Raw genomic sequence first — 56,621 nt, forward strand, 5'->3', positions numbered from 1 at the left:
GCCTGCGGCGGCAACACCCACCCCGACGGCGAATCGTGCGTCACCCTCGCGCGGATCGGGCCGGACACCTGGGCCCTGGGCGACAGCAAGCGCCCCGACGCCGAGCCGTTGCGGTTCACGACGGCCGAGCTGGACGCGGCGGGCATCGACCCCGACCGCTTCGACCTCTCCGCCTGAGCCGCCGTGCACCACCACGGCTACGCCTGGCTCGGGGAGAAGCGGACGTTCGACAAGGAGAGCATCCGCAGGCCCCCGGGCCAGGCGCCGACGGCGACCAGCGAGCAGGACGTGCACGAGCGGTACCGGGAGGCGGTGGCCGTGTTCCCGGCCTCCGACGTACCGCCGATCCAGACGGCGCACTGGCTCATGAAACCGGCCTCGACGATCCGGGGCACCTGGGAGGAGCCCAAGGAGGCCGGCGCGTGGCTGGGGCGACAACTCACCGAGTTCGCGCCCCGGTTCGCCTCCGCGCAGGACCGGGAGGCGACGAGGCTGGTCCTCCTCGTCAGGGCGGCGGTCGAACGGCTCGCGTGGGGCGGAGACCTGTCCCTCGGCCACTACCTCAACGGCACGGTCTTCCACTCCGTCGCCCTGGTGACCTGCTCCCCGAACCGCAGCGCACCCGACGTGCTCTGCCCGGAGCGGCGGACCGGATCATGACCGCACCGCTCACGACGACGCGTCCACCGCCTCCGTCCTGGGTATCAAGAGCCGTGAGTCGCAGCATCCGCATCGGTGAACTGACCGTCCACGAAGGGGCACCCGTGACGACCGAGACCGAAAAACCCCGCTGGTTCACGTCCTCGTACAGCAACAATGGCGGCCAGTGCGTCGAGGTCGCCACCAACCTCGCCGCCCCGCACGGCATCGTCCCCGTCCGCGACTCCAAGAACGTGAGCGGCCCGGCCCTCACCGTCCCCGCCACCGCGTTCACCACCTTCGTGGCCGGCGTACGAGCCGGAGACTTCGGCACCGTCTGAGTCGGCGGCGAGCCGTACGGGACCGCCCGGCGCCCTACGTCGCGTCCGGGGAAGCGGGGGACTCGTGGGCGGCGAGCTCCCCGGCCAGCTCCATGCAGCGCAGGCGGGCCGGGGAGAAGTCGTAGGGCATCTTGCCGGTGGCTTCGTATGCGCTCATGGACCCGTGCCCCCTGCCGGAGCCTTGCCCGGCCACGCCCTCGCCCTCATCGGCGACAGGGAGGTGCAGCGCGTCCCAGGCGTCGAAGAGCGCGTCGTCGTCCTCCGCCAGGCCGGACTCCTCGATGACGGCGGGCAGCATCTCCTCGAAGGCGTACCGTTCGGCGGCCACCCGGGCCACCCGGGGATCGTCGACGGCCACCGTGTCGTCGAGGGCCTCCTCGGCGGCGTCGACCCGGTCGGATTCCTCCCGCAGCTCCGGGTGGGTGGCCAGGGCGATGAAGCGGGAGGCCTGGACGGCCGCGCCGAGAGGGCCGAAGATCCGCTCGGTGACCAGCAGGCTGTCCAGGTCCGCCTGGCGCAGGGAGCCCTCGGGCAGGCTCCTGAGGCGGTCGGTGACGAAGCCGGAGAGCAGCCCCATCCGGCTGCCCTCGGTACGCATGCGCCGCACGGCAGTACGTTGCCGCCGCAGCTCCGCTTCCTGGGCGAGCAGCGTCTCCTCCAGCCGTTCCAGGATGCCCTCGATGCCGTCGTCGCTGTCGGCATCGGCGGAAGCCGTGCCGGCGAAGGCGTCACGGATGTCGTCCAGGGCGATCCCGGCATCGGCCGTCCTGCGGATCCACAGCAGCCGGATCATGTCCTCGTAGCCGTAGCGGCGGCGGCCGTCGCCGCCTCGCGCGGGCTCGGGCAGCAGGCCGACCTCGTGGTAGTGACGGATCGCCCGCGGCGTGGTGCCGACGAAGGCCGCCGCGTCACCGATCTTGACCTGGCGCGGCGGAACGAAAGACGCATGCATGATCAGAGGTCTCCTCGATGGGCCGGGGCGTAGGTCCACCGGACCACATGCCGCTACGGAAGGTGCAACCCGGGACGCTCCGCCCGGTCAGGCCGATACCTCAAGCCGCTCCCCCCTTGCCCTCAACCATGCTTGAGGTCCTACGGTCCCCGTGAGGCCACCGCAGGGCCCCCGAAGCACCGAGGGAGAACGTGCCATGACGACTCACCACCTTTCCGACGCCGAACTCGCCGGACAGCCCGCCGCCTACTGGACCGGTGTCGCCTACGAGGCGCTGATCGCGTACACCCGCGACCGGCAGGCCGAGAAGGGCTACACCCAGCCCCAGTTCTGGCTTCTGCGCAATCTGTCGGTGAACGACATCTCGCCCGACGGCGAAGGCATGACCGTCCCCGAGCTCCAGCAGGCCATGGCCTCGTACATCCGGCCCGAGGACGACCTGGCGGTCGAGGCCGAGGCGCTCGTGGAGCGGGGCTGGCTGAACCGGGACGCGGGCGGCAGGCTGTGGCTCACGGAGGTGGGGGAACAGGCGCGGGTCGACCTCAAGCGCAACGCTCCCGCGATCCGCGCCGCGCTCCACGAAGGCATCTCCGACGCGGACTACGTCACCACGGTGAAGGTGCTGCGGCGGCTCATCCGCAACGCCGGCGGGACGGCCGCCTGACAGCGGACCCCGCCCGGCCGATCCGTACATCCGATCCACCCCTGGCGGGCAAGCGGCCGTTCGGGTCCTCCTAGGCTATGGCCCATGCCCACGCCACCCGCATATGCCCTCATAGCCACGGACCTGGACGGCACCCTGCTCCGCCCGGACGACACCGTGAGCGCCCGGTCCCGCGCCGCGCTCGCCCGCGCCGCCGCCGCGGACGCCCGGCATCTGATCGTCACCGGACGGCCCGTCCCCGGCATACGGGCGCTGCTCGCGGACCTGGCGTACACCGGGCTCGTCGTCTGCGGGCAGGGCACCCAGCTGTACGAGGCCGGGAGCGGGCGGCTGCTGCGGTCCGCCACCCTGGACCGCGAGGCCGCCGACACCGCGCTCGGCAAGATCGAGGCGGAGGTCGGGGCCGTGTTCGCCGCCGTGGACCAGGACGGCGTGGACGGGGTGACCCTGATCGAGGCCGGGTACCGGATGCCGAACCCGACGCTTCCCGCCCAACGCGTCAGCTCCCGCTCCGCGTTGTGGGCGCAGCCCGTCATCAAGGTGCTGGTGCGCCACCCGGAGCTGGGCGACGACGAGCTGGCCGCCGCGGCGCGCCGGGCCGTGGGCGATCTGGCGACCGTGACCATGGCGGGGCCCGGCACGGTGGAGCTGGCTCCGTACGGGGTGGACAAGGGCACGGGGCTGGCGGCGGCGGCCGAGCTGCTGGACATCGGGGCCGAGCGGACGATCGCGTTCGGCGACATGCCCAACGACCTGCCGATGTTCGCCGGTTCGGGCCACCGGGTGGCCATGGGCAACGCGCATCCGGAGCTGCGCGCGGCGGCCGACGAGGTGACTCTCTCGAACGCGGAGGACGGGGTCGCGGTGGTCCTGGAGCGGCTGTTCGGCGCCGGAATCGCACCGGACCCTAGCTTGGTCTAGACCAGGGCGGGTAGGCTGCCGTCACCGGCGTGGCGCCCCACCGCCACGCGTACCGCTTGACATGCACCTGCCCCTCCTGCTCGGTGCGGGCGGGCGGGAAACCCCCACGGACCCACCGAGGAGCTGTCGTGAAGCGCAAGATGATGTCGGCCGTCGTGGCCCTGCTCGCCACCGGCCTCGCCGCGTCCCCGGCGGTCGCGGCCCCTGCCGCCTCCGCCGACTCCGCCGCCGCGTCCGCCGCGTCCGCCGCTTCCGCCGCTTCCGCCGCCGAAGGCAAGGCCCGCGTCGGCGCCGACTGGGCGAAGCAGTCCATCACCTTCACCGCCGCCCCGGGCCAGGTCAACGACCTCCACGTGGTCCCGATGGACGAGGGCGACGGGGTCCGGCGCATCGGCTTCCGCGACGCGGTGCCGCTCCTGCCCGGCGACCACTGCACGTACCTCACCCCGGGCGACGAGACGTACGTCGTCTGCGAACTGCCCACCGACAGCGCCCGGCCGGACCGGATCGACGTCTTCCTCGGTGACGGCGACGACGAGATCGCCACCAGCGACCCGGGCGTCGCCACCGTCAGCGGCGGCCCCGGCGACGACATGCTGCACGCCCACACCGCGCACACCGTGCGGGGCGACGAGGGCGACGACATGGTCATGGGGCGCGTCGTCCTGGACGGCGGCGACGGCAACGACCACCTGATGGCCGTCGACGGCGACCAGTGGCTGTGGGGCGGCCGGGGCGACGACATGATCGAGGCGTACGACGGCGACGACGTCGTGTACGCGGGCCCGGGCGACGACCACGTCATGGGCGGGGACGGCGACGACCTCCTGTTCGGCGGCTCCGGCGACGACATGCTGCACGGCGAGGGCGGAAACGACCTGATCGTCGGCGGCCCCGGCAAGGACACCGTCAACGGCGGCCCGGGCCGGAACATCACGCTCCCCTGAACGGTCGGCCCCGGTCGGCCCCGGTCAGTCCCTTGATACCGGCTCTCCGCGGCGTCGCTGCGTCGCTGCCTCGCCGCCGCGGCGGGCAGGAGCGTTTCTTCCGGCTCCGATGATCGTTGTCTCGGAGGGTCGGGCACCGTGCCCGGCTCTCCGGGACGAGACGAGAGGGATCCGCATGCGCATCTGGAGGGCATCGGCTGCCGCCGCCTTCTGTACAGCGGCTCTGGCCACCACTGTCGGTACCGCGGGCGCCGTACCGTTCGCCGACGCCCCTGCCGCCGGGCAGGGAAGCGGGAAGCCGGCCTGTGGCAGCGTCGAGAGCTTCCTCCTCGGAGCGCCGTATTCCGGCACCATCAACCGCGGCGGCCACGACTATCCCGTACAGCTCACGCCGGGCGCCGAGAAGGAACGGTTGGGGCGGATCAGCACCGGACCGGTGACCGGACCCGCCACGCTGCCGGACGGGCGCCAGGCCACCATCGACAGCCACTGGACCGCTGAGGACGACCTGCTCACCAAGGCACTCGCGAACTACCGGCTTCGCATGTCGGACGGAGAGAAGGTGGGGAAGGTGACCTGCGACGCCGAAACCGGTGCGGTCTCCCAGCTCGTGGCCCACGACATCGATGCGACCTTCATCGGCGGCGAAGCGCACAACCCGTGCGAGACCGGAGACTGCGGCGGCGCCACCGGCGGCATCGTCTTCACGGACGAGCAGATCAAGCGCGAAGTCGTCGGCACCCTCAGCCTGACCGGCGGCCACACCGCTAGCTAGCCGCCCGAGGCGGGTTGAGCTTGCGGAAGTAGGTCCAGCTCGTCTCGTTCGGCTCGCTCCACTTCTCCGGGGCGTGGGCGAACTCCGGGTGGTGGGCGGCGACATAGGCGCGGGTGCGCTCGGGGACCTCGGTGTACGCGCCGAGTTTGCGCCCCCGGCAGTGGAAGGTGAGGCCGCCGGGCCGCTGCCCCCGGGCCATCCAGGGCAGCCACGGCGACATCCGGCTCCACGACATGGTGGCCGGAACACTGGGCGCCGGGCCCGCCAGGTCGCCGCGGTCCGCGAAGAACTGGAAGAGCTCCAGCGCCTGGTACGTGTCCCCCGCCGAGTGCACCGGGTACTCGGCCACCGGCAGCGGCGACGGGTAGGCGAGCGGGATCTCCAGGCTGAAGCAGACCTGGTCCCCGAGGTCGGTCGTCGGGATCGGGAAGGGGCGCCACTTCTGGTTCGCCGGGTCGTTCCAGACGTGCACCACCGGCTGGTCCTGCCAGGTCTCCAGGATCTCGCGGCTGACCGGATCCAGATAGAACGCGGCCTCACGGGTGAGCAGTTGGTACGCGTCCGGCCCGGCCTCGGCGTCCTGGACCAGGCGCGAGACGTTGAGGCCCTCGAAGCCGAAGACGCGCTGGTAGGGCTCGTCGGGGGCCCAGGAGTACACGTCTCCGGACCACCAGTACGTGACCTCCTCGCCGTCGAGGGAGGCGCGGGTGCGGGCGAAGGAGCGGAGCAGTTCCGCGGGGGTCGTCATGGGGACCACTCTGCGCGATCGGCGGGCGCGGCGGGCGCGACTTCACCCCGCAGGAGCCGCCGAAGCCGCCGGATCGTCCGGTAGCTCCTGTTCGGTCCACAGCACCTTGCCGTCCGGCCCGTGCCGGGCGCCCCAGTGGGAGGCGAGGCGGGAGACGATGAACAGGCCCCGGCCGCCCTCGTCGACGGTCCGGGCGTGCCGCAGGTGCGGGGCGGCCGTGGAGCCGTCGTGGACCTCGCAGGTGAGCGTGGAGTCCAGCAGGAGGCGCAGCCGCAGCGGCGGGGTGCCGTAGCGGACGGCGTTGGTGACGAGCTCGCTGACGATCAGCTCGGTCGCGTCGACGGTGTCCTCGTCCAGGCCCCAGCCCTGGAGCCGGTCGCGTACGAGCACCCGGGCGGTGGCGGGCGTCGCGCGGTCCTGGGCCAGGTCCCAGGTGGCGACCCGGTGTTCGGAGACCGTACCCGTACGGGCCAGGAGCAGGGCCGCGCCGGCGGAGCGGGTGTCGTCCGGCAGCGCGTACACGATGTCGTCGCCCAGTTGCCGAAGGCTCCGGCCCGGCCGGGCGAGGGTCTGGGTGATGCGTTCGGCGGCCCGGTCGCCGGAGAGCAGTTCGGCGGTGCAGAACGCGAGGAGGCTGCGCTCCTCCAGGGTGACGGCGGCGGGGGCGAAGAGGGCGCTGTCGGCCGAGAAGAGCCCGGGCCCTTCCGGTACGTCGAGGTCGACCGCCCGTCCGTCGGGGCCGACGATCAGCGGCGCGGGGTGCCCGGCCCGCGCGACGGTGCAGGTGCGGGTGAACGGGTCGTAGACCCCGTACACGCAGCCCGCGCTCAGGGGTTCGCCGTGGAGCGAGTCGTCCGGGGGCAGGGCGGCGCGTTCGCCGGCGAGGCGGTCGGCGGTGTCCTTGAGCCGGGCGAGGACCTCCTCCGGCTCCAGGTCGAGTCCGGCCAGCGCCTGGATGACCGTACGCAACTGGCCCATGACGATGGCCGACTGGAGCCCCTCGCCCGCGACGCCGCCCACGACGAGCGCGGTACGGGCGCCGGACAGGGCGATGGTGTCGAACCAGCGACCGCTGTCCCGGCCGGGCAGCAGGACGTGCGCGGTGTCGACGGCCGCCTGCAGCCGCTCGGCCTGCGGGAGCAGCCGCCGCTGGACGGTCGAGGCGATGACGTGCTCGCGCTCGTAGCGGCGGGCGTTGTCGACGGCGAGCGCGGCGCGGGTGGCCGCCGAGATGGCGAGGGTGACGTCGTCCTCGTCGAAGGGCTCGGCCGCCTCGCAGCGGTAGAGGCTGACCAGCCCGAGGACCGCGCCCCGCAGGGTGAGGGGCACGACGATCAACGAGTGCGCACCGGCCTCCGCGACGGCGCTCGCCCCGTCCGGGTCGGTGTCCAGCCACGGGGTGTCGGGGCCGATCGTGACGAGCCGGGGCCGCAGGTCGGCGACGGCGAGCGCGTACGGCGTACGGACGGGGAGGCGGCGGGTCACCCCGTCCCGCACCCGCCGGGCCCCGGGCCCGCTCCCGGCCTCCGCCGCGTCCCGCACGGCATCGCACCGGCCGCTCGCCGCACGGCACAGCGGGGTGTCGGGCGGCAGCGGGCCCACCGGCGGGTCGGCGCCGCGCAGGACTTCCTCCACCACCTCGATGACGGCGAGGTCGGCGAAACCGGGCGCCAGGGCGTCGGCGAAGGCGCGGCAGGTGGCGGCGACGTCGAGCGACCCGCCGACCGCGTCCCGCACGGCGGCGAGCGTGCTCTCCCGGGCCCGGGCCCGCTCCCGCTCGGTGACGTCGACGACCGCGGTCAGCAGGCCGAGGGCGGGGGGTGGGGCGGATTCTGCGGATTCTGCGGGTTCGGCGGCTTCTGCGGGTCCGGCGGAGGCGTTGCCGGTGTCGGTGCCGGGCGCGTCGCCCGTGCCGGTACCGCCGGTGCCGTCGAGGTCGATTCCGGAGCCCTCGATGCGGTACGAGGAGACCAGGAACTGCCGATCGCCGGGGATCCGGCGCAACCGGCCCCGGACGAGGTGGTCGCGGACCGGGCCCTCACCGGCCAGCACCCGCTTCATCATCTGCTCGGCGCCGTCCGGGTCGTCGAGCCGGAAGACCTCGGTGAACCGGCGGCCGATGTACTCCCCGGTCTCCACGCCCTCGACGAGCGAGTTGGCGCGTACGAGCCGGAGCTGCGGGTCGAGGACGACCAGGCCTACGGCGGACTGGGCGAACAGCGTGGCCAGCACCGCCTCGTCCAGCTGGTCCGGCCGGTCCGGCCCAGCGGGAGACCTTTCGGGCCCGGACGGGGCCTCGGCGTCCGACACGGCTCCACCCACCCTCCGGCTCCGGCGCACCGGAGCACCCGAGCCGGCGCGCGCCGGTCCAGCATCACCCGGCGCCCGGGGCCCGGCCACCGGTGGACGGCCGACAGGGGCGGGCGAGCCTCAGGCCTCGGGCGTTCGAGAGCAGCGCTCCACGATGACCAGCGTCCCCCGGCTGCCGGGCCGCACCGCGTGGGCGACGCCCGCGCCCACCACGTACATCTCGCCCGGCCCCACCGTCACCGCGGCCCCCGCCACGGACAGTTCGAGGCGGCCGTCGAGCACGAGCAGCACCTCGGGCTCGCCGTGCCGCTCCTCCTCGACCGGCAGCCCGTCCATGCGCAGCACCTTCACCGAGGCCGTCCCCACCCGGCCGAGCACCGCCGAACTCCACGCCCGGGGCAGGGCCGCCGCCGCTTCCGACACCGTGACCACGCTCATCGCACACACCTCTCGGCGGGCTCCTCCGGGCATGCCGGAGAGGCCCGCGCCTCGGAACGGAACAGAACTGAAGGGATACGAGGACGCTATCCGGGGCGGGGCGGCGCGTGGTCGACCGTTCGGCAAAGACTGCCGCCGGGCCACCCGGTGAGCTGCGGCATACTGAACCGCCGGAACACAGGGGGGCGTTCAGCGCATGGAGCACGGGGCGGGCGGCGGCGGGCTGCCGGAACGTATCGGCGGGTACGCCGTGGAGCGGGAGTTGGGCGCCGGCGGGATGGGCACCGTCTATCTGGCGCGTTCGCGCGGCGGGCGGGCGGTGGCGGTGAAGGTGGCCCGACCGGAGCTCGCGAGCGACCCGCACTTCCGGGAGCGGTTCCGCGCCGAGGTCGCGGCCGCGCGCAGCGTGGGCGGCTTCCACACGGCTCCCGTGGTGGACGCGGACCCGGAGGCGGCGGCGCCCTGGCTGGCCACGGCGTACGTTCCGGGGCCCACGCTCGCCGCGCTGCTGGAGGCCGAGGGGCCGATGGACGAGATGCGGCTGCGGCAGCTCGGGGCGGCGCTGGCCGAGGCGCTGGCGGCGATCCACGGCTGCGGGCTGGTGCACCGCGATCTGAAGCCCGGCAACATCATCATGGCCCCGGACGGCCCGCGGGTCCTGGACTTCGGCATCGCACGGGCCCTGGAATCGACCCGTCTGACCGCCACCGGCATGGCGTTCGGGACGCCGGGGTTCCTGGCGCCCGAGCAGGCCCAGGGGCAGGACATCAGCGGCGCGGCCGATGTGTTCGCGCTGGGCGCGGTGCTCGTCGCGGCGGCGGGCGGCAGCGCGTTCGGGGCGGGCACGCCGATGGGCATGATGTACCGGTCGGTGCACGAGCCGCCGGACCTGGCCGCCGTGCCGGAGGGCCTGCGGCCGGTCCTGGCGGCGTGTCTGGCCAAGGAGCCGGACCAGCGGCCCACGCCGGCGGGCCTGTTGGACCTGTTCGTACCGGACGCCTCGGCCGCCTCGCCCGCCGCGCCGCACTCCCCGTACTCCCCCACCGTGGCGGTGGCCCCGCCGCCGCCCCCGTACGCGCCGTCCAACGGCTTCCTGCCGCACCAGGCGCCGACGCGACTCGCCCCGGCGGGCGACGTACCGGCCGACATCGACCTCACGTTCGTGGCGGTCGGCCCGGGAAGCTCCCTCCTGGTCGACGAGTCGGGCGTCACCGTGGGCCCGGAGAACGCGGAGGCGCACTACACCTGGGCCGAGATCTACACCGTCACGTACGCGGCCGCGGGCCCCAAGCACCTCCAGGTCGTCGTCCACCTGCACCACGGCGCGGCCCACCCGTGCCTGCTCACCGCCCGCAGACGGTCCCGCCTCCAGGCGTGGCTGCACGACCTGCCGCTGGCCCTGGAGTGCTTCGGCTAGGGCCTGTCGTCCGGGCTCAGTACCCCGGCGCGCGCAGCGAGCGCAGTACGTGGTCCACCAGGGTGGCGATCGTCTCCTCGTCCTGGACGGGCTTGCGCAGTACGTGGCGGTAGTAGACCGGGCCGTACAGCATCTCGACGGCCAGCGGGAGGTCCGCGCCGGGCGGGATCTGGCCCTGCTCCTGGGCGCTGCGCAGCCGGCCGATCGCTTCCTCGACGCGCGGGTCGACCAGCTGCTCCCGCAACTGCTGGGCCAGGAGGGCGTCGTGGTGCAGTTCGGAGAGGATGCCCGCGTAGGCCGGGCCGAACGGCGGGACCGAGAGCAGGTTCACCGCGCCGGCGACATGGGTGCGCAGGTCGGCGCCGATGTCGCCGGTGTCCACGAACGGGGTGGCGTCGATCAGGGCGTCCGTGAACGCCTCCAGCAGGACCGCGCCCTTCGACGGCCACCAGCGGTAGATCGTCTTCTTGCTGACCCCGGCGCCGGCCGCGATGGCCTCTATCGTGACGTGCCCGTACCCCCGCTCCGTACAGAGGTCGAGAGCGGACCGCAGGATCGCGCGGCGTGATCGTTCGCTGCGTCGCACGCTGCTCGGCGATGTGATCATTCGGTGAGCATAGGGGGGTTCCAGCCAATCTCTTGTTGACATCTCGTCGCCAAAGACCGAACAATACCCAGGCGGAAACGGAACGTACCGTGTCGTGTCGTTCCCGTTGTCCGCACCGTTCGTGCCGTTCGTGCCGCGACGAGCCGATCGGGGGACGGCTCGCCCGGCCGACGGCGCGTGCGGCCTCCGCCGATCCGATCAGGCCAGACCCCCTTGCGCTCCTCCGGAGCGCCTCTCACGCCGTGATGTCCTTGGCCGTGAAGCGGGCCCAGGCCGCCGAGCCGAACACCGCGACGTACAGCCCCTGCAGCTGGAAGTTCTTGATCAGGTCGTCCCAGTGGACGGGTTCGCGCAGGACGTCCGCGAAGGACATCCAGTAGTGCGAGAACAGATACGGATGCGCGCCGCTCAGCTGCGGGATGCTGTCCAGGATCTGCACCGTGATCAGCAGCCCGACCGTGGCCGCCATCGCCCCGATCCCGCTGCCGGTCAGCGTCGAGACGAACAGCCCGAGCGCGGCGAACCCGGTCAGCGAGATCGCGACGACCAGGGCCGTCAGCGCCGCCCGCACGAGCCCTTCGCCGAAGCCGATCCGGGTCCCGGAGATCGTGGTGACCTCCCCCACCGGGAACAGCAGCGCGCCCACCGCCAGCGCCGAAGCCGCCACGACCAGGGTCGCGACCAGGCAGAAGACGAGGACGGAGGCGTACTTCACGAGCAGCAGCCGGGTCCGGCCCGCCGGGGCGACCAGCAGATAGCGCAGAGTCCCGCTGCTCGCCTCGCCCGCGACGGCGTCGCCCGCCACCACGCCGACGGCCATCGGCAGGAAGACCGGCAGGGTCGCGGCGAGGGCGGCGAAGACGAGGAACAGGCCGTTGTTGGTGACCTGGGCGAGGAACGCCGGGCCCGCCCCACCGTCCGGACCGCCCGCACCGCCTCCACCGCCGCCGCCCGTCTCGATCCGGACCGCGATCCCGATGAGGACGGGTACGGCGGCGAGCACGCCGAGGAGGGCGTAGGTGCGGTGGCGGCGGAGCAGCGTGGTGATCTCGGAGCGGAGGAGACCCAGCGTCCACAGCGGACTGCGGGAGCGCACCTGTTCGGCTTCAGCCTGCGACATCGAATCCCTCTCCCGTGAGTGCGACGAACGCGTCCTCCAGCGAACCGCGCTCGACGCCGAAGAACCGCACCCGCACCCCGCCGGTCACCAGCGCCGCGTTGAGATCGGCGAGGTCCACGGCGGCGGGCGGGGCGTCGGCGGTGAGCCGGTCACCGTCGGCGCTCAGGCCGGTGAGCCCGTGCTCCCGGAGGATGCGGGCGGCGTCCCCGGGGTCCGGGGTGGTGACGGCGAGCCGGCCCCGGGCGCCCGCGGCGAGGTCGGCGACCGGGCCCTGGACGATCAGCCGGCCCCGGGCCATCACCGCGGCGTGCGTGCAGACCTGCTCGATCTCGTCCAGCAGGTGGGAGGAGAGGAACACCGTGGTGCCCTCGGCCGCCAGCTCCCGGACCAGGGCGCGGATCTCGCGCATGCCCTGCGGGTCGAGGCCGTTGGTCGGCTCGTCCAGGACCAGCAGCCGGCGCGGCCGGAGCAGGGCGGCGGCCAGGCCCAGGCGCTGTTTCATGCCGAGCGAGTACGCCTTGGCCTTCTTGCCGGAGGCGGCGGCGAGCCCGACCCGTTCCAGGGCCGTCTCGACCCGGGCCCGGCGGGTGCGCGGGTCGGCGGTCGGGTCGGCCCTGTCGTACCGCAGGAGGTTGTCGCGGCCGTTCAGGAAGCCGTACAGCGCGGGCCCCTCGATCAGCGCGCCGACCTCCGGCAGCACCGTACGGGCGGCCGCCGGCATCGGGCGGCCGAGCACCTCGGCGGTGCCGGACGTCGGGTCGATGAGGCCCATCAGCATCCGGATCGTGGTGGTCTTCCCGGAGCCGTTGGGTCCGAGGAAGCCGAAGACGCTGCCGCCGGGCACGGCCAGGTCGAGGCCGTCCACGGCGAGCTGGCCGCCCCGGTAGCGCTTGGTCAGGCCACGGGTACGGATGATCGGAGCGGCGTCCGCCACGCCCGCCCCGTCCGCCGCGACCGCCTCTGTCGTCCCCGTCGTCATCCCGGTCGCACCTCTCCCGTCCGCGCGGCTGCCAGGTCCTTACGGCGTCGCCGCCCCGCCGCACAGTGTGCGACGGGGCGGTGTCCGGCGCCGGTTGCCCGGCGTGTCCTACGTGGTTCCTACTTGGCGGCAGCGTCGGCGGCGCGCACCAGCGCGTCCTTCGTCACCGCGCCGACGTACACCGAGCCGTCGTCCGTCAGCAGGGCGTTGACCAGGCGCGTCTTGAAGACCGTGCCCGAGCCGAACTTCCCGGTGACCTTGTCGCCCAGCGCGTCGAGGAAGCCCTGCGCCTCGGCCGGGACATCGCCCGAGCCGGCCGCCGGGAGGCCCTTGCCGCCGGGGGTCTTGATCTCGGCGATCGAGGTCCAGCCCTCGCCGATGACGTTGAGGCCCTCGAAGCCGTCCAGCTCGGCCAGCTGGCCGGGCAGCGCCTTCTGTGCCGCGCCGCGCTCGTCCTTGCCGGTCTCCAGCTCATCGGCCTCGGTCACCTTCGCGCCCTTGGGCGGGGTGAAGGAGAACGTGGACGCGGCGGGCTTGGAGAAGTCGACCTTGGTGAACCCGGCGTCGACCACGGCCTTGCCGCCGCTCGCCGCGGACAGGGTGAACTTCAGCGGTACGCCGTTCTCGGCGTCCACGGCGATCCGGACCGAGCCGATCGTCGAACCGGACTGCTTCGGCTTGATCAGCAGCTGATACGCGTCCCGCCCGGCGACCTGCGCCGTGCCGTCCACGGTGACCGAGGTGGTGTCCCCGGCCGCCGCGAGCGCCTGCTCGGCGAAGTCCTTCGGGGTCGCCGGAGCGCCCTCGGGGAGCTTCGGGGCCTTCTCCGCGTGGTCGCCGCTGTCCCGGCCCTCGGGGGCCTCGGCGTGGTAGACCTCGTCGGACTTGCTGTCGTACGCCCAGACCTCGCCCTGGTTGTGGATGAGGCTGTACTCGGACGCGTCCCCGAGGATGGAGAGCTTCTGCCGCTCCGGGCCGTCGGCGGCCACCCGCAGCGTGTGCGTGCCGGACGTCAGCTCCATGAGCTTGTCCTGCGGGGCCGCCGCGCCGCCGTCCTTGTCGCCGCCCTCGCCGCCCGGGACGAACGAGCCCGCGAGGCCGTCGAGGGGCAGGCCCAGGTCGGTGCTGATCTTGAACGTGCCGGAGAGCTGTTCCTCGTCGGAAGCGGCGATCTTCTCGATGAGTTCCTGTGCGCTGATCTTCGGCAGGTCCGGGTCGCCGGAGTTCGCGAGCGCCGGGACGAGTCCGATGGTCGCGGCCGCCACCCCCGCGACCGCGACGGGGACGATGTAGCGCGCCGCCTTCCGGCGGCCCACGACAGTGCCCGTGGCCTCGCCGGTGGTCTCTGCGCTGTCGTTCGGGTCCATGTGTGCCCTACCTCCGTGGTCGGCGCTTCCGTTGGTATCCATCTGACCAAAACGGACGGCTTGAAGCGTCAGCCCGGGGGATCAACTCCGCCTACTGCTCCGGTATGACAACCGGACGGGGCACCTGGGCCATCCAGTAGGGGTAGGTCACCGGGTGAGGACGCGTCAGCCCGCGACGGCACGGCACCGCGGAGCGGCGCCGAAACCTCAGCCCGCCCGGTGCACCACTGCGTCGCACAGCTCTTCCAGCGCGGACTTCGCATAGCCCTCGGGCAGCGGCGCGAGCGTGGCGCGCGCCTCCTGGGCGTAGCGCACGGTGTCCTGGCGGGCCTGCTCCAGCGCCGGGTGGGCGCGCAGCCGGCGCAGCACCTCGGCCAGCGCGTCGTCGCCGCTCAGGTCGGAGTCGAGCAGCTCGACGAGCTCCAGGTCGTCGGGCTTGCCGTCGTCCGCGGCCTGGGCGCGCAGCCGCAGGACCGGGAGCGTCGGGATGCCCTCGCGCAGGTCGGTACCGGGGGTCTTGCCGGACTCGTGGGAGTCGGAGGCGATGTCGAGGACGTCGTCGGCGAGCTGGAAGGCGATGCCGAGCCGCTCCCCGTACTGCGTGAGGATGTCCACGGTCCGCTCGTCGGCCCCGGACATCATCGCGCCGAAGCGGCCGGAGACGGCGACCAGCGAGCCGGTCTTGCCGCTGAGCACGTCCAGGTAGTGGTCGACCGGGTCGCGGCCGTCGCGCGGGCCCGCGGTCTCCAGGATCTGGCCGGTGACGAGCCGCTCGAAGGCCTCGGCCTGGATGCGGACGGCCTCGGGGCCGAGGTCGGCCAGGATGTGGGAGGCGCGGGCGAAGAGGAAGTCGCCGGTGAGGACGGCGACGGAGTTGCCCCAGCGGGTGTTGGCGCTGGGCACCCCGCGCCGCACGTCGGCCTCGTCCATCACGTCGTCGTGGTACAGCGTGGCCAGGTGGGTCAGCTCGACGACGACGGCGGAGGGCACGACTCCCGGCGCGTCCGGATCACCGAACTGTGACGCGAGCATGACCAGCAACGGGCGGAACCGCTTGCCGCCCGCCCGCACCAGGTGCTGGGCGGCGTCCGTGATGAAGGGCACGTCGCTCTTGGTGGCTTCGAGCAGCCCCGCCTCGACAGCTGCCAGGCCCGACTGGACACCGGCCTCAAGAGCCTGGTCCCGCACGTGCAGTCCGAACGGCCCGACGACGGTCACGAGGGCATCTCCTGTCTGCTGACGATCACACGCAATGTCGATGTGTCGCTGAGTCTCGAATCAACTTCAGCGTATCCGGTCCGCTATGGATCACCGTGGGCGGCTTCCCATCACCGCCGGTATGTTCGGGATCAGCTCATACGATCAGGAGTCTCCGCTTTGTCCCACAGCACCGCCGACACCGAGCCGGCCCAGCCCCCGCCCGAGGACGATCACGCCTTCTTCGGCCAGCCACGGGGCCTGATGACCCTGTCCGGCCTGGAGGTCTGGGAGCGGTTCTCGTTCCTGGGCATGCAGGCCATCCTGGTGCTGTTCTTCGCCGACACGGTGGCGAACGGCGGCATGGACATGGACCCCGGCACCGCCGCCTCCGTCTCCGCCGCCTACGGGACGCTGGTCTATCTGGTCTCCGTGGCGGGCGGCTGGCTGGCCGACCGCATCCTCGGCTCGTACCGGGCCGTGCTCTACGGCGGCATCCTCATCGCGTGCGGCCACTACTGCATGGCCGTGCCCACCGACGCGATGACCTGGGTGGGCCTCGGTCTGATCAGCGCCGGAACGGGCCTGCTCAAGCCCAATGTGGCGTCCATGGTCGGCAAGCTCTACCGCACCGACGACGAGCGGCGCGACGCCGGCTTCGCCCTCTACTACATGGGCATCAACATCGGCGCCTTCGCCGGCCCGCTGATCACCGGCTGGCTCGGCGACCATCTGAGCTGGCACTGGGGCTTCTCGGCCGCGGCGATCGGCATGACCTTCGGTCTGATCCAGTACGTCGCGGGCCGCCGTCACCTGGCCGGGCGTAAGCACGCCGCCGAATTCGCGCTGGCACCCGACGCGATGCGCCGCGCGGTCCGGCTGATCATCGGCGGGGCCGTGGTGGTCGCCCTCGTCGCCACCGCGCTGGCGCTCGCGGGCTGGCTGACGATGGACCGCTTCGTCGACGTGCTCACCGTCATCTCGGTGATCGCGCCGGTCGTCTACTTCGTGGTGATGTTCCGCTCGCCCCGGGTCACCGCCGAGGAGCGCGGCAGGCTGCGTCCGTACGTCGTGCTCTTCCTCGGGTCCGTCGTCTTCAACTTCATCCTCTTCCAGGCGTACTCGACGATGATGCTGCTCGCGTCGACGAACGCCCGGACCGAGATCTTCGGCTTCACCTTCCCGGCCAGCTGGTACGCCTCCGCGCTCGGCGCCTTCGAGGTCGCGCTCGCCCCGGTCGTCGCCGCGGTCTGGGCGAAGATGGGCCCCCGCCAGCCGCACGCCTCCAACAAGATCGCGTTCGGCGTGATCCTCGGCGGGCTCTCCTTCCTGCTGATGGTCCTGCCGACCTCCGGCCACGCCGACGACACGTACCGCATGGCGGCCTGGTGGATCGTCGGCTCGTACCTGCTGCTCGGGCTCGGCGACATCCTGCTGGAGACCTCCGGCATGTCCGCCACCACCAAGCTCGCCCCGAAGGCGTTCGCCAGCCAGACGATGGCCCTGTGGTTCCTCTCGCTCGCCCTGGCCAACGGCATCCAGGCCCAGATCGTGAAGCTGTACGGCGAGGTCTCCAACCCCGCGTACTTCGGCGTCAACGGGGCGATCGCCGTGGCGGCCGGTGTGGCGATGATCCTCGCCGCGCCCTGGCTGAAGCGCACGATGCACCCCGTCCACTGACCCGTACGCCTGAAGCACCCCGTCCCCCACCGAGGTGACCCATGAACATCACGACCGAGTTCCCGTACGAGACCACCCGCGAGGACGTCCGCATCCCGCTGCCCGACGGCACCCGGCTCTACGCCCGGATCTGGCGGCCGCTGACCGACGAACCGGTCCCGGCCCTGCTGGAGTACCTGCCCTACCGGCTCAGCGACTGGACCGCACCGCGCGACTGGCAGCGCCACCCCTGGTACGCCGGCCACGGCTACGCCTCCGTACGGGTCGACGTCCGGGGCCACGGCAACAGCGAGGGGCTGCCGGGCGACGAGTACGACGCGCAGGAACTGGAGGACGGGGTCGCCGTCATCCACTGGCTGGCCCAGCAGGAGTGGTGCTCCGGCCGGGTCGGGATGTTCGGCATCTCCTGGGGCGGCTTCAACTCGCTCCAGATCGCCGCGCTCGCCCCCGAGCCGCTGAAGGCGATCGTCACCGTCTGCTCGGCCGACGACCGCTACGACAACGACGTCCACTACATGGGCGGCTCCGTCCTCGCCGTGGACATGCACGCCTGGGCCGCCACCATGCTCGCCTTCGTCTGCCGTCCGCCGGACCCGGCACAGGTCGGCGACGAGTGGAAGGAGCTGTGGCTGAAGCGGCTGGAGGCCGTCGACCCCTTCATCCACACCTGGCTGGCCCACCAGAGCCGCGACGCCTACTGGAAGCACGGCAGCGTCTGCGAGGACTACGGCGCGATCAAGGCGAACGTCCTCGCGGTCGGCGGCTGGCACGACCCGTACCGCGACACCGTCCTCCGTCTCGTCGAACACCTCGACCCGGACCGGGTGCGCGGGATCATCGGCCCGTGGTCGCACCAGTATCCGGACCGGGGGCTGCCGCCGGGGCCCGCGATCGGCTTCCTCCAGGAGACGCTGCGCTGGTGGGACCAGCACCTCAAGGGCAAGGAGACGGGCGTGATGCGGGAGCCGCTGCTGCGGTCCTGGATCAGCGGCTCGCACCCGCCCGCCACGGTGTACGAGACGCTGCCCGGCCGCTGGGTCGGCGACGCGAGCTGGCCCTCGGAGAACGTGAACCCGGTGGCGTACGCCCTCCAGGGCGGCGAGCGGATCGTCGCGTCGCCGCAGCAGACCGGCCTGGACGCGGGCCGCTTCTTCCCGTTCGGCAACGACGCGGACCTGCCGCCGGACCAGCGCGACGAGGACGCCAAGTCGGTGTCGTTCGAATTCCCGGTCACGGAGGCGCCGATCGAGATCCTCGGCCGCCCCCGGGTGAAGCTCCGCATCCGGATGGACGCGACCCGCGGCCAGGCCATCGCCCGGCTCTGCGACGTGGCTCCCGACGGCTCCTCCACCCTGGTCACCCGGGGCGTCCTCAACCTCGCCGCCCGGCACGGCCGCGACCGCACCGACGACTGGACGCCCGGCGAGAGTGAGGACGTCGTCTTCGACCTCAACGGCGTCGGCCACACCTTCCCGCCCGGCCACCGCATCCGGCTCGCCGTCTCCTCCTCGTACTGGCCGTGGATCTGGCCGCAGGCCGGTTCGGCGGGCTTCACCCTGGACGCCGAGGGCAGCTTCGTCGAGCTGCCGGTGCGCCGCCACACCGAGGACCCGGCGATCACCTTCGGCGAACCGGAACAGTCCGAACCGCTCGGCGTCGTCTACCCGGTCACCCTGGAGGAGCCGCGCCCCGAACGCCTCGTGGTCCGCGATGTCGCCAAGGGCGAGTGGCGGCTGGAGGTCGACCCGCGCTACGGCGGTACGCGGGTCTATCCGGACGGCCTCGAATTCACCGAGGACGCCCTGGAGACGTACACGATCCAGCAGGACGACCCGCTCTCCGCGCGGACCCGCTCCGACTGGCGGATCCGGCTGCACCGCCCGGAGATGGCCTGGGACGTGGAGATCGAGACGCGGTCCGAGATCGCCGCCGACGACCAGGACTTCATCACCTCCGACGAGGTGATCTGCAAGGACGGCGGAGAAGTCGTCTTCCACCGCACCTGGGAGAAGCGCATCACGCGCACGGCGGGCTGAGCGGCGCGCGTGTTTCCCGCTCGGTTCCCCCGGATTTCCGGGGGAACCGACGGTAACCGGTGAACTTTCCGGGCAATACGCACAGTTGGGGATGGTCAGGGCACTGCCGCTGGGTAGGAGCCCCGACGTAACGTGTCCTCCACGCGACCTGGAAAGCGAGGCAGCACCACATGCCCGAGCAGAGCAGCCCGCTCGATCTGGCCGAGGGCGACCCCTTCGGCCCGCACAACCTTCCGTACGGTGTGTTCTCCACCCCCGACCACCCCGACGACCGCCGGGTCGGCGTCCGCATCGGCAACCACGTCCTGGACGCCGGGGCCGCCGCCCACGCGCTGGGCTCCCCGTACGCGGGGCTGCTGGCGCAGCCGAGCCTGACGCCGCTGCTCGCGGCGGGCCGCACCGCCTGGCGTGACGTGCGCCGCGCGCTCACCGCCTGGCTGACCGTCCCCGCCCACCGCGCGGACATCGAGCCGCTGCTGCACCCGGTGGACGCGGTGACCCTGCACCTGCCGTACGAGGTCGCGGACTACGTCGACTTCTACGCCAGCGAGCACCACGCCACCAACGTCGGCAAGATCTTCCGGCCGGACGGCGACGCGCTCACCCCCAACTGGAAGCATCTGCCGATCGGTTACCACGGCCGCTCCGGCACCGTCGTGGTCTCCGGCACCGACGTCGTGCGCCCCAGCGGCCAGCGCAAGGCGCCCACCGACCCGGCGCCCGTCTTCGGGCCCTCGGTGAAGCTCGACATCGAGGCCGAGGTCGGCTTCGTCGTCGGCGTCCCCTCCACGCACGGCGCCCCGGTGCCGCTGGCCGACTTCCGCGAGCACGTCTTCGGGCTCTTCCTCCTCAACGACTGGTCCGCGCGCGACCTCCAGGCCTGGGAGTACGTGCCGCTCGGCCCGTTCCTCGGCAAGTCCTTCGCCACCTCCGTCTCCGCCTGGGTCACCCCGCTGGAGGCCCTGGACGCCGCCCGCACCGCGCCCCCGGCCCGCGACTTCCCGCTCCTGCCCTACCTCGACGACGCGAACGAGGAAGAGCCGGGCGGCTTCGACATCCGGATCACCGTCGAGATCAACGGCCAGGTCGTCGCCGAGCCGCCGTTCGCCTCGATGTACTGGACGGCCGCCCAGCAGCTCGCCCATATGACGGTGAACGGCGCATCGCTGCGCACCGGCGACCTGTACGGCTCCGGCACCGTCAGCGGCCCCGAGCCCACCCAGCGCGGCTCGCTCCTGGAGCTCACCTGGAACGGCCGCGACGCGCTCGAACTCCCCGAGGGCAAGCGGACGTTCCTGGAGGACGGCGACACGGTCACGCTGACCGCCTGGGCCCCGGGCCCGCACGGCACCCGGGTGGGCCTCGGCGATGTGACCGGAAGGATCGTCACCGCGCCATGACGCACGACGCCTCCGCGCTGACGCTCCCCGAGGAACTGCTCCTGCTGACGCTGGACCCGGAGCGCGGCAAGCCGCTCTGCGACCGCACGTATCTGCGGTACGGCACGGCCGGCGCGGTCCTCGCCGAGCTGGAGCTCCAGGGCCGGATACGCGAGGAGCGCGGCCGGGTCCAGGTGGTCAACCCCCTGGACCCGGCCCACCCGCTGCTCGCCTCGCTGCTGAGCACGCTCGACCCGCCGTCCGCCAAGAAGAAGCGCTTCCGCCCGGGGACCAGCGCCAGGAGCTGGATCCGGCTCTACGGCCGCAACGCCGAGGAACACCACCTGGACCACCTGGTCGAACGCGGCATCCTGCGCCGCGAGACCCGCCGCTTCCTGGGCCTGATCCCCTACCAGCGCCACTTCCCGGGCGACCCCGACCTGACGGGCGCCACCCGCTGGCACTTCGGCCAGGCGGAGGCCCGGGGCTTCCCCGACCAGCGCAGCCGCGCCCTGGCCGGCCTCGTCTCGGCGACCGGCCTCGCCGGCACCCTCACCACCGCCGGCCGCGAGGGCCGCTCCGCGATGAAGACCGTACGCCGCGCCCTGTGGTTCGCCTCGGCGGTCCACCACAACGTCCGCCAGAACCAGTCCAGCGGCGGGAGCGGCGGAAGCAGCGACGGCGGCAGCGGTTGGGGCGACGGGGGCGGGGGCGGCGGCTGCGGAGGGGGCGGGGACTAGGGGTGTCTTGCCGATCAGGCCGGGCTCCCAGAACCTTTGGCCATGGATATTCTCTGGCCATGTCAGATCAGTCCGTGGCCGCGGGAGTCGGCCTCGCCGGTGTGCTGGCGCACTGCGGCGGAAACCCGGTCGGCGCCGTCGAGTTGCTCGTGGGGGCGATCTCCTCGGCGCCGGCGGCCCCGGAGCCCTATGCGGCCCTCGCCGAGCTGTGGCAGGACCGGCGCCCGGAGCTGGAGAAGGGCCTCCAGGAGGACGGCTCCCTGAGCGCCGTCCTGGCTCAGTCGTACTTCCTGTTCCTCGAAGGGGACATGGACGACGCGGCCATGGCCCTGGGCTCGGTCACCGGCGTGCGGCCCGATGTGTCCTGGGGCGCCGCACCCTGGTTCGGCGACGGGCGCTTTCTCGGCGCGGTGAGTGCCGAGGCGCTGGCCGAGGCGTGTCTGCGGACCTTGGACTACGGCCACGACCTGGACACCGACGAGACGCGTGAGCGGTTCGCACCCTGGTTCCACGCCATCGAGGTGGTCTCCGAACGCAGCCCCGTTCCGGAGTCGCTGGCCGCCATGTCCCGCCTGCCCCGTGCCTGCGGCCGCTACGAGCTGGCCTTCGCCCTGTGCGACCGTGCCGATGCCGTCGAGCGGGTCATATGGACCGCGGTCGCCCGGGGGAGCACCTGGCGGGTGATGGGCGACCTGGACCGAGCGGCGACGGCCTTCGCATCCGCGGTGGCCCTGGAACCCGCCAACTGGTCCCTCTACCTGGACCTGGCGGACGTACGGGCCGAGCAGGGCGACTTCGCCGCAGCCGCGAGCCTCGTCGAACAGGGCCTGGAACACGAACCCGCCGAAGTCTCCCTGCGCGCCGCGGCCGCCGCCTACCGCACCCGCCAGTCCGGCTCGCCGGACGACCTGAGGGCCCTGATCACCCTGGCGCCGGAGCTCACGAACCCCGCCTACCGGAATCTGCTGATCGACTACGCGTGCGCGGGGCCGAAGCTGCCCCGGACGCTCGTGGCCAAGGCCCGGCGCATCCGCGAGAAATGAAAGCGTGCAGGTCAGCGACGCAGGGGGTGTTCACACGTTCGGGTCACCCGGATCCCGTTCCCGGCGGATACGCTGGTCGGGCCCGCGCGACTCCTCTCCATGGGAGCAATGATGAGCATCGAACCCGAGGCCTCCGAGCCGCGGTGGGCGGTCCCGCCCGAGGGCGGCTGGACCGCCGATGACCTGGACACACTCCCGAATCTGCCTCCGCACACGGAGCTGATCGACGGGAGCCTCGTTTTCGTGAGTCCGCAGACCCTGTTCCATTCGCGAGCGGTCGACTTCTTCAACTGGCAGCTGCAGTCCTTGGCACCGCCCGAGCTGGAGGTCGTGCGCGAGTTCACCGTCGACATCGACCGTTACAACCGGCCCGAGCCCGATGTGATCGTCATCGACGGTGACGTCATCCAGGACCCGAACCAGACCCGGTTTCCCGCCGAGTCGGTGCGCCTCGCCATCGAGGTCGTATCCCCGGAATCCCGGTCCCGCGACCGGGAGACCAAGCCCGTGAAGTACGCCCGCGCGACGATCCCCCACTACTGGCGGGTGGAGAACCACGACGGGCGTGCGGTGGTCTACGTCTTCGAGCGGGAGCCGGCCACCGGGGCGTACACCTCGACGGGGATCTTCCACGACCGGATGAAGGTGTCGGTGCCGTTCCCCGTCGATCTGGACCTCACGGCGATCACGGCCCGCCGCCGGGCGGCGGACCTGGGATAGGTCCGGCCGCCCTTCTCCTCGCCGCCCGGTCCGTGCCTCACTCGTACTCGGGCGGTTCCTCGTCCCAGCCGAACTCGGGGTCGCTGTGCTGCGGGGCTGCGGCCGGGGCTTGCGTACGGGCCGGGGCCGGGGCCGTCGTACGTGGTGCGGGGGCCGGGGCCGCAGGTACGGGGGCCTCCGGGGCTGTTCCCGGGGACGTCTGGGCCAGGACCTCCAGCACGCCCTCCCCGTACGTCGCGAGCTTCTTCTCGCCCAGGCCGCTGACGCCGCCCAGCTCCGCGAGCGAGGCCGGGTGCAGCGTCGCGATCTCCCGCAGCGTGGCGTCGTGGAAAATCACGTACGCCGGGACGCCCTGTTCCTTCGCCGTCGCCCCGCGCCAGGCGCGCAGCGCCTCGAAGACCGGGACGGCGGACTCGGGGAGGTCGGCGGCGGCCTTGGCCTTGCCGCCGCCGGACGAGGACGACGAAGACCGGGACGTCGGCTTCTTCGGCTCCTTGCGCAGCAGCACCTCCCGCTCGCGGCCGAGCACCGTCGCGCTCTCGTCGGTGAGGACCAGCGTGCCGTACTCGCCCTCCACCGCGAGCAGGCCCTGGGCCAGCAGCTGGCGCACCACGCCGCGCCACTCCGCCTCGGCAAGCTCCTCGCCGATGCCGAAGACGGAGAGCTGGTCGTGGTCGAACTGGATGACCTTGGCGGTCTTGCGGCCCAGCAGGATGTCGATGATCTGGCCCGCGCCGAACTTCTGGTTCCGCTCGCGCTTGAGCCGCACCACCGTGGAGAGCAGCTTCTGCGAGACGACCGTGCCGTCCCAGGTCTCCGGCGGGGTCAGGCAGGTGTCGCAGTTGCCGCACGCGGCGGCCGTGGGCTCCTGGCCGAAGTAGGTCAGCAGCTGCGCCCGGCGGCACTGGACCGTCTCGCAGAGCGCCAGCATCGAGTCCAGGTGGGCGGCGGCCCGGCGGCGGTGGGCCTCGTCGCCCTCGCCGCCCTGGATGAGCTTGCGCTGCTGGACGACGTCCTGGAGTCCGTACGCCATCCAGGCCGTCGACGGCTCCCCGTCACGGCCCGCGCGGCCGGTCTCCTGGTAGTAGCCCTCGACGGACTTGGGCAGGTCGACATGGGCGACGAAGCGGACGTCCGGCTTGTCGATGCCCATGCCGAACGCGATCGTCGCGACGACGACGAGCCCCTCCTCCCGGAGGAACCGCGCCTGGTGGGTGGCGCGAGTGCCGGCGTCCAGGCCCGCGTGGTACGGAACGGCCTCGACGCCGTTGCGGCAGAGGTACTCGGCGATCTTCTCCGTGGAGTTGCGCGAGAGGCAGTAGACGATGCCCGCGTCCCCGGCGTGCTCCTCCTTGAGGAAGGCGAGGAGCTGCTTCTTGGGCTCGGACTTCGGCACGATCCGGTACTGGATGTTCGGCCGGTCGAAGCTCGCCACGAAGTGCTTCGCGTCCGGCATGCCGAGGCGGCGGGTGATCTCCTCATGCGTGGCGTTCGTCGCGGTCGCCGTCAGGGCGATGCGCGGCACGTCCGGCCAGCGCTCGCCGAGCACGGACAGGGCCAGATAGTCGGGGCGGAAGTCGTGGCCCCACTGGGCGACGCAGTGCGCCTCGTCGATCGCGAAGACGGAGATCTCGCCCCTGGCCAGCAGCGAGAGCGTGGAGTCCAGGCGCAGCCGCTCGGGCGCCAGATAGAGCACGTCCAGCTCGCCCGCGAGGAACTGCGCCTCCATCGAGCGCCGCTCGTCGAAGTCCTGCGTGGAGTTCATGAAGCCGGCCCGGACGCCGAGCGCCCGCAGGGCGTCGACCTGGTCCTGCATGAGGGCGATCAGCGGCGAGACGACGACGCCGGTGCCCCGGCGGACCAGGGACGGGATCTGGTAGCAGAGGGACTTTCCACCGCCGGTGGGCATGAGCACGACCGCGTCGCCGCCCGCCACCACATGCTCGATGACCGCGCCCTGCTCGCCGCGGAACGACTCGTACCCGAAGACGCGGTGCAGCGTCCGCTGCGCCTCGCTCTCGCCGCCCGTGTCGATGCCGGTGCCGGTCACCGTCCCGGTGGTCTCATCCATGGTCACGCCCAATGCTCTGTCCCCCGAGGGTCCGCACGCCCGGCCCTGTCCGTCCTGCTCTCGTCCCCGTCCACGATAGGCGGCTCCTACGACAACGCCGGACGGTCTGTGGATAACCGACCGTCCGGCGCTGCTGTCGCTCATACTGCGGGGCATCCGCGCGGGCTACCGCACGAAGACTCCCGCCTGGCTCGCCAGGTCCAGGAAGTACTGCGGGGCCAGGCCCAGCACCAGGGTGACGGCGACGCCGACCGCGATCGTCGTCATGGTCAGCGGGGACGGGACGGCGACCGTGGGGCCGTCCGCCTTCGGCTCGCTGAAGAACATCAGGACGATCACCCGGATGTAGAAGAACGCCGCGACGGCCGAGGAGAGCACACCGACGACGACGAGTGCGCCCGCACCGCCCTCGGCGGCCGCCTTGAACACCGCGAACTTCCCCGAGAAGCCTGAGGTCAGCGGAATGCCGGCGAAGGCCAGCAGGAACACCGCGAAGACCGCCGCGACCAGCGGCGAGCGGCGGCCGAGCCCGGCCCACTTCGACAGATGCGTGGCCTCGCCGCCCGCGTCCCGGACCAGCGTGACGACGGCGAACGCGCCGACCGTCACGAAGGAGTAGGCCAGCAGGTAGAAGAGGACCGAGGAGATGCCCTCCGGGCTGGCCGCGATGACGCCCGCGAGGATGAAGCCCGCGTGCGCGATCGAGGAGTAGGCCAGCAGCCGCTTGATGTCGGTCTGGGTGATCGCGACGATCGCGCCGCCCAGCATCGTGATGATGGCCACGGACCACATGACCGGCCGCAGGTCCCAGGTGAGGCCCGGCAGCGCCACGTACAGCAGGCGCAGCATCGCGCCGAACGCGGCGACCTTCGTGGCGGCGGCCATGAAGCCGGTCACCGGGGTCGGGGCGCCCTGGTAGACGTCCGGGGTCCACATGTGGAACGGGATCGCGCCGACCTTGAAGAGCAGGCCGACCAGGATCATCGCGCCGCCGATGAGCAGCAGCGCGTCGTTGCCCATGGTGTCGGCGAGGGCCGGGTCGATCTCCAGGACCGAGCCGTCGACGACGTTGGCGATGTCGGCGTACGCGAGGGAGCCCGCGTAGCCGTAGAGGAGGGCGATCCCGAAGAGGAAGAACGCCGAGGAGAACGCGCCGAGCAGGAAGTACTTCACGGCGGCTTCCTGCGAGAGCAGCCGCTTGCGGCGGGCCACGGCACACAGGAGGTAGAGCGGGAGGGAGAAGACCTCCAGCGCGATGAACAGGGTCAGCAGGTCGTTGGCGGCCGGGAAGACCAGCAGCCCCGCCACCGAGAAGAGGAGCAGCGGGAAGACCTCGGTGGTGGCGAAGCCGGCCCGGACCGCGGCCTTCTCGCCCTCACCGCCCGGTACGGCTCCGGCCTGGGCGGCGAAGGAGTCGACCCGGTTGCCGTGGGCGGTGGGGTCCAGCCGCCGCTCGGCGAAGGTGAACACCGCCACCATGGCGACCAGGAGAATGGTGCCCTGGAGGAACAGGGTGGGGCCGTCGATCGCGATGGCGCCCATGGCCGCGATCTGGGCCTTCGTGGTGCCGTACCCGCCGGCCGCGAGGCCGACGATCGCGGCGAACGAGGCGGCGACCGCCACCACGGTCAGGAAGAGCTGGGCGTGGTAGCGGGCCCGGCGCGGCACGAAGGCCTCCACCAGGATGCCCAGGACGGCGGCGCCCACGATGATCAGGACCGGCATCAGCTGGGTGTACTCGATCTTCGGCGCCGTGAACGAGGTGCCCGGTGCCGCCGATGTCACCCCGCTCGCCGTCGTCCACAGACTGTGGACAGCTGTTGCGCTCACTTGGCGGCCTCCACCTCGGGCTGGGGGTCCTTCTTCTGTACGTCGGACATGGTGTGCTCCACCGCCGGGTTGACGACCTCGGTGAGCGGCTTCGGGAAGACGCCCAGGAAGATCAGCACGGCGATCAGCGGAAGCGCGACCGCCAGCTCACGGGCCTTGAGGTCCGGCATGGACCGGACCGATTCCCGCACCGGTCCGGTCATCGTGCGCTGGTAGAGGACCAGGACGTAGAGCGCGGCGAGCACGATGCCGGAGGTGGCGATGACGCCGGCCACCGGATACGCGCTGAACGTGCCGACCAGGACCAGGAACTCACTGACGAACGGGGCCAGTCCGGGCAGCGACAGGGTGGCGAGCCCGCCGATGAGGAAGGTGCCCGCCAGCACCGGGGCGACCTTCTGCACCCCGCCGTAGTCGGCGATGAGCCGCGATCCGCGCCGGGTGATGAGGAACCCGGCGACCAGCAGCAGCGCGGCCGTGGAGATTCCGTGGTTGACCATGTAGAGCGTGGCGCCCGACTGGCCCTGGCTCGTCATCGCGAAGATGCCCAGGATGATGAAGCCGAAGTGCGAGATCGAGGCGTAGGCGATGAGCCGCTTGATGTCGCGCTGGCCGACCGCGAGGAGCGCCCCGTACACAATGGAGACGAGCGCCAGGGCGATCACCACCGGCGTCGCCCACTTGCTGGCCTCCGGGAAGAGCCCGAGGCAGAAGCGGAGCATCGCGAAGGTGCCGACCTTGTCGACGATCGCGGTGATCAGCACGGCGACCGGGGCGGTCGCCTCGCCCATCGCGTTGGGCAGCCAGGTGTGCAGCGGCCACAGCGGGGCCTTGATCGCGAAGGCGAGGAAGAACCCGAGGAACAGCCACCGCTCGGTGCTGGTCGCCATCTCCAGCGAGCCGTTGGCGCGGGCCTCCACGATCTCGGAGAGCGAGAAGGTGCCCGCGACCACGTACAGCCCGATGACGGCGGCCAGCATGATCAGGCCGCCGGCCAGGTTGTAGAGGAGGAACTTGACCGCCGCGTAGGACCGTTGGGCCGCGGCGTTCTCGTCGCTGCCCGTGTGGGCCCGGTCGCCGAAGCCGCCGATGAGGAAGTACATCGGGATGAGCATGGCTTCGAACAGGATGTAGAAGAGGAAGACGTCGGTCGCGACGAACGACAGGATCACCATGGCCTCGACCATGAGGATCAGGGCGAAGAAGCCCTGCGTCGGACGCCAGCGCGAGGACTTCGTCTCCAGAGGATCGGCGTCGTGCCAGCCGGCCGCGATGACGAACGGGATCAGCAGCGCGGTGAGGCCGAGGAGCGCCACCCCGATGCCGTCCACGCCCAGTTCGTAGCGGACGCCGAAGTCGGCGATCCAGGAACGGGACTCGGTGAGCTGGTAGCGGTCGCCGCCCGGCTCGAAGCGCAGGAAGACGACGGCCGCCAGGACGAGCGTGCCGAGCGAGAAGAGCAGCGCGAGCCATTTGGCCGCGGTGCGCCGCGCGGCGGGGACGGCGGCGGTGGCGATGGCGCCGATCGCCGGAAGCGCCGCCGTCGCGGTCAGGAGGGGAAAGGACATGTGATCAGACCGCCCTCATCAGCAGGGTCGCGGCGATGACGACCGCCGTACCGCCGAACATCGAGACCGCGTAGGTGCGGGCGTAGCCGTTCTGCAGCTTGCGCAGCCGGCCGGAGAGCCCGCCGACCGAGGCGGCCGTGCCGTTGACGACACCGTCCACCAGGGAGTGGTCCACGTAGACCAGCGAGCGGGTGAGGTGCTCGCCGCCGCGGACCAGGACCACGTGGTTGAAGTCGTCCTGGAGGAGATCGCGGCGGGCGGCCCGGGTGAGGACCGAGCCGCGCGGGGCGAGGACCGGGACCGGCTTGCGCCCGTACATCGCCCAGGCGATCCCGACGCCGACGACCAGGGCCACCACGGTGGCTCCGGTGACCGTGGCCGCGCTCAGCGGGGCATGCCCGTGGTCGTAACCGGTCACCGGCTCCAGCCAGTTGATGAACCGGTCGCCGATCGCGAAGAACCCGCCGGCGAACACCGAGCCGAAGGCCAGCACGATCATCGGGATCGTCATCGACTTCGGGGACTCGTGCGGGTGCGGCTCGTGGCCCTCGGCGTCGGGCTGCCAGCGCTTCTCGCCGAAGAAGGTCATCAGCATCACGCGCGTCATGTAGAACGCGGTGATCGCGGCGCCCAGCAGGGCCACGGAGCCGAGGATCCAGCCCTCGGTGCCGCCCTTGGCGAAGGCCGCCTCGATGATCTTGTCCTTGGAGAAGAAGCCGGACAGGCCCGGGAAGCCGATGATGGCCAGATAGCCGAGACCGAAGGTGACGAAGGTGACCGGCATGTACTTCCGCAGGCCGCCGTACTTGCGCATGTCGACCTCGTCGTTCATGCCGTGCATGACGGAGCCCGCGCCGAGGAACAGCCCGGCCTTGAAGAAGCCGTGCGTCACCAGGTGCATGATCGCGAAGATGTAGCCGATGGGGCCGAGGCCCGCGGCGAGGATCATGTAGCCGATCTGCGACATCGTGGACCCGGCGAGGGCCTTCTTGATGTCGTCCTTCGCGCAACCGACGATCGCACCGAAGATCAGCGTGACCGCGCCGACGATGACGACGACCAGCTGGGCGTCCGGGGCGGCGTTGAAGATCGCGCCGGAGCGGACGATGAGATAGACACCGGCGGTGACCATGGTCGCGGCGTGGATGAGGGCGGAGACCGGGGTCGGGCCCTCCATAGCGTCGCCGAGCCAGGACTGCAGCGGCACCTGGGCCGACTTGCCGCAGGCGGCCAGCAGCAGCATCAGCCCGATGGCGGTCAGCTTGCCCTGGCTCGTCTCGCCCGCCGACTCCAGCACCGGCCCGAAGGCGAAGGTGCCGAAGGTGGTGAACATCAGCATGATGGCGATCGACAGGCCCATGTCGCCGACCCGGTTGACCAGGAAGGCCTTCTTCGCGGCGGTGGCCGCGGTGGGCTTGTGCTGCCAGAAGCCGATGAGCAGGAACGACGCCAGACCGACGCCCTCCCACCCGACGTACAGCAGCAGGTAGTTGTCGGCGATGACCAGGATGAGCATCGCCGCGAGGAACAGGTTGAGATAGCCGAAGAAGCGGCGCCTGCGCTCGTCGTGCTCCATGTAACCGATGGAGTAGATGTGGATCAGCGTGCCCACACCGGTGATGAGCAGGACGAACGTCATCGACAACTGGTCGAGCTGGAAGGCGATGTCGGCCTGGAAGCCCTCCACCGGAATCCAGCTGAACAGATGCTGGTGCAGGGCCCGGTCCTCGGCGCCCTTCCCCAGCATGTCGGTGAAGAGGATCAGTCCGACGACGAACGAGGCGCCGGCGAGGACGGTGCCGAGCCAGTGGCCCGTCCGGTCCAGCCGACGGCCGCCGCAGAGCAGGACCGCCGCTCCGAGCAGGGGCGCCGCGACGAGCAGCGCAATCAGGTTCTCCACGTTTCCGACCCCTTACAGCTTCATCAGGCTGGCGTCGTCGACCGAGGCCGAGTGGCGGGAGCGGAACAACGACACGATGATCGCGAGTCCGACGACGACTTCCGCGGCGGCGACGACCATCGTGAAGAACGCGACGATCTGCCCGTCGAGGTTGCCGTGCATCCGCGAGAACGTGACGAGCGCCAGATTGCAGGCGTTGAGCATCAGCTCGACGCACATGAACAGCACGATCGTGTTCCGCCTGATCAGCACCCCGGAGGCGCCGATCGCGAACAGCAGGGCCGCGAGGTAGAGGTAGTTGACCGGGTTCACTGGGCGGCCTCCGAATTCTCCACGTCCTTGCGCCCCAGCCGCTCCCCGGAGCGCTGCTCCAGCGCCTTGAGATCGGCGAGGGACTGCTGCGAGACATCGCGGATCTGACCGCGTTCGCGCAGGGTCTGCATGACGGTGAGCTCGGACGGCGTGCCGTCGGGGAGCAGACCGGGGATGTCCACCGCGTTGTGCCGGGCGTAGACGCCGGGGGCGGGGAGCGGCGGGAGGTGCTTGCCGCGCACGCGCTCCTCGGACATCTCCCGCTGGGTCTTGGCCCGTTCGGTGCGCTCGCGGTGCGTGAGCACCATCGCGCCGACGGTCGCGGTGATCAGCAGGGCGCCGGTGATCTCGAAGGCGAAGACGTACTTGGTGAAGATGAGGTTGGCGATTCCCTCGACGTTGCCGCCGTGCCGGGCGTTGGCCGCGCCGAGCCCGTTGAAGGTGCTCAGGGAGGCGTTGCCGATGCCCGCGATCAGCAGGACGGCGAACCCGAGTGCGCATCCGAGGGCCAGCCAGCGCTGGCCCTTGAGGGTCTCCTTGAGGGAGTCCGCCGCGGTGACGCCGACGAGCATGACGACGAAGAGGAACAGCATCATGATCGCGCCGGTGTAGACGACGATCTGGACGATGCCGAGGAAATACGCGCCGTTGGCGAGGTAGAAGACCGCGAGGACGATCATGGTTCCGGCGAGCGACAGGGCGCTGTGCACGGACTTCTTCATCAGCACCGTGGAGAGCGCGCCGATCACGGCGACGGTGCCCAGGATCCAGAACTGGATGGCCTCACCGGTCGAGGTGGTGGTGGCCGCGGCCAGGGCGTTCACGCCTCCACCCCCTTGTCCTGCCGGGTGTCGGCGGCCCGCGTGGACTCGATGGGGTCCTCGTCGGACTTGTCGCTCTCGCCCTTGGACACGGCCGTCTGACGGACCGTACCGGGAGCGGCCTCGGTGACCACGCCCCGGTAGTAGTCCTGTTCGTCCATGCCGGGGAAGATCGCGTGCGGGCTGTCGACCATGCCTTCGTCCAGGCCCGCGAGCAGCTCGTCCTTGGTGTAGATGAGGCTCTCGCGGGTGGTGTTGGCGAGCTCGAACTCGTTGGTCATGGTCAGCGCCCGGGTGGGGCACGCCTCGATGCAGAGTCCGCACAGGATGCAGCGCGCGTAGTTGATCTGGTAGACGCGGCCGTAGCGCTCTCCCGGGGAGTAGCGCTCCTCCTCGGTGTTGTCCGCGCCCTCCACGTAGATCGCGTCCGCCGGACACGCCCAGGCGCACAGCTCGCAGCCGACGCACTTCTCCAGGCCGTCCGGGTGGCGGTTGAGCTGGTGGCGGCCGTGGAAGCGGGGCGCCGTCACCTTCGGCGTCTCCGGATACTGCTCGGTGAGCCGCTTCTTGAACATGGCCTTGAAGGTCACGCCGAAGCCGGCCACGGGGTTCTGGAACTTCTCCCCGGACTCCCCCGGCTCCCCGGTCTGTCCCGCCCGGCCCGAGGATCCAGCGGATCCCGATGAGCCCGTGAGCTCTGGTTTCTCAGACACCGCCGGCCTCCTTTCCATCACTCGCGCTTTCGTCACTCTGAGTATCCGACCCACCACTGACAACGAGCTCCCGGTCCCGTCGTGGCCTGCGCCTGGGCACGGGCGGCAGCGTCTGTCCGGGCAGCGGCGGCACCGGGAACCCACCCGCCATCGGATCGAAGGCGGGCTCCGGTCCGGCCGCTTCCTCGTCGGCCCTGCGCCTGCGGTCGCGGTACATGTCGACGACGAAGGAGATCAGCAGGATCGAGATCACGACAGCGGCGACGTACAGCACGATCCGGGAGAAGTCGTAGCCCTCGTTGCGCAGGGCCCTGACGGTGGCGACGAGCATCAGCCAGACCACCGAGACCGGGATGAGGACCTTCCAGCCCAGCTTCATCAACTGGTCGTAGCGCACCCGGGGAAGGGTGCCGCGCAGCCAGATGAAGAAGAAGATCAGCAACTGGAGCTTCAGGAAGAACCAGAGCATCGGCCACCAGCCGTGGTTCGCGCCCTCCCAGAAGGCGGAGACCGGGTACGGGGCCCGCCAGCCGCCGAGGAACAGCGTCACCGCGATCATCGACACGGTCACCATGTGGATGTACTCGGCGAGCATGAACATCGCGAACTTGATGGAGCTGTACTCGGTGTTGAACCCGCCGACCAGGTCGCCCTCGGACTCCGGCATGTCGAACGGGGCCCGGCTGGCCTCACCGACCATGGTCACCATGTAGATGATGAAGGAGACCGGCAGCAGCATGATGTACCAGCGGTCCGCCTGCGCCTCCACGATCGTCGAGGTGGACATCGACCCGGAGTAGAGGAAGACCGAGGCGAAGGCGGCGCCCATGGCGATCTCGTACGAGATCATCTGGGCGGACGAACGGATTCCGCCGAGCAGCGGGTACGTCGAGCCCGAGGACCAGCCACCGAGGACGAAGCCGTACACCCCGACCGCGCCGACGGCGAGGATGTAGAGCGCGGCGATCGGGAGGTCCGTGAGCTGCATCGTGGTGCGCTGCCCGAAGATCGAGACCTCGTTGCCCGCCGGGCCGAAGGGGATCACGGCGATCGCCATGAAGGCCGGGATCGCGGCGAGGATCGGCGCGATGACGTAGACCGCCTTGTCCGCGCGCTTGACGATCACGTCTTCCTTGAGCATCAGCTTGATGCCGTCGGCGAGCGACTGGAGCAGCCCCCAGGGGCCGTGCCGGTTGGGGCCGATGCGCAGCTGCATCCAGGCGACGACCTTGCGTTCCCACACGATGGAGAACAGCACGATCAGCATCAGGAACGCGAAGCAGAAGACCGCCTTGATGACGACGAGCCACCAGGGGTCGGTGCCGAACATCGAGAGATCCTCGGCGGCGAGGACGGCGCGCTCGGGCGCCGTCGTGAGTGCGGCGAGGCCAGTCACGCTCGTACCTCCGATGGTTCGACGGGCTCACCCGGTGCGGCGGCGGGGCCGATCCGCACCAGGCCGCCGGGGTTCGCGCCGGTGTCGGCGGGGATGCCGCGCCCCACCGAGTTCAGCGGCACCCAGACCACCCGGTCCGGCATGTCGGTGACCGCGAGGGGCAGTTCGACGGTGCCCGCGGGGCCGGTGACGGCGAGCAGGTCGCCGTCCTTGACGCCGGACTCGGCGGCGGTGACCGCCGAGAGCCGGGCGACGGCCGCGTGCCGGGTGCCGGCGAGCGCGGTGTCGCCCTCCTGGAGCCGGCCCAGGTCGAGCAGCATCCGGTGGCCCGCGAGGACCGCCTCGCCGTCGCCGGGCCGGGGCAGGGGCTGCGCGCTCTCGCGCGGGTCGTCCGCGTGGCCGCCCTCCCAGCCGCCGAGCCGGTCCAGCTCGCGGCGGGCGGCGGTCAGGTCCGGCAGGGCGAAGTGCACGTCCATGGCGTCGGCCAGCATGTGCAGCACCCGGGAGTCGGTCGGCGCGAGCGTCCGGGACATCTGCTCGGGCTTCAGCGCCGCCTGGAACATCCGTACCCGGCCCTCCCAGTTGAGGAAGGTGCCGGACTTCTCCGCGACGGCGGCGACTGGGAAGACCACGTCCGCGCGGGCGGTGACCGCGCTCGGCCGCAGCTCCAGCGAGACCAGGAAGCCGACCTCGTTCAGCGCCTGGAGGGCACGGTTCGGGTCGGGCAGGTCCTCGACGCCGACCCCGGCGACGAGCAGCGCGCCCAGTTCGCCGGTGGCCGCTGCCTCGACGATCTGGCCGGTGTCGCGGCCGTAGCGGGTGGGCAGTTCGGCGACCCGCCACAGCTCCGCGACCTCGTCGCGGGCCCGCGGGTCGGTGGCCGGGCGGCCGCCGGGCAGCAGCGAGGGGAGCGCGCCCGCCTCGACCGCGCCCCGGTCGCCTGCCCGGCGCGGGATCCACACCAGGCGTGCGCCGGTGGCGGTGGCGGTGCGCAGGGCGGCGCTCAGCGCACCGGGCACTCCGGCGAGCCGCTCGCCGACGATGATCAGGGAGTGCTCGCCGCGCAACGCCTCGGCGGCGGCCGCCCCTTCGGCCTCCAGGCCGACGCCGCCCGCGAGCGCGTCCAGCCACTCGGTCTCGGTGCCGGGGGCGGCGGGCAGCAGGGTGCCGCCCGCCTTCACCAGGCCCCGGGTGGCGTGCGAGGCCAGCGCGAAGGTCTTCTGGCCGCTCTTGCGGTGGGCCTTGCGCAGCCGCAGGAAGACGCCGGGCGCCTCCTCCTCGGACTCGAACCCGACGAGCAGGACCGCGGGGGCCTTCTCCAGCGCGGTGTACGTGACGCCCTCGCCGTCGAGGTCCCGGCCGCGTCCGGCGACCCGGGCGGCCAGGAAGTCGGCCTCCTCGGCGCTGTGGACCCGGGAGCGGAAGTCGATGTCGTTGGTGTCGAGGGCGACCCGGGCGAACTTGCTGTACGCGTAGGAGTCCTCGACGGTCAGCCGGCCGCCGGTCAGGACGCCCGTACGGCCGCGGGCGGCGAGGAGTCCGGCCGCCGCGGCTGCCAGCGCCTCGGGCCAGCTCGCCGGTTCCAGGACGCCTTCGGCGTTGCGGACCAGCGGGGTGGTGAGCCGGTCACGCTGCTGGGCGTAACGGAAGCCGAACCGCCCCTTGTCGCAGAGCCATTCCTCGTTGACCTCGGGCTCGTTGGCCGCGAGGCGTCGCATGACCTTGCCGCGCCGGTGGTCGGTCCGGGTCGAGCAGCCGCCCGCGCACTGCTCGCACACCGAGGGGGTGGAGACCAGGTCGAAGGGGCGGGAGCGGAATCGGTACGCCGCCGAGGTCAGCGCGCCGACCGGGCAGATCTGGATGGTGTTGCCGGAGAAGTACGACTCGAAGGGGTCGCCCTCGCCGGTGCCGACCTGCTGGAGGGCGCCGCGCTCGATCAGCTCGATCATCGGGTCGCCCGCCACCTGGTTGGAGAACCGGGTGCAGCGCGCGCAGAGCACGCACCGCTCGCGGTCCAGCAGCACCTGGGTGGAGATCGGGACGGGCTTCTCGAAGGTCCGCTTCTTGCCCTCGAAGCGGGAGTCGGCGCCGCCGTGCGACATCGCCTGGTTCTGGAGCGGGCACTCGCCGCCCTTGTCGCAGACCGGGCAGTCCAGCGGATGGTTGATCAGCAGCAGCTCCATCACGCCCTTCTGCGCCTTCTCGGCGACAGGAGAGGTGATCTGCGACTTGACGACCATGCCGTCGGTGCAGGTGATGGTGCAGGAGGCCATCGGCTTGCGCTGGCCCTCGACCTCGACGATGCACTGGCGGCAGGCGCCGGCGGGGTCGAGGAGCGGGTGGTCGCAGAAGCGCGGGATCTCGATGCCGAGGAGTTCGGCGGCCCGGATGACCAGGGTCCCCTTCGGGACGCTGATCTCGATGCCGTCGATGGTCAGCGTGACCAGGTCCTCGGGCGGGATGGCCGCCTCGCCGCCCCCGGAGGGCGCACTCGTGGTGACTGTCATGCGTTCACCCCCCGGTGAGCGTTCTTGCCGTCGGTGTTCTTGTCGTCGGCCCAGGCCGTGGACCGGGCGGGGTCGAAGGGGCAGCCCTTGCCGGTGATGTGCTGCTCGTACTCCTCGCGGAAGTACTTGAGCGAGGAGAAGATCGGCGAGGCCGCGCCGTCGCCGAGCGCGCAGAACGACTTGCCGTTGATGTTGTCGGCGATGTCGTTGAGCTTGTCGAGGTCGGCCATCTCGCCCTTGCCGGCCTCGATGTCGCGGAGCAACTGGACCAGCCAGTACGTGCCTTCGCGGCAGGGTGTGCACTTGCCGCAGGACTCGTGGGCGTAGAACTCGGTCCACCGGGTGACGGCCCGCACGACGCAGGTCGTCTCGTCGAAGCACTGGAGCGCCTTGGTGCCGAGCATGGACCCGGCGGCTCCGACGCCCTCGTAGTCGAGGGGCACGTCGAGGTGCTCCTCGGTGAACATCGGGGTGGAGGAGCCGCCCGGCGTCCAGAACTTGAGCCGGTGACCGGCCCGGATGCCGCCGCTCATGTCGAGGAGCTGACGGAGTGTGATGCCGAGCGGGGCCTCGTACTGTCCGGGGCTGGTGACATGGCCGCTGAGCGAGTAGAGCGTGAAGCCCGGGGACTTCTCGCTGCCCATCGATTTGAACCAGTCCTTGCCCCTGTTCAAAATCGCGGGAACCGAGGCGATGGACTCGACGTTGTTCACCACAGTGGGGCAGGCGTACAGACCGGCGACCGCAGGGAAGGGGGGCCGCAGCCGGGGCTGGCCACGCCGTCCTTCGAGAGAGTCGAGCAGCGCGGTTTCCTCACCACAGATGTACGCACCCGCGCCCGCGTGCACCGTGAGTTCCAGATCGAGTCCTGAACCCAGGATGTTCGTCCCCAGATAACCCGCCTCGTACGCCTCTCGTACGGCCTCGTGCAGTCGTCGCAGCACGGGGACGACCTCACCGCGCAAGTAGATGAACGCATGCGACGAACGGATCGCGTAACAGGCGATCACGATGCCCTCGATGAGGCTATGCGGGTTCGCGAAGAGGAGCGGGATGTCCTTGCAGGTCCCCGGCTCCGACTCGTCGGCGTTGACAACTAGATAGTGCGGTTTGCCATCGCCCTGCGGGATGAACTGCCACTTCATCCCGGTGGGGAAGCCGGCCCCGCCGCGCCCGCGCAGACCGGAGTCCTTGACGTACGCGATGAGGTCGTCGGGGTCCATGGCCAGCGCCTTGCGCAGCCCTTCGTACCCCTCGTGGCGGCGGTAGGTGTCCAGGGTCCAGGATTCGGGCTGGTCCCAGAAGGCGGAGAGGACGGGTGCGAGCAGCTTCTCGGGGCTCGTCCCGTTGTGGTCGATCTCGGCGGCCAAGGTCATCACTCCCCCTCCTCGGCTGCGGGCCCGGCCGGGTGCTCCGGGTCGGAGGCCGAGGTCTGCTGCGGTGCGTCGTGCGAGCTGAGGTGCTCGGACGGCGAAGGGTCGTGCGGCTGCCCGTCCTGGGGCCGCGCGTCCTCGGGCTGGCCGGCGCGCGGGGAGACCACGCGCGTCTTCGGGAGCGCCTCGCCCTTGGCGAGCTTCAGCCCGACGAGGGAGGCGGGGCCGGCGCCGCCGGTCGCCTCGACGGCACCGGGGCGCTCGTCGGGGAAGCCGGCCAGGATGCGGGCGGTGTCCTTGTACGAGCAGATCGGCGCGCCTCGGGTGGGCTCCACGGTCCGTCCGGCGATCAGGTCGTCGACGAGCTGCGTGGCGCTCTGGGGCGTCTGGTTGTCGAAGAACTCCCAGTTGACCATCACGACGGGCGCGAAGTCGCAGGCGGCGTTGCACTCGATGTGTTCGAGCGTGACCTTGCCGTCCTCGGTGGTCTCGTTGTTGCCGACGCCGAGGTGCTCCTTGAGCGTGTCGAAGATGGCGTCGCCGCCCATGACCGCGCACAGGGTGTTGGTGCAGACGCCGACCTGGTAGTCGCCGCTCGGCCTGCGCCGGTACATGGAGTAGAAGGTGGCGACGGCGGTGACCTCGGCGGTGGTGAGGTCGAGCGTCTCGGCGCAGAAGGCGACGCCCGTACGGGAGACGTATCCCTCCTCGGACTGCACGAGGTGCAGCAGCGGCAGCAGGGCGGAGCGGCTGCCGGGGTAGCGGGCGAGCACCTCCTTCGCGTCCGCGTCGAGCCGGGCGCGCACCTCGGCCGGGTAGGGGGTGGCGGGGAGCTGCGGCATCCCCAGACTGACGTCTTGGCGTGAGGTGGTCACCGGTCGACGCCTCCCATCACGGGGTCGATGGACGCGACGGCGACGATGACGTCGGCGACCTGGCCGCCCTCGCACATCGCCGCCATGGCCTGCAGGTTGGTGAAGGACGGGTCGCGGAAGTGGACCCGGTAGGGGCGGGTGCCGCCGTCGGAGACGACATGCACGCCGAGTTCGCCCTTGGGGGACTCGACGGCGGTGTACGTCTGTCCGGCGGGGACCCGGAAGCCCTCGGTCACCAGCTTGAAGTGGTGGATCAGGGCTTCCATGGAGGTGCCCATGATGTTCCTGATGTGGTCGAGCGAGTTGCCGAGACCGTCGGCGCCGAGCGCGAGCTGGGCGGGCCAGGCGATCTTCTTGTCGGCGACCATGACCGGACCGGGCTCCAGGCGGTCGATGCACTGCTCGATGATCCGCAGCGACTGGCGCATCTCCTCCAGCCGGATGAGGAAGCGCCCGTAGGAGTCGCAGGTGTCGGCGGTCGGGACCTCGAAGTCGTAGGTCTCGTAGCCGCAGTACGGGTCGCTCTTGCGCAGGTCGTGCGGGAGTCCGGCGGAGCGGAGGACCGGGCCGGTGGCGCCGAGTGCCATGCAGCCGGTGAGGTCGAGGTAGCCGACGTCCTTCATCCGGGCCTTGAAGATGGGGTTGCCGGTGGCGAGCTTGTCGTACTCCGGCAGGTTCTTCTTCATGGTCTTGATGAACTCGCGCAGCTGGTCGACCGCGCCCGGCGGCAGGTCCTGGGCGAGGCCGCCGGGGCGGACGAACGCGTGGTTCATCCGCAGGCCGGTGAAGAGCTCGAAGAGGTCGAGAACCAGTTCACGATCGCGGAAGCCGTAGATCATGATCGTGGTCGCGCCGAGCTCCATGCCGCCGGTGGCGATGCACACCAGGTGCGAGGCGAGCCGGTTGAGCTCCATCAGCAGCACGCGGATGACGGTGGCCCGGTCGGGGATCTGGTCCTCGATGCCGAGGAGCTTCTCGACGCCCAGGCAGTACGCCGTCTCGTTGAAGAACGGCGTCAGGTAGTCCATCCGCGTGACGAAGGTGGTGCCCTGGGTCCAGTTGCGGAATTCGAGGTTCTTCTCGATGCCGGTGTGGAGGTAGCCGATGCCGCAGCGGGCCTCGGTGACGGTCTCGCCGTCGATCTCCAGGATGAGCCGCAGCACCCCGTGCGTGGACGGGTGCTGGGGGCCCATGTTGACGATGATGCGCTCGTCGTCGGACTTCACCGCGGATTCGACGACCTCGTCCCAGTCGCCGCCGGTGACTGTATATACAGTCCCCTCGGTCGTGGCACGGGGCGTTGCGTGGGGAGTGGTCATCAGGAGTACGACCTCCGCTGGTCCGGAGCCGGGATCTGGGCGCCCTTGTACTCGACGGCGATGCCGCCGAGCGGGTAGTCCTTGCGCTGCGGGAAGCCCTGCCAGTCGTCCGGCATCATGATCCGGGTCAGGGCCGGGTGCCCGTCGAAGATGAGCCCGAAGAAGTCGTACGCCTCGCGCTCGTGCCAGTCGTTGGTCGGGTAGATCTCGACGAGCGACGGGATGTGCGGGTCGCTGTCCGGGGCGGACACCTCCAGCCGGATCAGCCGGCCGTGGGTGAGCGAGCGCAGGTGGTAGACGGCGTGCAGCTCGCGGCCCTTGTCGCCCAGGAAGTGGACGCCGCTCACGCCCGTACAGAGTTCGAAGCGCAGGGCGGGGTCGTCGCGCAGGGTGCGGGCGACCTGGACGAGGTGCTCGCGGGCGATGTGGAAGGTCAGCTCGTCGCGGTCGACGACCGTCTTCTCGATGGCGTTCTCGGGCAGCAGGTCCTGTTCCTCCAGGGCCCCTTCGAGCTCGTCGGCCACCTCGTCGAACCAGCCGCCGTAGGGCCGGGAGGAGGCTCCCGGCAGGGTGACGGTGCGGACGAGGCCGCCGTAGCCGGAGGTGTCGCCGCCGTTGTTCGCGCCGAACATGCCCTTGCGTACGCGGATGACCTCGCCGCCGGTGTCGCGCGGGGCGGGTACGGAGTTGCCGTTCCGGCCCTCGCCGTGGGTGTGGTCGCTCACCGCAGCAGCCCCTTCATCTCGATCAGGGGCAGCGCCTTGAGGGCCGCTTCCTCCGCCTCGCGGGCGGCCTCCTCCGCGTTGACCCCGAGCTTGCCGTCCTGGATCTTCTGGTGGAGCTTGAGGATGGCGTCCAGCAGCATCTCGGGACGGGGCGGGCAACCCGGCAAATAGATATCAACCGGGACAATGTGATCAACACCCTGCACAATGGCGTAATTGTTGAACATTCCACCCGATGACGCACAAACTCCCATGGAAATGACCCACTTGGGATTCGGCATCTGGTCGTAGACCTGCCGCAGGACGGGTGCCATCTTCTGGCTCACCCGCCCGGCGACGATCATCAGGTCCGCCTGTCGCGGCGATCCGCGGAAGACCTCCATCCCGAACCGGGCGAGGTCGTAGCGGCCGGCGCCGGTCGTCATCATCTCGATGGCGCAGCAGGCGAGTCCGAACGTGGCCGGGAAGACGGAGGATTTCCGCACCCAGCCCGCGGCCTGCTCGACCGTGGCCAGAACGAAGCCGCTCGGCAGTTTCTCTTCGAGTCCCATGGTGTGCCCCTCAGCCCCTCAGTCCCATTCCAGGCCGCCGCGACGCCATACATACGCATAGGCGACGAAGACGGTGAGCACGAAGAGCAGCATCTCCACGAGCCCGAAGATCCCCAGGGCGTCGAAGGAGACCGCCCAGGGATAGAGGAAGACGATCTCGATGTCGAAGACGATGAAAAGCATCGCCGTCAGGTAGTACTTGATGGGAAAGCGGCCGCCACCGGCCGGAGTCGGGGTGGGTTCGATACCGCACTCGTACGCTTCGAGCTTTGCCCGGTTGTAGCGCTTGGGGCCGATAAGCGTGGCCATGACCACGGAGAAGATCGCAAACCCTGCCCCGAGGGCGCCGAGCACGAGGATGGGCGCGTAGGCATTCACGCTCCTCGCTCCTTCCAGTCGTCCTTGACCTTTGGACCGCATCGGGCGACCGGCTCGCCACCTCACCAAGATCGTGCACATGTGAGGCAGTTCACAAGCCCGACTGCCCCGCATCCTATGCCCGGTCCCCTGTGATCTGCGACACGGGGTACGACAACGGCTTTGTGATCTCCACCACCTGACGAAGGATCATGAAGTCGTATGAGCGGTGATCTTCGTACGCGAAGCGGCCGAGTGATCACGAGACGTGACATTCGGTGGTGTTACCGCTGGTCAAAGGCGCGCGGCGCTATCAATCGACGGCCTGTACAAGCAAATTGGCGGTGGACGGCCCGGAGGTGATAAGGGCGCGACCCGATCCCGGCGCTCACCCGGACGAGGGGCGGCGAGGACCGAAGGGGACATGTGCCCGCATTCACGAACTTCCGGATCAGGCGCCCGGCGACGCCCCGCGCCCCGGTCCGGCCGCGGAGGTCCACGCGGGTCGCGGGCGCGAGGGTTGCCTGTCGCGGTGGACTCACACTGTGACCTGCGCCACTCGGCCCCGCACGCCAGGAAACCGGGCTTGGCCATCGGTGTGAACGGATGGTAAGCGACGGGCAATTCGGGCGTATTGCCGAAAGGCAGTGATCACGGGGCTGATTGCGGCCGCCCGATTTGCCCGTTACGGCGTCAATAAAGGCGCTCAGAAAGCGGATTCACAGATTCCGAACGTAACTGTGTCGCAACACACGTTTCTTGATGGGACCCCTACAGCCCTGATAGCGCTAGTACCCATGTCCCACACCGCTCACATACCCAGCCACCGGAAGCCCCGCCAGCGCGCCTCGAAGTCGGCACTGCGAGCCGGAGTTGCCGGTGGCGTCCTCAGCACCATCGCGGTCGCGAGTGCCGCCGGTCCGGCCCAGGCCGAGCCGGTGACCCAGACGATCGAGATGCCCACCATCACGTCCGGCTTCTCCACCGCTGTGGCCGCCTCCGCACAGGCCACCCAGCAGGTCGCCCTCGACCTGGAGACGCAGGCCGACGAGGACGCCGCGGCCGAGAAGGCCGCGAAGACGGCCAAGAAGGCCCACGCCGAGGCCGTCCGCAAGGCCGAGGCCAAGAAGAAGGCCGAAGCCGCCGCGAAGGCCAAGGCCGAGGCGGAGGCCAAGGAGCGCGCCGAGCGCGCCTCCCGGACCGCCGAGCGCACGACGCTCAGCGCCTCCTCCGGCTCCTCGGACTCCACGGGCAGCTCCGCCTCCGCCCCGTCCTCCTCCTCCTCGAACGTGAGCGGTTCCGCCGCCTCCATCGTGGCGTTCGCCAAGGCCCAGGTCGGCGACGCGTACGTCTCCGGCGGCACCGGCCCCAACGCGTGGGACTGCTCCGGCCTGGTCCAGGCCGCCTACCGCACGGCGGGCATCGACCTGCCGCGCGTCTCGCAGTCCCAGTCGACCGCCGGCACCCAGGTCTCCCTGGACAACCTCCAGCCCGGCGACATCCTGTACTGGGGCGGCGCGGGCAGCGCGTACCACGTGGCGATCTACGTCGGCGGCGGCGAGTTCGTCGGTGCGCAGAACTCCAGCACCGGCACGGTGCAGCGCTCCATGGACTACGACCGGCCGACCGGCGCGGTCCGCGTTCTCTGATTCACAAGCGGTTCCCCGGGTGTTCGCCCGGCGGACCGCCGCGCCCTCGGGCGCACCGGTGCACCGCTGAGGGCCGCCGCTCCCCCGCTCGGGGGCGGCGGCCCTTCGCCGTCGTCGCGGCGACGAGCAGCGCCAGGACCATCAGCAGGGCGCTCACCCGGACCGGAGCCCGGTAGCCGAGCCCGGCGTCCAGGGCCAGTCCGCCCGCCCACGGCCCCACCGTCGCCCCCAGGTTGAACGCGGCCGTCGAGAAGGCGCCGGCCAGCGTAGGGGCCCCGGGGGCGAGGCCCAGCACCCGGGTGATCAGGGCGGTGCCCGTACCGAAGGCGAGCATGCCGAGGAGCGGGATCAGCACCAGGGCGAGCACCGGGCTGCCCGCCGCCACGGCGAGCGCCGCCCAGCCGACGGTGAGGGCGGTCATGCCGGTGGCGACGACGGCGACCGGACGGGCGTCAGCGAACCGGCCCGCCACCGCGACCCCGGCGAACGAGCCCGCCCCGAAGAGCGCCAGGGCCACCGGCACCCACCCCGCGCCCAGGCCCGCCTCCCGGGTGAGGAGCGGCTCCAGGTAGGAGAACGCGCAGAAGGTCGCCCCCTGCACCAGGGCCATCGTGAGCAGGGTCGGCCGCAGCCGGGGGCCGGTCAGCGCGCGCAGTTCGTCCCGTACGGGGACGGGAGCGGCGGCCACGCCCGTACTCCGGCCGCCCGGGATGGAGCGCAGGACCGCGAGGACGGCGGGCAGCGAGACGATCGCGACCGCCCAGAAGGCCGACCGCCACCCCCAGCGCTCCCCCAGCACCGCGCCGGCCGGTACGCCCACCACGCAGGCGATCGTCACGCCGCCGACCACCACGGCGGTGGCGCGGCCCTTCAGCCGGTCGGGGACCATCGCGACGGCCGTCGTCAGGGCCACCGCCCAGAAGCCCGCGTTGGCCAGGGCTCCGACGAAGCGGGTCGCGAGGAGCACGCCGTAGTTCGGGGTGAGCGCGCCGACGACATGGACGGCGACGAACACGGTGAGGAAGAGGAACAGGGCGCGGCGGCGCGGCCAGGTGCGGCTGGAGAGCGCCATCAGGGGTGCGCCGACGACCATCCCGACGGCGAAGGCGGAAGTGAGGAGGCCGGCGGCGGAGAGGGAGACGCCGAGGTCGGCGGCGATGCCCGAGAGAAGCCCGGACAGCATGAACTCGGAGGTGCCCTGGGCGAAGACCGCGAGCCCGAGGACGTAGACGGCGAATGGCATGGGTGAGTAGCCCCTTGGACGGAACCGTCGGATGGACAGACAGACCGGTGTGCGGGGATGGGGGCCGCGCGGACGCCCGCCGGAGGTCCGGCGGTGGCTCGGCGCGAAGAAGTGCCCGGCGTCGGTCGACGTGGAAAGGTGTCGATCCGAGGTGATCCGAAGTGATCTGAGATGACCTGCGGCGATCTGCGTGATCAGCAGTCATCGGCCGGTGGCACGAACCCTGCGTACGGCGGTGGTTCGGCGCGTACGCGAGGGGGAACGGCCCGTACCCGCGGTGATCCGGCGGGCGTGGAACCGTACGGGAGCCGCCCGGTGACCCGAGGGGTCAGCCGGCGGGGCTCAGCACGAACACGGCCACCGGCGCACCGGTGGCCGGAGTCTGTCGGACTCGGGGCCGGCCATGGAAAGCGAGGCTACCGGCCGGGCGGCGGAGCCTCCAGCGGTTTTCCCGGCCGGTTCTGCCGGGCCGGGCGAAGCCGGAGGACCGCCGTCCGGATCAGCGGCGGCGCGGGCGGCGGTTCGTCCGCTCCGGCTCCTTGGCCGAAGTGGTGGGCGCGGGCGGCGCGTCGTACGGGGCGTCGAAGTCCTCGTCCTCGTCCGTCGCGGTCGGGTCCACGGCGAAACGGGGCTCCAGGAAGAGCCCGTGGTGCTGGGGCAGGGAGGCGGTGGTCATGGCTGTCTGTCCTTGGGGTCGAGCAGCGCTGTATCGGCTTGTTCCGTACCCCGCTGGCCTGCGTTCGATGTGAGCGTGCGTCAAGAAGAGTGGCACGCACCGCGTGCCGCCACAGCGGGCGGGGCGGGCGGGCGCCGTCCGGTCCGGACTGCCGACGACCGGGGGCGCGCAAATCATCGCACACGATCACCTGAGGGGCCGAGGATTAACGCCTGTGGTCCGACGACCGGGCCGGCCGGTCGACGGCCTCAGGCCTTCGGGGCCACCTTCGACAGGCCGTTGATGATGCGGTCCATCGCGTCGCCGCCCTGCGGGTCGGTCAGGTTGGCCAGCATCTTCAGGGTGAACTTCATCAGCAGCGGGTGGGTCAGGCCGCGCTGCGTGGCGAGCTTCATGATCTTGGGGTTGCCGATCAGCTTCACGAAGGCGCGGCCCATCGTGTAGTAGCCGCCGTAGGTCTCCTTGAGCACCTTCGGGTAGTTGTTCAGGGCCAGTTCGCGCTGGGCGGGGGTGGCGCGGGCGTGGGCCTGGACGATGACGTCGGCGGCGATCTGGCCCGACTCCATGGCGTACGCGATGCCTTCGCCGTTGAACGGGTTGACCATGCCGCCCGCGTCGCCGACGAGCAGGAGGCCCTTGGTGTAGTGCGGCTGACGGTTGAAGGCCATCGGGAGGGCGGCGCCGCGGATCGGCATCGTCATGTTCTCCGGGGTGTAGCCCCAGTCCTCCGGCATCGAGGCGCACCAGGCCTTGAGGACCTCGCGCCAGTCCAGCTCCTTGAAGGCGGAGGAGGAGTTGAGGATGCCGAGGCCGACGTTGGAGGTGCCGTCGCCCATGCCGAAGATCCAGCCGTAGCCGGGCAGCAGCCGGTCCTCGGCGCCGCGTTTGTCCCACAGCTCCAGCCAGGACTCCAGGTAGTCGTCGTCGTGGCGGGGCGAGGTGAAGTACGTACGGACGGCGACGCCCATCGGGCGGTCCTCGCGGCGGTGCAGGCCCATCGCCAGGGAGAGCCGGGTGGAGTTGCCGTCGGCGGCGACCACGAGCGGGGCGTGGAAGGTGACCGGGGTCTTCTCCTCACCGATCTTCGCCTCGACGCCGGTGATGCGGCCGGTGCGCTCGTCGCGGATGGGCGCGCCCACGTTGCAGCGCTCGTACAGCCGGGCGCCGGCCTTCTGCGCCTGGCGGGCCAGCTGCTCGTCGAAGTCGTCGCGCTTGCGGACCAGTCCGTAGTCCGGGTAGGAGGCGAGGTCCGGCCAGTCCAGCTGGAGCCGTACGCCGCCGCCGATGATGCGCAGGCCCTTGTTGCGCAGCCAGCCGGCCTCCTCGGAGATGTCGATCCCCATGGAGACGAGCTGTTTCGTGGCGCGCGGCGTCAGGCCGTCGCCGCAGACCTTCTCGCGGGGGAACGCCGTCTTTTCCAGCAGCAGGACGTCCAGTCCGGCCTTGGCGAGGTAGTACGCGGTCGTGGAGCCGGCAGGGCCCGCTCCGACGACGATGACATCCGCGCTGTGCTCGGAGAGGGGCTCGGTCACGGTCGGATCTCCCGAAGACTCGAATTCGCGTGCCGCGCGGCACATGTCCCGTGCAGTCTATGGGGGCCTGCGAACCAACCCTCCGAAGGGCTCCCTCATGTCGATCGCGCCTGCCACGCCCCATGCTTCGGCCCCCGCCGTACGCCTCCGTGTTCCGACGGACGAGGACGCCCTGAGCTGGCACCGGGTCTTCGACGACCCCGAGGTGATGGAGTTCTTCGGGGGCCGGCGGGCGGACTTCTCCGTGTACGAGGAGCTCACCGCGCGCCAGCGCCGGCACGACGCGGAGCTCGGCTACTGCCTGTGGACGCTCACGGACGAGGAGGACGCGGTGCTCGGCTTCACCGGGGCGCAGCCGTGGCCGCACACGCACTACGGGCCGGTCGGCGCGACCGAGATCGGCTGGCGGCTGGGGCGTGCGGCGTGGGGCCGCGGATACGCCTCCGCCGCCGCCCGCATCACGCTGGAGCGGCTGCGGGCGGCGGAGGTCGGCGAGGTGGTCGCGATGGTGCACTCGCGCAACCGGCGGTCGATGGCGGTGGCGGAGCGCCTCGGGATGCGGCGCGCGGAGTCGTACGACACCCCGCGCGGCCAGGAGGCGGTCTGCTTCCGGCTGGAGCTGTGAGGCCCCGGAGGTGACTCAGGCGCGGGTGGCCCGGTGCAGGGCCACCACGCCGCCGGTCAGGTTGCGCCAGGCGACCTTCGACCAGCCGGCCTTCTGGAGCAGTGCGGCGAGGGCGGGCTGGTCGGGCCAGTCGCGGATGGACTCGGCGAGGTAGACGTACGCGTCCGGGTTGGAGGACACCGCGCGGGCGGCCGGCGGGATCGCCCGCATCAGGTACTCCGTGTAGACCGTGCGGAACGGGGTCCAGGTCGGCTGGGAGAACTCGCAGATCACGACCCGGCCGCCGGGCTTCGTCACCCGGTACAGCTCGCGCAGCGCGACATCGGTGTCCTGGATGTTGCGCAGCCCGAAGGAGATCGTCACGGTGTCGAACGTCTCGTCCTTGAACGGCAGCCGCATGCCGTCGCCCGCGGTGAACGGCATCCACGGGTGGCGTTCCTTGCCGACCTTGAGCATGCCGAGCGAGAAGTCGCACGGCACGACATAGGCGCCCGCCTTCACGAAGGGCTGCGAGGAGGTCGCCGTACCGGCCGCCAGGTCCAGGATCTTCTGCGCGGGGCGGGCGTCGACCGCCTGGGCGACCGCCTTGCGCCACAGCCGGGCCTGGCCGAGCGAGATCACGTCGTTGGTCAGGTCGTAGTTGGCCGCCACACCATCGAACATCGAGGCGACTTCGTGCGGCTGCTTTTCCAGGGAGGCTCGGGTCACCCTTCCATTCAAGCAGCCGCACCACCGGGATCAGTGAGGGCGGTCGCCCGCGATGGCCACGCGCTCCGCGACCCGGCGGTGCGGGGCGTAGTCGTTGACCGCGTAGTGCTGGGTGGCCCGGTTGTCCCAGAACGCGACGTCGCCCGCGCGCCAGCGGAACCGCACCTGAAACTCCGGGGCGTGCGCCTGCTGGAACAGCAGCCGCAGCAGCCGGTCGCTCTCCTCCTGAGCGAAGCCCACGATCCGGGTGGTGAACGAGGCGTTGACGAAGATCGTGCGGCGGCCGGTGACCGGGTGGCGGCGCACCACCGGGTGCTCGACCGGCGGGAACTCCTCCTGGTGCGCCGCCAGCCGCTCCGGCGGATAGAAGCGCGAGAAGCCGGGGATGAAGTCGTGCACCGCCCGCGCCCCCTCGATGCGCTCCTTCACCTCCGGGGCGAGGTTGTCGTACGCGGCGGCCATGTCCGCCCACAGCGTGTCGCCGCCCACCGGCGGCACCTCGCGCAGCTGGAGGACCGCCCCGAGGGCGGGGCGCTCGCGGAAGGTGACATCCGTGTGCCAGACGTTCTCGAAGGTGGGCACGGTGGTGCGGTCGAGGCGGGCGACCTCGGGGTCGTCGCCGGTGGCGAGCAGCGGGTTGGTCTCCAGCTCGCCCCAGAGCCCGGCGAACGCCCGCTGCTGGAGCGAGGTGAGGTGCTGGTCGCGGAAGAACAGCACCTTCCACTCCAGCAGCGCCCGGTCCAGCTCGGCGCGCACGGCCGCCGTCAGCGGGCGGGAGAGGTCGACGCCGTGGATCTCCGCGCCGATGACCCGGCCGAGCGGGACCAGCCGGAAGCGCTCGTACGGGCGGTCGGTCCAGCCCTCCGGGACCCGGCGCAGCTCGCGCGGGCCCTCGTAGAGGCCGTCGGCGGGGATGCGGTGCTCGCGCAGGACGGGGGCGGGGGGCGTCGTGGTGATGGTCATGGTCCTTCTCCTCTCGGTGTACGGGGTCGGGTCAGCGGGCCGCGTTGCGCACCGCCGTGCCGATCTCGGCGCGCAGCGCGGCGTACGCGGGCAGTCCGCGCAGTTCGTCGGGGTCGGCGCCGGTGCGGGGCAGGTCGATCGGGGTGTCCAGGGCGACCGTGCCGGGGCGGTTGGTGAGGACGATCGCGCGGGTGCCGAGGAAGACCGCCTCGTCGACGCTGTGGGTGACGAAGACCGAGGTGGTCCCGGTCTCGGCGCTCACCGTGCGCAGGTCCTCCTGGAGCCGTTCCCGGGTGAGGGCGTCGAGCGCGGCGAACGGCTCGTCCAGCAGCAGGAGCCGCTTGCCGCCCGCCAGGGCACGGGCGATGGCCACGCGCTGCTGCTGGCCGCCGGAGATCTGCCAGATGCGGCGGCCGGCGGTGTCCGCGAGGCCGACCCGCTCCAGCAACTCCGCGGTCCGCTCCGGCCGTTCGGCCCGGGGCACGCCCGCGTACTTCAGCGCCAGGCCGATGTTGTCGCCGACCGTACGCCAGGGGAAGAGGCGCGGCTGCTGGAACACGATGCCCGCCTGGCTCCCCGGGTCGGGGCGCTCGCCGAACACCTCCACCGCGCCCTCGGTGGCGTGCTCGAAGCCGGCGATCAGCCGCAGCAGGGTGCTCTTGCCGCAGCCGGAGGGGCCGACGAGGACCAGGAACTCACCGGCCGGGATCTCCAGCGAGAGGGGCCCGATGGCGGTGACCGCGTCCGCGCCCCGGCCGTAGGAGTGGCGGACCTCCCGTACGGAGACGACGGGGGCGGTCCTGCCGTCCGTACCGGCCGCCGCTTCGGGTGCCTTGCCGAGGTCAGGGGCTGACGGCATCGCTGAGCCCTTCCACGTGGATGGCCTTGCGCAGGGCCTCGATGTTCGGCGCGGCGTCGATCTGCTTCTGGTCGACGAGGAACTGCGCGGCGCTGTGGAGGTTGTCCGCCAGACCGCCGACCTTGCCGGGGGCGCCGAGCCACTTGGCGTCGGCCTGCTCGGCGGGCTTGAGGAAGATGCCCTGCTTCAGCTGCGTCCCGGCCTCGGCCGGGCTGATGCCGAGCTGCTTGCCGACGGCCGCCGACGCGGCGTCGGGGTCGTCGTGGATCAGGTCGAGCGCCCGGGCCTGGGCCTTGCGCCAGGCGGGCAGCACGTCGGGGTGGGCCTTGAGGAAGCTGGTGGAGGCGACCCCGAGGTCGAGGGTGGGCTTGCCGTCGGCGGCGAGTTCGCGGCTGGAGACGATGACCTCGCCGGTCTTCTTCAGCTCTTCCAGCGTCGGCAGCCAGACGTAGGTGGCGTCGATGTCGCCGCGCGTCCAGGCGGCCAGGATGTCCTGCGGTTCGAGGTCGAGGAGCTGGACCTTCGAGGCGTCCACCCCGGCCTGGTCGAGCGCGGCGAGCAGGCTGTAGTGCGAGGTGGAGCTGAACGGGGTGGCGACCTTCTTGCCCTCCAGGTCCTTCACCGAGGAGATCTTGGAGCCGTCGCGGGCGACCAGCGCCTCGTTGTCCCCGGCCACGTCGAGCACCCAGGTGACCTCGTACGGGATGTTCAGCGGCGCGGAGAGCCCCCGGGCCACCGGGCTGGAGCCGATCGCGGCGAGGTCCACCGACCCGGCGACGAACGCGGTGTTGATGCTGGCCCCGGAGTCGAACTTGGTCCACTTGACCTGGTACCCGGGGAGCGCCTTCTCCAGCCAGCCCTTCTCCTTGACGATCAGATCGCCGCTGGGGAACGCCTGGTAGGCGATGCGTATCGTCTTGCCGCCGTCGCCCCCGTCACCGGAGCCGCCCTGGCCGCACGCCGTCATCACCAGCAGGGAGCCCAGGGCCGCGGCGAGGGAGGTGATGCGGAGCAGGCCGCGTGATCGGGGCATGTGCGTGTCCTTCGTACGAGAGTGAAAGCGGGTGGGCGGAGAGAGGAGGCGGGTCAGGTGTGGCTGCGCCACGGGGCGACCCGGTCCGACAGGATGCGCAGGGCCGCGTCGATGAGCAGGCCGGAGATGCCGATGGCGAACAGGCCGAGCACGACGGTGTCGGACTGGTTGTAGCGCTGCGCGTCACGGATCAGGCCGCCGATGCCGGGCAGTCCGTTGACGGTCTCGGCGGCGACGACGGAGGAGTACGCGATACCGAAGGCGAGCCGGACGCCGATCAGGATCTCGGGCAGCGCGGAGGGCAGGACCACGGAGGTGACGACCTGTCCGCGCCGGGCCCCGATCGCGCGGGCCGCCTCGACCAGGGCGGTCGGCGCGGACGCCACGGCGGAGGCGGTGGCGACGGCGACCGGCGGCATCGCCGCGATGGCCAGCAGCCACAGCTTGGGCGCCTCGTCGATGCCGAACCAGATGATCAGCAGGCTGAAGTAGGCGAGCGGGGGCAGGGTGCGCAGGAAGGCCACCGCGGGCTCCAGCACCACACGGACCCACGGCAGCGTCCCCATGAGGACGCCGAGCACGAGTCCCGCGGCCACGCCCGCACCGGCCCCGACGAAGATCCGGCGCAGGCTGATCCCGAGGTGTTCGATCAGGGTGTGCCCCTGGTAGCCCCGGACGCCGTCGTGTGTGCCGGAGGTCTCCAGCAGCGCCTGCCACACGGCGGCGGGCGAGGGCACCAGCACCGGCGACCACAGCTGGAGCGCGGTCACCAGCTGCCAGAGGCCGAGCAGGACGGCGAGCGCGAGGACCCGCAGTCCGATACGGCGCAGCAGGGCGGCGCGTTCGGGGCGGCGGCGGCCGTCCGCGACCGGCCGGCCCGGGGTCACGGGTGCTGTGCTTCCGGCGGGTTCGGCGGTCCGTTCCCGCACGGACGGGGTGGTCGGCATGAAGGGGTCTCCGGAGTCATGGAGCGTCGCCGGACCTGGGGACAGGCCGGTGGGACACGAGGGCGGGCAGCGCCGGGGGCGCGACGATGCGAGGGGCGGAGACCGGAGGTGGGGACAGCGCGGAAGGCGCGGAAACCGGGGACGCGCGCAGGCATCACGTGGGCACCGCGAAGGATGCCGCGGCCGGCATCAACAGGATGCGCTGGAAACGCGGCAGAGATCGATGTGGAGGCACTCCACCAGAAAACGATCGACTGTCACGGGCGCTGTTCTAGCACAGCGCTTCGAGCGGGCACCAGGATCCGCCAGGGAGTGAGACGCCTCCGGACCGGTACGTGGACGCGTACGGACGCGTACGGACGCGTACGGACGCGTACGAGGACGGATACCCGGACCGGCGCGCGGGCCGGTACGGACCGGCGCGCACGGCGCCTCGAACTGATCTTCACCGCTCTTCAACCTTTTCGGCACACGGGTGCTCTGTAAGGGGTGGGGGCCGAGGAGAGAGAGGGGACGGCGGATGCCGGCAGGGGCTGAGCCCGCCATGGCGGACGGCGAGCGCGCCGCGTTCGAGGCGTACGCCCGGACCGGGCAACGCCGGCTGTACCGGACGGCCTACCTGCTGTGCGGAGACGTCGAGGGCGCGCAGGACCTGACGCAGACGACGCTCGCCAAGCTGTTCCAGCACTGGCGCAGGGCGAGCCGGGCGGACAACCTCGACGCCTACGCCAAGACCGTGCTGGTGCGCACCTTCGTGGCCGAACGCCGCCGCACCGTACGCGATCTGCTCGCCCACAACCGCAACGCGCCCCGCCCGCAGCCCAATCCGGCACCCGGCGCCGACCTCCGGGTCACCCTGCTCGCCCTGCTCGCCGAACTCCCGCCGCGCGCACGGGCGATGGTCGTCCTGCGCTACTGGGACGACCTGAGCGTGGAGACCGTCGCCTCGCTGCTGCGGTGCAGCGAGTCCACGGTGAAGAGCCAGTGCTCGCGTTCGCTCGTCCGACTGCGCGCCCGGATGGGCGACGTCCAGCTCTACTCCACCGGAAGCTGAGGGCCGGTCATGACCCCTGAACCGTACGAGCACCTGTCGCCCCGCGCCCGGGACGAGGAGCTGTTCCGGGACGCCCTGCGCCGGACCGTCGGCCCGCTGTCGCTCCAGCCGGATCTGGTCGCCGACGCCGTACGGGAGGGCCACCGGCGGCGGGCCAGGACCCGGGCGTTCGCGGTCGCGGGCACCTTCGTCGCGGTCACCGCCGTGACCCTGGGCCTCGCCGTGCTCGGCCCCTGGCTGTCGGCCGGGACGGACCCGGAACCCGCCGCGCCCGCCGGCCCGTCCCTCTCCCTGCCCGCCGCCACGCCCACCCCGTCCCCCCGACGTACGGAGCAACCCACCGACATGCCGAGCCCCACCGCCACCCCCGTGCCGACGGATTCCACGGCCGTGCCGCCCGTACCCCCGGGGCCGCCCGGTCCTTCCCTGTCGGTCCCGCCCGGTCTCGGCCCCGAGGAGGCCCAGCGCCTGGAGGACTTCCGGCATCGGGCGGCCGGGGCGCTGGACGCCCTGCTGCCCGCGTCGGTCGGGACCGTCCTGCCGGTCGGCGACGACGCGCAGAGCTACCAGGGGCGGCGTGGCGGCATCGTGCACTCCGTCCGGCTGGAGGTGCGCCCGGATCCGGGGAGCGCGGCGCCCGCCTGCCGCGACCTCCCGGAGAAGGAGCAGACGTGCGACGGCCTCACCCTGGACGACGGCACGCCCGCCCAGGCCTACCGGCGGCCCGCGGCGGGGCGGTCGGGCACGGAGGTCTCCCTCCGCTACCGGTCCGGCCGCAGCACGGTGGCGCTGTCCGTCTCGCCCGCGCCGTCCGGGGCGGGCGGCGGCGCCCCCGTCACCGCCGGGGACCTGGTGCGGGTCGTCCAGAGCCCGCGGTTCCGGGAGCTGATCGCGTACGCCGACGAGAACCCGGTGCCGCGGAGCGGGGCCGCCTCATGACGCGCCGCCGCCCCACGGGCACCCTGCCGCCCGCGTACGGGGAACCGGACCGCGACGAGGACACGTTCCGGCTGCGCGTGCCGCCGCCCCGGACCTCGGAACACACCGCGAGCGGTTCACGAGGCGGCTCCAGGAGCGGTTCGAGGGGCGGTTCTCGGGACGCCTCCCGGAGCGGCTCCAGAACCGGCTCCCGGGACGGCTCGCGGGACGCCTCCAGGACCGACTCCCGGGACGGCTCCCGGGACGGCTCGCGGGACGGCTCGCGTTCCGCTCCCCGTTCCCGGTCCGCGGCGCGGACCCGGGTGCGGCGTCGGCAGCGCAACCGGCGCCGGGCGGTCGGCCTCGCCGTCCTGACGCTCGCGGTGGCGGCGGGCGCGGCGCTCCTCGTCGGCCGCCCCTGGCAGGACGGCGGCGGCCCGTCGGACGCGGCCCCGGCCCCGTCGCGTACGGCTCCGGAGGGCGGACCCGACAACGCGTCCGAGCCGCTGGAGGACGCCCCTCCGCCCACTCCCGCACCGACGCCGACCCCGTCCGCCGCGGAGGGGGACGCGGAGTCGGACGACCCCCGGGCCGAGGACATCCCCGCCTCGGGGCCCGGCACGTTCACCGTGGCCCGTGCGGGCGTCACGGCGAAGGGCGAGGGCAGCGCCTACCGGGTCGAGGTGGAGGACGGCATCGGCGTCGACCCGGACCGGGCCGCCGCCGACATCGCCGCCGTCCTCGCCGATCCGCGCGGCTGGAGCCACGGCGGCGAACGCTCGTTCCGCCAGGTCGCCGACGGGCCGGCCGGGCTGGTGATCAAGATCGCCACCCCGGCGACCACGGACCGGATCTGCGGCGCGTACGGCCTCAGGACGCGCGGCGAGGTCAACTGCCGCGGCGGCGAGAAGGTGATGGTCAACCTCAAGCGCTGGCAGCTCGGCTCGCCGCAGTTCGACGGGCCCGTCTCGGAGTACCGGGCGCTGATCATCAACCACGAGGTCGGCCACTGGCTGGGGCGCGGCCACGAGACCTGCCCGGGGAAGGGCCGCCCCGCGCCCGCGATGATGCAGCAGATCGACGGGCTGAAGGGCTGCGTCGCCAACGCCTGGCCCTACGACGCGAAAGGACGCTACCTGGGCGGTCCGAAGGTGCCCTGACCTCGGGCCATGGAGTGGGCCTCAGCGGGCGCGGTGCACGAGCCGGCCCGCGAGCACGGTCGCCACGCAGGGCCGGGGTCCGCCCCCGTACAGCGCCGCCTCGTCGGGCACGTCGAAGACCGCGAGGTCAGCGCGCCCGCCCACGGTCAGCGGGCCGTGTGCCGTACGGGCCAGATCGCCGCCCGCCGCGAAGGGGTCCAGGTCCGGCACCCCTTCGCGTACGGGCAAAGGCTCCCCGGACTCCTCGCGTACCGGAACGGGCGACGGCGCGACCCGGACGACCAGACCCGACCGGGCGACGGCGGTGCGCAACACCGGGTCGTCCGCGCCGAAGGGGCCCGCCACATGCGTCGTTCCGTGCCGCAGCATCCGCTGGAGCCCGCGCCGGACGCTGCCGGCCCGCCGGGTCGCGTCCGCCGTCGCCGCGATCCGCTCGAACGCCTCGCCCCACAGCGGGAGTTCGCCCAGCTCGTCGGCCTCGCGCGGGTCCGGGTGGTAGCAGCGGGTGAGCAGTTCCCGGGCCCGGTCCTGGCGCAGTCCGGGCGTGAGGAGCCCGGGCCAGCGGCGGACCCGGGCGGCCGGGCAGGCGGCGGCGACCTCCTCGTACGGGCCGAGGGCCGCGATCCGGTCGCCGTCCACCGCGACCGCACCGTCCGCGACGGCCGCCGCGCCCACCGGCAGCACCAGGGGCGCGGCGTGAATCGTCAGCACAGGGACGTCAGTTGGCGTTGAGGAGCTTCAGCTCCGGGTGGGCCGTGCCGCCCTCGATCGCGGTGGACGAGATGTGCGAGACGACGCGCTCGTCGACCGGGTCGTTCGCCGGGTCGTCGTGCACGACGAGGTGCTCGTACGTCGTGGCGCGCTGGGCCGGGACGCGGTCGGCCTTGCGGATCAGGTCGATGATCTCCAGCCGGTTGGAGCGGTGCTTGGCCCCGGCCGAGGAGACGACGTTCTCCTCCAGCATGATCGAGCCGAGGTCGTCCGCGCCGTAGTGCAGCGACAGCTGGCCGACCTCCTTGCCGGTGGTCAGCCAGGAGCCCTGGATGTGGGCGACGTTGTCGAGGAAGAGCCGGGCGATGGCGATCATCCGCAGGTACTCGAAGAGCGTGGCCTGCGTCTGGCCCTTCAGCTTGTTGTTCTCCGGCTGGTAGGTGTACGGGATGAAGGCGCGGAAGCCGCCGGTGCGGTCCTGGACGTCCCGGATCATCTTCAGGTGCTCGATGCGCTCGGCGTTGGTCTCGCCGGTGCCCATCAGCATGGTGGAGGTCGACTCGACGCCGAGGCCGTGCGCGATCTCCATGATCTCCAGCCAGCGCTCGCCGGACTCCTTGAGCGGGGCGATGGCGGTGCGCGGCCGGGCGGGGAGCAGTTCGGCGCCCGCTCCGGCGAAGGAGTCGAGCCCGGCGGCGTGGATCCGGCTGATGGCCTCCTCGGCGGAGACCTTCGAGATCCGGGCCATGTGCTCGATCTCGGAGGCGCCGAGCGAGTGGATGACCAGCTGCGGGAACGCCTTCTTGATCGCGGAGAAGTGCTCCTCGTAGTACTCCACGCCGAAGTCCGGGTGGTGTCCGCCCTGGAACATGATCTGGGTGCCGCCCAGCTCCACGGTCTCCGCGCAGCGGCGCAGGATGTCGTCGAGGTCGCGGGTCCAGCCCTTGTCGGTGGCCTTGGGCGGGGCGTAGAAGGCGCAGAACTTGCAGGCCGTCACGCACACGTTGGTGTAGTTGATGTTGCGCTCGATGATGTACGTCGCGATGTGCTCCGTACCGGCGTAGCGGCGGCGGCGTACGGCGTCGGCGGCGGCGCCCAGGGCGTGCAGCGGCGCGGACCGGTAGAGGTCGAGCGCCTCCTCCGGGGTGATCCGACCGCCTTCGGCGGCTCGGTCGAGGACGGGCTGAAGGTCGGCCTTCTCGGTC

At 71.6% G+C, this 56,621-nt stretch carries 53 protein-coding genes (1 of these 53 running past the window's edge); 19 read left to right on the forward strand and 34 right to left on the reverse strand.

The genetic code is table 11. From position 1 onward, the window contains the following. The 3 genes from G3I54_RS04940 to G3I54_RS04950 all read left to right on the forward strand — a co-directional run. Positions 1-177, forward strand: a 177-nt coding sequence (locus G3I54_RS04940) for a DUF397 domain-containing protein (RefSeq protein WP_164611500.1), incomplete at its 5' end; no start/stop codon positions are given. A 6-nt stretch (positions 178-183) separates the two neighbouring features. Continuing rightward, positions 184-660, forward strand: coding sequence for a hypothetical protein (locus G3I54_RS04945; RefSeq protein WP_164611501.1), 477 nt, complete (start codon positions 184-186; stop codon positions 658-660). 104 nt (positions 661-764) lie between these two features. Further along, complete coding sequence (locus tag G3I54_RS04950; protein WP_164611503.1) at positions 765-980, forward strand: DUF397 domain-containing protein; 216 nt, start codon at positions 765-767, stop codon at positions 978-980. A 34-nt stretch (positions 981-1,014) separates the two neighbouring features. Here G3I54_RS04950 and G3I54_RS04955 read toward each other — a convergent pair whose 3' ends face one another. After that, a complete protein-coding gene (locus G3I54_RS04955; protein ID WP_164611505.1) occupies positions 1,015-1,932 on the reverse strand; it encodes a MerR family transcriptional regulator in 918 nt (305 codons plus the stop codon). A gap of 196 nt (positions 1,933-2,128) precedes the next feature. Between G3I54_RS04955 and G3I54_RS04960 the strand changes: the two genes are divergently transcribed. From G3I54_RS04960 to G3I54_RS04975, 4 genes are all read left to right on the forward strand, one after another. Beyond that, positions 2,129-2,596 (forward strand): MarR family transcriptional regulator, encoded by a 468-nt coding sequence (locus G3I54_RS04960; protein ID WP_164611507.1) that lies wholly within the window; start codon positions 2,129-2,131, stop codon positions 2,594-2,596. A gap of 84 nt (positions 2,597-2,680) precedes the next feature. Then, a complete protein-coding gene (locus G3I54_RS04965) occupies positions 2,681-3,517 on the forward strand; it encodes an HAD family hydrolase (RefSeq protein WP_164611509.1) in 837 nt (278 codons plus the stop codon). A gap of 143 nt (positions 3,518-3,660) precedes the next feature. Further along, the gene (locus tag G3I54_RS04970) at positions 3,661-4,464 is read left to right on the forward strand and encodes a calcium-binding protein (protein ID WP_164611608.1); all 804 of its coding nucleotides are present in this window, start codon (positions 3,661-3,663) and stop codon (positions 4,462-4,464) included. Positions 4,465-4,639: 175 nt separating this feature from the next. After that, entirely contained in the window at positions 4,640-5,239 is a 600-nt protein-coding gene (locus tag G3I54_RS04975; RefSeq protein ID WP_164611511.1) for a hypothetical protein, read from the forward strand. Here G3I54_RS04975 and G3I54_RS04980 read toward each other — a convergent pair. The 3 genes from G3I54_RS04980 to G3I54_RS04990 all read right to left on the reverse strand — a co-directional run bounded on the left by G3I54_RS04980 (position 5,232) and on the right by G3I54_RS04990 (position 8,735). Continuing rightward, positions 5,232-5,987, reverse strand: a complete 756-nt coding sequence (locus G3I54_RS04980; RefSeq protein ID WP_164611513.1) for a DUF1838 family protein — start codon at positions 5,985-5,987, stop codon at positions 5,232-5,234. The two genes, G3I54_RS04975 and G3I54_RS04980, sit on opposite strands and share 8 nt — an antisense overlap. A gap of 42 nt (positions 5,988-6,029) precedes the next feature. Then, entirely contained in the window at positions 6,030-8,297 is a 2,268-nt protein-coding gene (locus tag G3I54_RS04985) for a SpoIIE family protein phosphatase (RefSeq protein ID WP_164611514.1), read from the reverse strand. Positions 8,298-8,417: 120 nt separating this feature from the next. After that, complete coding sequence (locus G3I54_RS04990) at positions 8,418-8,735, reverse strand: cupin domain-containing protein (protein ID WP_164611516.1); 318 nt, start codon at positions 8,733-8,735, stop codon at positions 8,418-8,420. A 196-nt stretch (positions 8,736-8,931) separates the two neighbouring features. Between G3I54_RS04990 and G3I54_RS04995 the strand changes: the two genes are divergently transcribed. Continuing rightward, positions 8,932-10,152 (forward strand): serine/threonine-protein kinase, encoded by a 1,221-nt coding sequence (locus G3I54_RS04995; RefSeq protein ID WP_164611518.1) that lies wholly within the window; start codon positions 8,932-8,934, stop codon positions 10,150-10,152. Between the two features lie 16 nt (positions 10,153-10,168). Here the strand turns inward: G3I54_RS04995 and G3I54_RS05000 are convergent, their stop codons facing one another. From G3I54_RS05000 to G3I54_RS05020, 5 genes are all read right to left on the reverse strand, one after another. Beyond that, entirely contained in the window at positions 10,169-10,759 is a 591-nt protein-coding gene (locus G3I54_RS05000; protein ID WP_164611520.1) for a TetR/AcrR family transcriptional regulator, read from the reverse strand. A gap of 235 nt (positions 10,760-10,994) precedes the next feature. Then, the gene (locus G3I54_RS05005; protein ID WP_164611522.1) at positions 10,995-11,879 is read right to left on the reverse strand and encodes an ABC transporter permease; all 885 of its coding nucleotides are present in this window, start codon (positions 11,877-11,879) and stop codon (positions 10,995-10,997) included. Beyond that, complete coding sequence (locus G3I54_RS05010; RefSeq protein ID WP_203685530.1) at positions 11,866-12,858, reverse strand: ABC transporter ATP-binding protein; 993 nt, start codon at positions 12,856-12,858, stop codon at positions 11,866-11,868. The genes G3I54_RS05005 and G3I54_RS05010 overlap by 14 nt, the downstream gene beginning before the upstream one ends. A gap of 119 nt (positions 12,859-12,977) precedes the next feature. Next, a complete protein-coding gene (locus G3I54_RS05015) occupies positions 12,978-14,225 on the reverse strand; it encodes a DUF2092 domain-containing protein (protein WP_164611524.1) in 1,248 nt (415 codons plus the stop codon). Positions 14,226-14,432: 207 nt separating this feature from the next. Continuing rightward, positions 14,433-15,443, reverse strand: coding sequence for a polyprenyl synthetase family protein (locus tag G3I54_RS05020; RefSeq protein ID WP_164611526.1), 1,011 nt, complete (start codon positions 15,441-15,443; stop codon positions 14,433-14,435). 159 nt (positions 15,444-15,602) lie between these two features. On the opposite strand from G3I54_RS05020, the gene G3I54_RS05025 reads away from it, so the two are divergent. The 6 genes from G3I54_RS05025 to G3I54_RS05050 all read left to right on the forward strand — a co-directional run bounded on the left by G3I54_RS05025 (position 15,603) and on the right by G3I54_RS05050 (position 23,020). Beyond that, entirely contained in the window at positions 15,603-17,102 is a 1,500-nt protein-coding gene (locus tag G3I54_RS05025; protein ID WP_164611528.1) for a peptide MFS transporter, read from the forward strand. Between the two features lie 41 nt (positions 17,103-17,143). Further along, positions 17,144-19,138 carry a CocE/NonD family hydrolase gene (locus G3I54_RS05030; protein WP_164611530.1) on the forward strand — a complete coding sequence of 665 codons (1,995 nt, stop codon included), beginning with the start codon at positions 17,144-17,146 and terminating at the stop codon, positions 19,136-19,138. 170 nt (positions 19,139-19,308) lie between these two features. After that, positions 19,309-20,538, forward strand: a complete 1,230-nt coding sequence (gene fahA, locus G3I54_RS05035; RefSeq protein ID WP_164611532.1) for a fumarylacetoacetase — start codon at positions 19,309-19,311, stop codon at positions 20,536-20,538. Beyond that, a complete protein-coding gene (locus tag G3I54_RS05040; protein WP_164611535.1) occupies positions 20,535-21,257 on the forward strand; it encodes a GPP34 family phosphoprotein in 723 nt (240 codons plus the stop codon). Before fahA ends, G3I54_RS05040 begins: the two co-directional genes overlap by 4 nt. A gap of 59 nt (positions 21,258-21,316) precedes the next feature. Next, positions 21,317-22,300: a tetratricopeptide repeat protein gene (locus tag G3I54_RS05045; RefSeq protein WP_164611537.1), complete on the forward strand. Its 984-nt coding sequence runs from the start codon at positions 21,317-21,319 to the stop codon at positions 22,298-22,300. 111 nt (positions 22,301-22,411) lie between these two features. Beyond that, positions 22,412-23,020: a Uma2 family endonuclease gene (locus tag G3I54_RS05050; protein WP_164611539.1), complete on the forward strand. Its 609-nt coding sequence runs from the start codon at positions 22,412-22,414 to the stop codon at positions 23,018-23,020. A gap of 37 nt (positions 23,021-23,057) precedes the next feature. Here G3I54_RS05050 and recQ read toward each other — a convergent pair whose 3' ends face one another. The 15 genes from recQ to G3I54_RS05125 form a co-directional block, all read right to left on the reverse strand. Continuing rightward, the gene (gene recQ, locus G3I54_RS05055) at positions 23,058-25,091 is read right to left on the reverse strand and encodes a DNA helicase RecQ (protein WP_164611541.1); all 2,034 of its coding nucleotides are present in this window, start codon (positions 25,089-25,091) and stop codon (positions 23,058-23,060) included. A gap of 165 nt (positions 25,092-25,256) precedes the next feature. Continuing rightward, positions 25,257-26,921: an NADH-quinone oxidoreductase subunit NuoN gene (nuoN, locus tag G3I54_RS05060; protein WP_164611543.1), complete on the reverse strand. Its 1,665-nt coding sequence runs from the start codon at positions 26,919-26,921 to the stop codon at positions 25,257-25,259. Continuing rightward, positions 26,918-28,489 (reverse strand): NADH-quinone oxidoreductase subunit M, encoded by a 1,572-nt coding sequence (locus G3I54_RS05065; RefSeq protein ID WP_164611545.1) that lies wholly within the window; start codon positions 28,487-28,489, stop codon positions 26,918-26,920. The genes nuoN and G3I54_RS05065 overlap by 4 nt, the downstream gene beginning before the upstream one ends. 4 nt (positions 28,490-28,493) lie before the next feature. Continuing rightward, positions 28,494-30,389 (reverse strand): NADH-quinone oxidoreductase subunit L, encoded by a 1,896-nt coding sequence (gene nuoL / locus G3I54_RS05070; protein ID WP_103508388.1) that lies wholly within the window; start codon positions 30,387-30,389, stop codon positions 28,494-28,496. A 12-nt stretch (positions 30,390-30,401) separates the two neighbouring features. Beyond that, positions 30,402-30,701 carry an NADH-quinone oxidoreductase subunit NuoK gene (gene nuoK, locus G3I54_RS05075; RefSeq protein WP_018960446.1) on the reverse strand — a complete coding sequence of 100 codons (300 nt, stop codon included), beginning with the start codon at positions 30,699-30,701 and terminating at the stop codon, positions 30,402-30,404. Continuing rightward, entirely contained in the window at positions 30,698-31,525 is an 828-nt protein-coding gene (locus G3I54_RS05080) for an NADH-quinone oxidoreductase subunit J (protein ID WP_164611547.1), read from the reverse strand. The genes nuoK and G3I54_RS05080 overlap by 4 nt, the downstream gene beginning before the upstream one ends. Further along, positions 31,522-32,235 (reverse strand): NADH-quinone oxidoreductase subunit NuoI, encoded by a 714-nt coding sequence (gene nuoI / locus G3I54_RS05085; RefSeq protein ID WP_164611549.1) that lies wholly within the window; start codon positions 32,233-32,235, stop codon positions 31,522-31,524. The genes G3I54_RS05080 and nuoI overlap by 4 nt, the downstream gene beginning before the upstream one ends. Beyond that, positions 32,228-33,631, reverse strand: coding sequence for an NADH-quinone oxidoreductase subunit NuoH (gene nuoH / locus G3I54_RS05090; protein WP_164611551.1), 1,404 nt, complete (start codon positions 33,629-33,631; stop codon positions 32,228-32,230). Before nuoH ends, nuoI begins: the two co-directional genes overlap by 8 nt. Beyond that, positions 33,628-36,138: an NADH-quinone oxidoreductase subunit G gene (locus G3I54_RS05095; protein ID WP_164611553.1), complete on the reverse strand. Its 2,511-nt coding sequence runs from the start codon at positions 36,136-36,138 to the stop codon at positions 33,628-33,630. The genes nuoH and G3I54_RS05095 overlap by 4 nt, the downstream gene beginning before the upstream one ends. Continuing rightward, complete coding sequence (gene nuoF, locus G3I54_RS05100) at positions 36,135-37,517, reverse strand: NADH-quinone oxidoreductase subunit NuoF (protein ID WP_343240273.1); 1,383 nt, start codon at positions 37,515-37,517, stop codon at positions 36,135-36,137. Before nuoF ends, G3I54_RS05095 begins: the two co-directional genes overlap by 4 nt. After that, complete coding sequence (nuoE, locus tag G3I54_RS05105) at positions 37,514-38,353, reverse strand: NADH-quinone oxidoreductase subunit NuoE (protein ID WP_164611557.1); 840 nt, start codon at positions 38,351-38,353, stop codon at positions 37,514-37,516. The genes nuoF and nuoE overlap by 4 nt, the downstream gene beginning before the upstream one ends. A 29-nt stretch (positions 38,354-38,382) precedes the next feature. Continuing rightward, positions 38,383-39,705 carry an NADH-quinone oxidoreductase subunit D gene (locus tag G3I54_RS05110; protein WP_164611559.1) on the reverse strand — a complete coding sequence of 441 codons (1,323 nt, stop codon included), beginning with the start codon at positions 39,703-39,705 and terminating at the stop codon, positions 38,383-38,385. Continuing rightward, the gene (locus G3I54_RS05115; protein WP_164611561.1) at positions 39,705-40,430 is read right to left on the reverse strand and encodes an NADH-quinone oxidoreductase subunit C; all 726 of its coding nucleotides are present in this window, start codon (positions 40,428-40,430) and stop codon (positions 39,705-39,707) included. The genes G3I54_RS05110 and G3I54_RS05115 overlap by 1 nt, the downstream gene beginning before the upstream one ends. After that, positions 40,427-40,981 (reverse strand): NADH-quinone oxidoreductase subunit B, encoded by a 555-nt coding sequence (locus G3I54_RS05120; protein WP_164611563.1) that lies wholly within the window; start codon positions 40,979-40,981, stop codon positions 40,427-40,429. Before G3I54_RS05120 ends, G3I54_RS05115 begins: the two co-directional genes overlap by 4 nt. A gap of 18 nt (positions 40,982-40,999) precedes the next feature. After that, positions 41,000-41,359 (reverse strand): NADH-quinone oxidoreductase subunit A, encoded by a 360-nt coding sequence (locus G3I54_RS05125; protein WP_003967084.1) that lies wholly within the window; start codon positions 41,357-41,359, stop codon positions 41,000-41,002. A gap of 776 nt (positions 41,360-42,135) precedes the next feature. Here G3I54_RS05125 and G3I54_RS05130 point away from each other — a divergent pair. Next, on the forward strand, positions 42,136-42,987 hold the full coding sequence (locus G3I54_RS05130) for a C40 family peptidase (RefSeq protein ID WP_164611565.1): 852 nt from the start codon (positions 42,136-42,138) through the stop codon (positions 42,985-42,987). 1 nt (position 42,988) lies between these two features. Here G3I54_RS05130 and G3I54_RS05135 read toward each other — a convergent pair whose 3' ends face one another. The 3 genes from G3I54_RS05135 to G3I54_RS05140 form a co-directional block, all read right to left on the reverse strand. After that, complete coding sequence (locus tag G3I54_RS05135; RefSeq protein WP_164611567.1) at positions 42,989-44,230, reverse strand: Cmx/CmrA family chloramphenicol efflux MFS transporter; 1,242 nt, start codon at positions 44,228-44,230, stop codon at positions 42,989-42,991. 499 nt (positions 44,231-44,729) lie between these two features. Next, positions 44,730-44,906: a hypothetical protein gene (locus tag G3I54_RS38865; protein WP_203685532.1), complete on the reverse strand. Its 177-nt coding sequence runs from the start codon at positions 44,904-44,906 to the stop codon at positions 44,730-44,732. 248 nt (positions 44,907-45,154) lie between these two features. Next, the gene (locus G3I54_RS05140; RefSeq protein WP_164611569.1) at positions 45,155-46,438 is read right to left on the reverse strand and encodes a geranylgeranyl reductase family protein; all 1,284 of its coding nucleotides are present in this window, start codon (positions 46,436-46,438) and stop codon (positions 45,155-45,157) included. A 97-nt stretch (positions 46,439-46,535) separates the two neighbouring features. On the opposite strand from G3I54_RS05140, the gene G3I54_RS05145 reads away from it, so the two are divergent. Next, positions 46,536-47,063 carry a GNAT family N-acetyltransferase gene (locus G3I54_RS05145; RefSeq protein WP_164611570.1) on the forward strand — a complete coding sequence of 176 codons (528 nt, stop codon included), beginning with the start codon at positions 46,536-46,538 and terminating at the stop codon, positions 47,061-47,063. A gap of 15 nt (positions 47,064-47,078) precedes the next feature. Here the strand turns inward: G3I54_RS05145 and G3I54_RS05150 are convergent, their stop codons facing one another. Genes G3I54_RS05150 through G3I54_RS05170 form a run of 5 tightly spaced genes read right to left on the reverse strand, consistent with a single transcriptional unit; the run spans position 47,079 to position 51,573 of the window. Beyond that, positions 47,079-47,771: a demethylmenaquinone methyltransferase gene (locus G3I54_RS05150; protein WP_164611572.1), complete on the reverse strand. Its 693-nt coding sequence runs from the start codon at positions 47,769-47,771 to the stop codon at positions 47,079-47,081. Between the two features lie 30 nt (positions 47,772-47,801). Beyond that, entirely contained in the window at positions 47,802-48,734 is a 933-nt protein-coding gene (locus G3I54_RS05155; RefSeq protein ID WP_164611573.1) for a TauD/TfdA family dioxygenase, read from the reverse strand. A gap of 31 nt (positions 48,735-48,765) precedes the next feature. Then, complete coding sequence (locus G3I54_RS05160; protein WP_164611575.1) at positions 48,766-49,593, reverse strand: ABC transporter ATP-binding protein; 828 nt, start codon at positions 49,591-49,593, stop codon at positions 48,766-48,768. Then, positions 49,577-50,626, reverse strand: a complete 1,050-nt coding sequence (locus G3I54_RS05165; RefSeq protein WP_164611577.1) for an ABC transporter substrate-binding protein — start codon at positions 50,624-50,626, stop codon at positions 49,577-49,579. Before G3I54_RS05165 ends, G3I54_RS05160 begins: the two co-directional genes overlap by 17 nt. A gap of 53 nt (positions 50,627-50,679) precedes the next feature. Further along, positions 50,680-51,573: an ABC transporter permease gene (locus tag G3I54_RS05170; RefSeq protein ID WP_164611579.1), complete on the reverse strand. Its 894-nt coding sequence runs from the start codon at positions 51,571-51,573 to the stop codon at positions 50,680-50,682. 544 nt (positions 51,574-52,117) lie between these two features. Here G3I54_RS05170 and G3I54_RS05175 point away from each other — a divergent pair. The 3 genes from G3I54_RS05175 to G3I54_RS05185 are packed head-to-tail and all read left to right on the forward strand — an operon-like array spanning position 52,118 to position 54,705. Further along, complete coding sequence (locus G3I54_RS05175) at positions 52,118-52,627, forward strand: SigE family RNA polymerase sigma factor (RefSeq protein WP_164611612.1); 510 nt, start codon at positions 52,118-52,120, stop codon at positions 52,625-52,627. Positions 52,628-52,636: 9 nt separating this feature from the next. Next, entirely contained in the window at positions 52,637-53,566 is a 930-nt protein-coding gene (locus G3I54_RS05180) for a hypothetical protein (protein WP_164611581.1), read from the forward strand. Next, the gene (locus G3I54_RS05185; protein ID WP_203685535.1) at positions 53,563-54,705 is read left to right on the forward strand and encodes a DUF3152 domain-containing protein; all 1,143 of its coding nucleotides are present in this window, start codon (positions 53,563-53,565) and stop codon (positions 54,703-54,705) included. The genes G3I54_RS05180 and G3I54_RS05185 overlap by 4 nt, the downstream gene beginning before the upstream one ends. Before the next feature lie 21 nt (positions 54,706-54,726). On the opposite strand, the gene G3I54_RS05190 is transcribed toward G3I54_RS05185, so the two are convergent. Both G3I54_RS05190 and mqnC read right to left on the reverse strand, forming a co-directional pair. Continuing rightward, entirely contained in the window at positions 54,727-55,416 is a 690-nt protein-coding gene (locus tag G3I54_RS05190; RefSeq protein WP_164611583.1) for a hypothetical protein, read from the reverse strand. 7 nt (positions 55,417-55,423) lie between these two features. Beyond that, positions 55,424-56,621, reverse strand: the 3' portion of a protein-coding gene (mqnC, locus tag G3I54_RS05195) for a cyclic dehypoxanthinyl futalosine synthase (protein WP_164611584.1). 2 nt of this gene lie beyond the right edge of the window; the window shows 1,198 of its 1,200 coding nt (coding positions 3-1,200); only part of the start codon is in view: it crosses the right edge, with 1 base visible at position 56,621; it ends in the stop codon at positions 55,424-55,426.

This window comes from Streptomyces sp. SID14515 (assembly GCF_010548505.1).
GTDB classification, from domain to species: Bacteria; Actinomycetota; Actinomycetes; order Streptomycetales; family Streptomycetaceae; genus Streptomyces; species Streptomyces caviscabies.

Bases quoted from the DNA above. Each gene is read 5' to 3' on its own strand.
- G3I54_RS05155 (WP_164611573.1), bottom strand. From the start codon at position 48,734: ATGACCATCACCACGACGCCCCCCGCCCCCGTCCTGCGCGAGCACCGC.
- G3I54_RS04980 (WP_164611513.1), bottom strand. From the start codon at position 5,987: ATGACGACCCCCGCGGAACTGCTCCGCTCCTTCGCCCGCACCCGCGCC.
- fahA (WP_164611532.1), top strand. From the start codon at position 19,309: ATGCCCGAGCAGAGCAGCCCGCTCGATCTGGCCGAGGGCGACCCCTTC.
- G3I54_RS04995 (WP_164611518.1), top strand. From the start codon at position 8,932: ATGGAGCACGGGGCGGGCGGCGGCGGGCTGCCGGAACGTATCGGCGGG.
- G3I54_RS05000 (WP_164611520.1), bottom strand. From the start codon at position 10,759: ATGATCACATCGCCGAGCAGCGTGCGACGCAGCGAACGATCACGCCGC.
- G3I54_RS04970 (WP_164611608.1), top strand. From the start codon at position 3,661: ATGTCGGCCGTCGTGGCCCTGCTCGCCACCGGCCTCGCCGCGTCCCCG.
- G3I54_RS04960 (WP_164611507.1), top strand. From the start codon at position 2,129: ATGACGACTCACCACCTTTCCGACGCCGAACTCGCCGGACAGCCCGCC.
- G3I54_RS05045 (WP_164611537.1), top strand. From the start codon at position 21,317: ATGTCAGATCAGTCCGTGGCCGCGGGAGTCGGCCTCGCCGGTGTGCTG.
- G3I54_RS05135 (WP_164611567.1), bottom strand. From the start codon at position 44,230: ATGCCATTCGCCGTCTACGTCCTCGGGCTCGCGGTCTTCGCCCAGGGC.
- G3I54_RS04975 (WP_164611511.1), top strand. From the start codon at position 4,640: ATGCGCATCTGGAGGGCATCGGCTGCCGCCGCCTTCTGTACAGCGGCT.
- G3I54_RS05005 (WP_164611522.1), bottom strand. From the start codon at position 11,879: ATGTCGCAGGCTGAAGCCGAACAGGTGCGCTCCCGCAGTCCGCTGTGG.
- G3I54_RS05185 (WP_203685535.1), top strand. From the start codon at position 53,563: ATGACGCGCCGCCGCCCCACGGGCACCCTGCCGCCCGCGTACGGGGAA.
- G3I54_RS05050 (WP_164611539.1), top strand. From the start codon at position 22,412: ATGAGCATCGAACCCGAGGCCTCCGAGCCGCGGTGGGCGGTCCCGCCC.
- G3I54_RS05030 (WP_164611530.1), top strand. From the start codon at position 17,144: ATGAACATCACGACCGAGTTCCCGTACGAGACCACCCGCGAGGACGTC.
- G3I54_RS05110 (WP_164611559.1), bottom strand. From the start codon at position 39,705: ATGACCACTCCCCACGCAACGCCCCGTGCCACGACCGAGGGGACTGTA.
- G3I54_RS05120 (WP_164611563.1), bottom strand. From the start codon at position 40,981: ATGGGACTCGAAGAGAAACTGCCGAGCGGCTTCGTTCTGGCCACGGTC.
- G3I54_RS05165 (WP_164611577.1), bottom strand. From the start codon at position 50,626: ATGCCCCGATCACGCGGCCTGCTCCGCATCACCTCCCTCGCCGCGGCC.
- G3I54_RS04990 (WP_164611516.1), bottom strand. From the start codon at position 8,735: ATGAGCGTGGTCACGGTGTCGGAAGCGGCGGCGGCCCTGCCCCGGGCG.
- G3I54_RS05040 (WP_164611535.1), top strand. From the start codon at position 20,535: ATGACGCACGACGCCTCCGCGCTGACGCTCCCCGAGGAACTGCTCCTG.
- G3I54_RS05095 (WP_164611553.1), bottom strand. From the start codon at position 36,138: ATGACAGTCACCACGAGTGCGCCCTCCGGGGGCGGCGAGGCGGCCATC.
- G3I54_RS04965 (WP_164611509.1), top strand. From the start codon at position 2,681: ATGCCCACGCCACCCGCATATGCCCTCATAGCCACGGACCTGGACGGC.
- nuoE (WP_164611557.1), bottom strand. From the start codon at position 38,353: ATGCCGCAGCTCCCCGCCACCCCCTACCCGGCCGAGGTGCGCGCCCGG.
- G3I54_RS05160 (WP_164611575.1), bottom strand. From the start codon at position 49,593: ATGCCGTCAGCCCCTGACCTCGGCAAGGCACCCGAAGCGGCGGCCGGT.
- G3I54_RS05175 (WP_164611612.1), top strand. From the start codon at position 52,118: ATGGCGGACGGCGAGCGCGCCGCGTTCGAGGCGTACGCCCGGACCGGG.
- G3I54_RS05180 (WP_164611581.1), top strand. From the start codon at position 52,637: ATGACCCCTGAACCGTACGAGCACCTGTCGCCCCGCGCCCGGGACGAG.
- G3I54_RS05130 (WP_164611565.1), top strand. From the start codon at position 42,136: ATGTCCCACACCGCTCACATACCCAGCCACCGGAAGCCCCGCCAGCGC.
- G3I54_RS05145 (WP_164611570.1), top strand. From the start codon at position 46,536: ATGTCGATCGCGCCTGCCACGCCCCATGCTTCGGCCCCCGCCGTACGC.
- G3I54_RS04955 (WP_164611505.1), bottom strand. From the start codon at position 1,932: ATGCATGCGTCTTTCGTTCCGCCGCGCCAGGTCAAGATCGGTGACGCG.
- G3I54_RS05065 (WP_164611545.1), bottom strand. From the start codon at position 28,489: ATGTCCTTTCCCCTCCTGACCGCGACGGCGGCGCTTCCGGCGATCGGC.
- recQ (WP_164611541.1), bottom strand. From the start codon at position 25,091: ATGGATGAGACCACCGGGACGGTGACCGGCACCGGCATCGACACGGGC.
- G3I54_RS38865 (WP_203685532.1), bottom strand. From the start codon at position 44,906: ATGACCACCGCCTCCCTGCCCCAGCACCACGGGCTCTTCCTGGAGCCC.
- G3I54_RS05170 (WP_164611579.1), bottom strand. From the start codon at position 51,573: ATGCCGACCACCCCGTCCGTGCGGGAACGGACCGCCGAACCCGCCGGA.
- G3I54_RS05015 (WP_164611524.1), bottom strand. From the start codon at position 14,225: ATGGACCCGAACGACAGCGCAGAGACCACCGGCGAGGCCACGGGCACT.
- G3I54_RS05010 (WP_203685530.1), bottom strand. From the start codon at position 12,858: ATGACGACGGGGACGACAGAGGCGGTCGCGGCGGACGGGGCGGGCGTG.